Source organism: Vibrio sp. AH4, from assembly GCF_030710545.1.
Classification (GTDB): Bacteria; Pseudomonadota; Gammaproteobacteria; order Enterobacterales; family Vibrionaceae; genus Vibrio; species Vibrio metoecus.
Genome location: NZ_JALAIV010000001.1, coordinates 2,092,605 through 2,150,275, shown reverse-complemented (window position 1 = coordinate 2,150,275; position 57,671 = coordinate 2,092,605). Strand labels below are relative to the sequence as shown.

Sequence of the window (57,671 nt, the reverse complement as noted above, 5' to 3'; positions counted from 1 at the left end):
AAGGAAACAATCGCCGCAGAAACTGCAAAGGCAGCACTAAAGCCAAAACTGGCTTTGAGCATAAACGCCGCGGGTGGGCCAAATACCCAAGCAATCGCAATGCCGGCACGCATGGTGGAGAGAAACGTGGTTTTGTCGGTTAGATGCCGATCGGCGTATTCGCGGCCAAGTGCGAAAAGCTGACCAAATGACGCGCCGCTTACACTGGCAAACAGCACTACCACCATAATGGCGAGGCTGTAGCTGCGAATAAACATAAAGCTGACCACGGTGATCAAATAGCAGAGCAATGCGACCAATAAGATAGTTTTACGCTGCCAATCACGATCTGACTGACGCGCGAGCCACTGCGATACGATGACTGAACTGACCACTGCCATGACCATATACAGGCTCAGTTGCATCGGTGAGGCTCCGAGCGCCTCAACAATAAACAAGCTAGAAAGTGGATAGAAAAAAGCCCCGCACAGACCTGTTACCAGTGTCGACATAATAAACAGTAAGGCGGTTTTGTCTCGATACATGCAGTAACTCCGTAGCAGAACTGAAGATGAAATATCATGGTTAGATAAGGCGGCTAGTGTACTGAATCTGCTTATTCTGTATTGATGTTATTCGAGCCAGTTCTAATACTATTCTTGCAAAATTAATCCACCATTTGACAGAAATTGAGCCACTCCCCTAGTCTAGGCCTATCAAACTGACAGGTAAAAAACCAGTGTAGGTATTTATGCGTCCTTTAATTGAAAATGTGATGAGTGGCATCAGTCAGGATTGGGTACTTCGCGAGTTCCACAGTAACACTCATAAAGAAGAGTTTTCCTGTCCTTGGCACTATCACACTGAGTATGAACTGGTGCTCTATCAGAACCCCGATCATCGTTTTGTCGGTAACTATTTTGCGGGCGATGCGATTGGTGGGGTTGAGCACAACACCCTCTTGCTCTATGGCCCCGGTTTGCCGCATATGATTGCAGGCCGACAGCACTTGAATCCATCCAAAACCCTGCACTCTACGATTATCTGGTTTAAGCAAGAGTGGCTAGATAAACTGCAAAGCGTGTTACCGCAGGCTCAAGCTTTAAAACGCTTACAACAAAATGCCGCTTATGGTCTACACCTGAGCGAGCAGACCGCGATTCAAGTCGCCCATTTACTGGAAAATCTTGAGCAGCAAGCTCACAGTTACCAGAGCTTGCGCGTGATTGAATCTCTGCTGTTGATGGCGGACGATCCGCAAGCGCAGCGCCTATCCGTTGCACCGTATTTGATGACACCACTCACCAGTAACAGCGACATTCACAAGAAAATCCAGTTGGCGAAACAGTATGTGGAGCAGCACTACGCGCAAGCGATCAAAATCACCGACTTATGCCATCACTTACATTTGAGTGAGAGCTCGGCGTATCGCTTATTTGAAAAGCATTATGGGATGAGTTTTTCGGAGCATTTAAAGCAGTTTCGGATTGGCAAAGCGTGTGAGCTTTTGGCAAGTTCTGCGCTGCCGATTGCGTTAATTGCCGAACGAACTGGATTTGGAAATTTATCGAACTTTAACCGCCAATTTAAAACCCTCAAAGCTATGACTCCGAGGGAATTCCGCCAGCGATTTCAAGCAGTGAGTGGGTAGCAAAACAGCCACCCATTCACAACTCGTTAACCTTTCTGACCACGCTGCGCCGCTTTGCGTGCCAGTTTTTCAGCGCGACGAGCTTCAATGACGTGCGCACTCTCTTCGCCGATATGACTTTCACCGCGCAGTTTCGCCAATTGGACTTGCTTTTCACGCTCACGGAAACGCTCTAACTGCTCTTCCGTGTGTGACCCAAAGCAACGCGGACAGCTGACGCCTTGTTCGTATTGCTCGCTTTGCTTGTCTTCCTCTGTAATCGGTAGACGGCAAGCATTACAGATTTGATAGTCACTTTCTGCAAGGCCATGCCCTACCGCAACGCGTCCATCGAATACATAGCAATCGCCTTCCCACAGGCTTTGCTCTTGAGGCACTTCTTCAAGATATTTCAAAATGCCACCTTCAAGATGATACACCTCATCAAAACTTTGCGCTTTCAAATAAGCGGTGGATTTTTCACAGCGGATCCCGCCGGTACAGAACATGGCGACTTTCTTATGCTTTTGCGGATCGAGGTTTTCCTGCACATAGTGCGGAAACTCACGGAACGTCTCGGTTTTTGGGTTGAGCGCGTTTTTAAAGGTACCGAGCTGCACTTCGTAGTCATTACGCGTATCCACCACCAACACTTCGGGATCAGAGATCAGCTCGTTCCAATCTTGCGGTTTCACGTAAGTACCCACCACATGACGCGGATCGATGCCCTCTACACCCATAGTCACAATCTCTTTCTTGAGTTTGACCTTAGTGCGGTTAAACGGCGGCTCACTCGCCAAAGACTCTTTATACACAGTGCCTTTTAAACTTGGCTCATTGTCTAGCCACGCCAGCAGTACATCAATTCCGTGGCGAGAAGAAGCGACAGTGCCATTAATGCCTTCTTGCGCCAACAACAATGTGCCGCGAATGTGGTTCTCTTCCATCAGTGCCAGTAGTGGCGCTCTTAGCTCTTGGTAATGATTGAGCTCAACAAACTTGTAGAGCGCACAGACAACATATTGACTCATGGTATGACCTTTTAAATACGACACTTGGAAATTGGGCGGGCATTATACCGAAGCAAACCGATGACAAATACGGAGTGTTTTTGGGGGTATAGCTTAGTTCCAACCTTAGCGCCCTCAAAAACCAAGATATAACACACTGATTTAAAATGATAAAAATTTAAAACAAAGAAATGCGTATCTATTGTGTGTACATCGTGTATAGTAGCGCCAGTTCTAACAGTGAGCTATTGATATAAAATTTAGTTTAAGATCTTCTCAGTTTTTTGATTCAGTTTGTCATATATATCCTGCGATAACTTTTTCTTCATTCCATATTTAGTAGTTTCTCTTTCAATCTAATTAATCTATCGAGATATATATGTCTAATAAAACAACTGGTCTAGTAAAATGGTTTAACGAAACTAAAGGTTTTGGATTTATCACTCCTGACAACGGCGGTGCTGACCTATTCGTTCATTTCAAATCAATTGTTAGCGACGGTTTTAAAACATTAGCTGAAGGCCAAAAAGTTGCTTTCAACGTAGAGCAAGGTAATAAAGGCCCACAAGCTGCTAACGTTACTGTGCTATAAATATTTATGACTAGATCTTGTTTAGATGATGAGATCTAGTCATTCAATCTTCATCAAATAAAGAAAACACCGTTCTTTGTTCATCAATCTTACAGTGACAATGTTAAAGTTTGTCTTCCTACTGTAAATCAGATAAGTCGTTTTTTAATCTTATCCACTTTCATTTCATATCACCTAATGATCATTTTAATTTTCTAGGATGAAATTTATTTTGCAATTAAACATTCGCAAAATGTGATGTTCGATGAGCTGCTTATTTCTACGTTAGGGAAGGAGATCAAAATTTGAAAAAGCCAATCACTGGTTCTAAATCAAAGAATTCCAAAGTAAAAGTTCTTAATGCAGATGAAAGTCAAGATAACATTCACAAGATAAGAAAAAAAATTGAAGATATTTTATTAGAACGAGAACAAAAGAAACTTTGGGATCTATAAGGAATCAAAAATGCGAAAACCCGTAAGAAAATCAAATAAAAAAACACAAAGAAACAACTTTGAAGAGCAATTCTCTGTTATGGTCTCAGAATATCAAGCAGCGAAAGAAGTTCTAGACTCAATGGAGCAAGGCACATCAGAGTATATGAACCAGAGGAAATTATGTGAAAAACTATTTTCTAATGCCGAGCGGTATATCAATAGAAATTAACAGCCAGTACTCAATCACCGCTGCTTGTATCAATTTAACCAAAAATATTACTAATAATTAGTCGTGTTTTAATAAAATTTGATTTAAAGACATTGCAAGTAGATCAATATGAAAAACATCCGTGCAATTTTTATTTTAGCCTCTGATTTGATCCATATTTATCTATTTAAAAATACGGCCAGAAGTACATCTTATATCCAGACTGTACCGTATTTTGTCTGACTGGTAGCTATTTACGCCGTACCGACCGGGCGGCGTAAATCAAAAATAGGCTCAGAATGATTACCGGAGCCAACCATAGCAGCCAGGTTTGAGCTTTAAATGGCGGTTGGTACAACACAAAATCACCGAAGCGTTCAACCATATAATCGACAATCTCTTGCTCGCTTTTCCCTTCTTTCACCATCACAAACACTTTAAAGCGTAAGTCTTTGGCTATCGGCGAATTTGATTCAATCAAGTTCTGGTTTTGGCACTGCGGACAACGTAATGATTTCGCCAACTCGGTCGCCATTCGTTGCTGCTGAGCGGAATCAAACTCAAAAAACTCAACGGCATTAACGCCTTCTGAGCTTGAAAGCGGATCACTCGCCCAACTTTGCAATGGCGATACGATGAAAAAGAGAAAGAAAGCCAGCCGGAATAACAATTAACTCTCCTGCTTAAAGTATGTTTGAAAATAACGTTGCCATTTTTCTTGGGTCAATTGCCCTGAATATTTAAAAACAATCTCTCCTGCCGAGTTGATCAAATACGTCTCCGGTGTGCCAATCACACCAAGATCTAACGCCACTGAACCTTGTGGATCTTGAGCCACTTTGACAAATGGGTTGCCGTGTTGCTGTAAATAGCGCGTTGCCGCACGGGATTCATCCCGATAATTTAAGCCGTAAATTGGAACACCTTGCTGGGCTAATGTGTTTAAAAAGTCATGCTCACTCAAACAAATGCCACACCATGAAGCCCACACATTGAGAAGTTTGTAGTCCGAAACGAGAAAATCTTGCTGCGTTACGCGTGAGTTTGGGTCGAGTAAATCTGGGGCATCAAACGCCGGTAACTGTTTGACCACACTCACTTCTGCCTTGTTGGTATTTTTATTTTCCAGCCCCAAGCCAATTGCAGCGAGCACACCACCAATCACTAAGACCACACTAAGCAAGCGTATAACGTTGGCTTTCAACACTCTGCACTCTCCTCTCTTTCCAGCGACTCACTAACGCCAGAACGCTGCCCATTACAAACATCAGTGCTGCTAACCATATCCAGCCTATATAAGCTTTGAACTGTAACTTCACAGCGTAACTCTTTACGGCATAGCTTTTTGCGGAATGACTCTGCTCGCTAAACTTGCTACCAAGCGTAACGTACAAATCCCCATTCCACAGTCCATGCAAAGCGGGTTCACTCATGTTCATCACTCGTACTGGATAATGGCGACGTTCGGGCTCCATGATAAAAGAACTCGCCCCCTCTTTTTGCCATGTAAATCGCGCTTTCTCAAGCGTGTAATTTGGCCCTATTGCCCAGTTTATGTCCTGATAGGTCACCTGCCACTGCATAAATGTCAGTGTGTCTCCCGGTGCCATTTTTTTCGCGATTTCCAGCGAGTGTTCAGCATTCATCGCCGCTCCCACGGCCAGAAATGCCAAACCCAAATGCGCCATCAGCATAGGGATCGCGCGCGTTCTTTTCTCCAATAAACAGAGCAAGTGTGTGCTGGCAACCCAACATCCCAAAATCCAGAACAGTTGAACCCACAACACTGGGTTATCCACCTGTAGCCGATATAACGTGGTTCCCAGTAGTGTGGAAAGTAACGCTAGCCCTAGCGCGATTGGTCGTCGGTTTTTGTGTTTGATTAATGGAACAGCGCCTAATGCCAACATGCCCAAGAAGACAAAAGGCAAAATCATGGCATTGAAATACGGCGCGCCCACTGAAATACTGCCAAACCCAAACAAGGTGTACAGCATGGGGTAAAAGGTACCCATTCCCACGGTAAATGCGGCGATGGCCAATAACCCTGTCGCAATCAACATTAAAAATGGCGCACTCCACCAGTGAATAAGAGGCGCTGAGCGAATCTCGTCTAAACGCAGCACAAAACTGCCCAAGCCCACAAGCAGCACCAAAGCAAGAATGGCAAGCAACGCAATACCTTTATCGGGATCAACCGCAAACGCATGTACGGAAGTCAGTACACCAGAGCGCACAATAAACGTGCCTATAATGCTTAAACTGAACGTCATCAGTGCCAACACATAACACCAACGCTGCAATACACCGTGGTATCGGTTAGCCAATAAGGTGTGACACAGCGCCGTTCCGGTCAGCCAAGGCAGTAAAGAGGCGTTTTCAACCGGATCCCAGAACCACCAACCGCCCCAGCCTAGTTCGTAATACGCCCACCATGAACCAAGCCCTATGCCTAAAGTTAAAAACAGCCACGCGCCCATTGCCCACGGCTGGCACCATTCCACCCACTGACTTGGGATCTCTTTTTCCCATAACGCGGCCAGAGCAAACGCCAACACGGTGGAGTAACCTACATAGCCGAGATACAGCAAAGGAGGATGAAAAATCAGCGCGACATCTTGCAGCATCGGGTTTAAATCTCTCCCCTCGCTGGGCAAAACCGTGTTTAATTCAAAGGGGTTGGAGGTGAATAAGGTAAACCACGCGAACATGGCAACCAGCGCATTCATCAAGGTCAGCACTTTGAATTGATAAGATTGCGGGTAACAACGCTGATAGGAGATCACGGCAGACCATCCTGCTAGCGTCATCACCCAAAACAGCATAGATCCTTCATGTCCTCCCCATACGGCTGCCACTTTGTAAAACACGGGCAGAGCAGAGTTGGAGTGGGATGAAACATAATGCAGCGCAAAATTGTCACTGATGAACGCATACGCTAACAGCACCAAGGCCGAGAAAGCGCAAAGGAACACCAGTCGGCAGGTTTTGGCGAGTAGTATTTGTTGTGGCCCAGAACTAGATTGAAATGAGGAAAAATTGCGAAAGCGACTTAGCCCCCAAAGGCTCATCGCCGTGCTTAACACGGCGACCAGAATGAGTAAAAACAGCCCTAAGTCACTCATTAGCTTTTCCTATCCCGTTTAAATGACGGTCATCTGTCCGGCGTACAACACAAACGTACGCAGCATTAACACCCCAAGTAAACTGAGCGAGGTGACAAACAGTACAAAGCCGAGCGAATGTTTGATGGATTTCGGAGATAGCGCATTCAGCACCAAAGGCAGCACCATACCAAGTGCAATCACACCGAACCAAAACCAGTTAGCCCAGAAGCCGCCTGAAATGGCATTCCACGCTGACGCCTGTGCTTGACCACCACTGAAAATCAGCCCAGTAAAGAAAGTTACCAACACAAACAACTCAAACAGTACCGTTGGGCGCTCAAATCGGTGCAGCCAAGCAATGCTTGGACTATTCATCGGCTCTTTAAAGATCCACACCCCAACCATCAAACAAGCCGCGAAACCAGATGAAAGACTGGAGAATAAGAACAGGATTGGCAACACCGGATTATTCAGCATCGGATAAGTTTTTAATGCCGAAAGCAGGAAGCCCGTATAAGCCGCAAGAGTAATGGCTAAAATGGCGAGGAAAATTTCAATCCCATTTTCAAATTGCTTGGCTTTCAGCAGCAAACCATCCACAACGGTGAATTTGCCCTTCAAGAGTCGCATGATCACAGGTCTGAAAATAATTCCGATCCAAACGAACAACACCGCCATATACACTTGGAATAAAATCACCCCCATCGACATCACTGAGGTGGGGTTGTAATAAATCATAATCTTCCAAAACTCGAGTGGCTTGGTGAGGTGGAAAATCAAAATCGTCAAACCGGCAATAATGCCGAACGGTGCCAGCCAAGCGGTCGCTTTAATAATCCCATTTTCTGCTGCATCGCCTTGTATTACGTTGCGTTTCAAATAGAGCGAAATCATGACGGCACCGGCGGACATCCCTGCCAAAAATAAATAGATGGCAATAATCCAATCCCACACTAAAGAATCAAAATGAAAAGCGGTTTGTAAAGTGTTCATATTACACCTCCCCTTTCTGATGCGGGATCTTATACAGTTTAGGGCTGGTACCTAGCTGCACTTTATCTCGGTACACCGTGCGGATCGTCAGCAGTTGATTGACTGCACTGGTCGGATCGTTTAAATCGCCAAATGTCAGCGCCTTAGTGGGGCAAGATTCCACACACGCAGGCAGTTTGCCCTGTGCCAAATTGGTATCTCGGCAGAAGTTACACTTATCCGCCGAATGAGTGACCGGATGGAAAAAACGCACTTGATAAGGGCAAGCAGCAATACAGTAACCGCAACCCACACAGCGCTCCTTATGTACATCAACAATGCCTGTCGCTTCATCTTTGTATGCAGCACCCGTTGGGCAAACATACACGCAAGGCGGATTCTCACAATGTTGGCAAGATTTGCGAGTAAAACGGTAATCCACATTCGGAAACTCACCTTGCGGAGCACTGCGAATAATCTCCAAACGGGAGACTCCCTCAGGCACTTTGTTCACTTCGCGACACGCTTCGGTACATGCGGTACAACCAATACAAGCGGTTTCATCATGCACCATGGCGTAACGTTTATTGTCCTCTTCCTGCACAGCGGCAAGCACATAGCGACTATTGATCACTGCCGTACCCGCAATGCCCGTGGTCATGATTAAAGCTCCGGAACCCGCGAGAAAATGACGTCTTGAACAGCTCATGTTATTTCTCCTCTTCCTTCGCTTTGAAATCGGAATGGCAATCGACACATAGCTTTATCTTTTGCTTGTGATCAAAGCTCAGCACTTTGGCATCCATGGCATGAACCGTATGGCAGTTAGAACAGGTGAGGTTTTTCGCGTGTACATCGTGCGTCCAACTTTTCTCACGGAGTTTTTCCGGTTGATGGCAGTCCATACAAACGCTGTTGGCTTGCAGGATCTGCTCTGGATCCAGATAAACCTTTTCTGTGCCGGGTTGCGATTGCGCACTGAAATATTTGGTCACGTCCTCAGCGCCATTACGGTGTTCTGGGCCAATATTGCTGTGGCAATTGGTACAGTTCAGCTCACGCCCTGCTTGTTGCAGCGCTTGCTCACTGTGTGATTCCAGTAGTGTATTTTTGGCATCCTTATGGCACTGAACACATTTGTAATCAGCATCACGGATGAAAGTGACTTCATGGCGTTGTGGAGATGCCTCCGATTTTTTATCAGAAGATTCCGCGACGGCATAAATAGAATATCCATAGAGACAAAATGCAAGAAGAGACTTCAGCATTATGGCTATGGCAAATTGAACTTTGCCCATATTATCCTGTCCTTATTTCTGATAAGGATTGCTACCAAAATCAGAAAAATAATTACTCTTGGTTTCGATTATTCACCAAATGCAATCTGTTCTTATTTTGGATAAGCCACAACGCTATATCAATAGCATATCTCCCCTTCTCCTTTATGGGTATTTCACAAGCAAGAATTGGTGAGGCACATCACCTAACTCATTAAAAATTATTTAATTTCAATAATTAACTGCTTTCTATTTATTTGGACAACCAATACCACTTAAGGGGTATATTGATTTTTATTGAAGCTTGGTCACAGTGGTAAATTGATCCAAAACAATGATTATTAATATGCCTGATTTTGTTTTTAAAAATATAAACAATAATGGCTTGTGCATTCTTCTTCCTTAATTTGGATATTCAGCTCCACAACGCAGAAACCAACACGGAATATGGAGAAGCCATTGTGAAAAAGCACTGGATAAAACAATCAGCAGCATTGTTACTCGTGAGCGCGACTTCCTTGGGAGTGGCGAGCTTTAGTGTGTCTGCAACAACAGAAAACCAACTTGCAGACCCACGTAACGAGACTTATCAGGTCCAACACCCTGATCAATACAAAACATGGAAAGAGACGTCAGAGAGTAAACCTATCGAAGATGCTCTGGCCGAAGATCCCAACATGATTGTGTTATGGGCAGGCTACGGTTTTGCCAAAGATTATAACAAGCCTCGTGGGCATTTTTACGCCCTAGACGATGTTCGCCAAACCTTACGGACTGGCGGTCCAACCGATGCTAATTCAGGCCCAATGCCCATGGCTTGTTGGAGCTGTAAATCACCCGATGTGGCAAGAGTGATCGAAGAACGTGGTGAGGACGGCTATTTTGAAGGCAAATGGGCGCGTTTGGGTGAAGAAATTTCTAACCCCATTGGTTGTGCGGACTGCCATGACACGCGCAGTGAAGCGTTCAAAAACGGTGAACCGGCACTGAAAGTCACCCGCCCTTATGTCGAGCGTGCTTATCAAGCGATTGGTAAACCGTTTGATCAGATGTCACGTCTCGATCAACAAGCGGGCGTGTGTGGTCAATGCCACGTGGAATACTATTTCTCAGGCCCTACCAAGGCCGTAAAATTCCCTTGGGATATGGGGACCGATGTGGACTCCATGGAGCGTTATTACGACGCACTGAGTTTTAGTGACTGGACGCACCAACTCTCCAAGGCTCCTATGATTAAGGCGCAGCACCCAGAATATGAGACGTGGCGTGCTGGTATTCATGGCAAAAATAATGTGGTGTGTGCAGATTGCCACATGCCTAAGGTGAAAAACGAAGATGGCACAGTGTATACCGACCATAAAATCGGTAACCCATTTGATCGCTTTGAAAATACCTGTGCAAACTGCCATACCCAGAGCAAAGATGAGTTGAAAAACATTGTCGCAACTCGTAAAGCGCAAGTGCTAAAAATGAAGCTGACGGCTGAAAAACAGATCGTTGCAGCACACTTTGAAGCCGCAGCGGCATGGAAAGCTGGTGCAACGGAGCAAGAGATGCAATCTATCTTGCAAGATATCCGTCATGCGCAATGGCGTTGGGACTACTCTATTGCTTCACATGGTGTGCACATGCATGCGCCTGAAGTCGCTTTGGAAGTATTAGGAACCGCGGTGGATCGCGCGGCGGATGCGCGTACTAAACTGGCGCGTCTATTAGCGACTAAAGGCATCACTGACCCAATTAAGCAGCCTGATATCTCAAGTAAAGAGAAAGCCCAAGCAGCCTTAGGCATGGATATGGAGAAGATGAAAGCCGAAAAACAGCACTTCCTCGACACTGTGGTACCTGAATGGGATAAGAAAGCCGAGCAACGCGAAGCGAACTATTAGACGAAAGGTCAGTAGGTGCTAGAAGTCAGCGTTTAAACCTCGATTCTGCACTCTCGTGCCATGGAGGGCCCTCAACGAAAAGCCAACATTACGTTGGCTTTTCTTCTATTTAAACAAGATAAGTTCAAACAATTTAATGGCTTCAAGTCGAAGGTGATTTGTGTAGGTAACCGTTTAGCTAGCTTTGACCACTCGTGATTTTGCCAGCTCCAATTGTTGAATGATTTTGGCTCTATCGAGTGCGAGATCGGGAGAATCCAATAAATGCAGCCAAGTTTCGACCGCCTGCTGATACCGAAAGCTTATCATGTGATCTTGAGCAATCAGCGTTAGTGCCGTTTCATTAAAAGGTTCGATGTCTAAAGCCGTATTCAAAAGCTGAGTCACTTCATCACTCATGTTTTGCTTATGTTGGTAGTAAAGCGCTGTCGCTTTGGCAGCATATTGGTTGGCGGTCGGAAACTCGGTCAATCGAATCGCGTAGTCAAAACATTGTGTGGCCGCCAGAAAATCACTCTCTAGTAAATAGCCTTGCCCCAGAGAGAACCATAAATCGGCTTGATTGGGATCTTTGCGTAACGCTTCCTGCACATCACTCATCGTCTGAGCCAGTGATTTTGTTTCGGCCTTAACTTGGGCTTTAGGCTCTGGCTGCTGCATCCATAAAAAAAGCCCTACGCTGACTATAGTCACAACACCAACAAACCCAACTGCGACTCGGCGTGGTGTTCGAATCACCAGATAAACCGCCATTGCCACTACCACAGCGGCACCCAGTATCAGCGTCATCCAATCCATATCGACTCCTTAACCATTTTGTTCAGTCAGTATAACGAAGTGTTTGTGAGAAAACTGAGTGGGGCTTATAGGCTGTAAGCGGGATCAAAAAAGCCGGACAATGGTCCGGCTTTGATTAGGCACTTTATGATTTCCCCTACCTATGCTTGATTAGGCAGGGGTATGACAGAGCAGATTACTCTTCTTCACCATCATCATTTTGTGCAGCAGGCGCATCATTCTCGATCAGTGCTTCCTCGCCTTCTGGCAATTCAGACTCTTCGATTTCATCAATACGCTGCAGACCAACTACACTTTCCCCTTCCGAAGTACGGATCAGGGTAACGCCTTGAGTATTACGACCCACTTGGCTGACTTCCGCCACGCGAGTACGTACCAGTGTACCCGCATTGGTGATCATCATGAATTCATCACCTTCGGTCACTTGTACTGCACCCACGACGCTGCCATTACGCTCAGAGACTTTGATCGACACAACACCTTGCGTCGCACGGCTCTTCGCTGGGTACTCGTCAAGCGTAGTACGCTTACCGTAACCATTTTCGGTCACAGTCAGGATATCGCCATCGTTCTTCGGCACGATCAGAGAAACCACTTGATCGCCTTCCACCAACTTGATACCACGGACACCGGCAGCAGTACGACCCATTGGACGCACACCACCTTTGGTGTTGCCCTCTTCATCTTCGATTGGTTTTTCGTTAAAACGAACAACCTTGCCCGATTTAGAGAACAGCATAATGTCGCTTTCACCATCAGTGATTTCAACACCAATCAACGCGTCGTCATCACGTAGGTTCACCGCAATCAAACCATTGGCGCGAACATTAGCAAACTGATCCAGTGAAGTTTTCTTCACAGTACCGTCACCGGTTGCCATGAAGATGAATTTATCTTCACTGAACTCAGTCACTGGTAGAATCGCTGTAATACGCTCGTTTTCTTCCAGAGGAAGCAGGTTCACGATTGGCTTACCACGTGCAGTACGGCTTGCCAACGGCAGTTGGTACACCTTCATACGGTAAGTTTTGCCGCGAGTTGAGAACAGCAGAATGTTATCGTGGGTATTGGCAACCAGAAGACGCTCAATGTAGTCCTCTTCTTTCATTTTGGTTGCGCTCTTACCTTTACCACCACGACGCTGTGCTTCGTAGTCGCTCAGTAATTGATACTTCACATAACCTTCGTGTGACAAAGTCACAACCACATCTTCACGGGCGATCAGTTCTTCCATGTCGATGTCGTGAGTTGCTGCCGTGATTTCTGTGCGGCGCGCATCGCTAAAGCCTGCGCGAATCGCTTCGAGCTCTTCACGGATCACTTCCATCAAGCGCTCTGTGCTCGCCAGAATGTGCATCAATGCCGCAATTTCTTCGAGAAGCTGTTTGTACTCATCGAGGATCTTCTCGTGCTCTAGACCAGTCAGCTTATGCAGACGCAGATCCAAAATCGCTTGCGCTTGTTGTTCAGTCAGGAAGTACTTGCCATCGCGGATGCCGTATTGTGGCTCAAGCCACTCAGGACGCGCCGCATCTGTCCCCGCACGCTCAAGCATTGCCGCTACGTTGCCAAGATCCCAACCACGGGCAATTAAGCCTTCTTTTGCTTCTGCAGGCGTGGCGGCATGACGGATCAGTTCAATGATTTCATCAATGTTCGCCAGAGCCAGAGCCAAACCTTCAAGGATGTGGGCACGCTCACGCGCTTTGCGCAGTTCAAAAATAGTACGACGAGTCACCACTTCGCGGCGGTGGTCGACGAAACACTTCAGCATCTCTTTCAGGTTAAACAGCTTAGGCTGACCGTTATCGAGTGCCACCATGTTGATACCGAAGGTGGTTTGCAGCTGAGTGTTGGCATACAGGTTATTCAGAACCACTTCGCCAACCGCATCACGCTTACACTCAATCACAATGCGCATACCGTCTTTATCAGACTCGTCACGCAGTGCGCTGATCCCTTCGACTTTCTTCTCTTTCACCAATTCAGCGATTTTTTCAATCAAGCGCGCTTTGTTCACTTGATAAGGGATTTCGCTGACGATGATGGTTTCTTTGCCGTTCTTATCGGCTTCGATTTCCGCTTTCGAGCGCATGTAAACCTTGCCACGGCCGGTTTTGTACGCGTCAATGATGCCTTTACGGCCACTGATCAGCGCTGCGGTTGGGAAATCTGGACCCGGAATATAGTCCATCAACTCATCAATGGTGATTGCTTCATTATCGATGTAGGCTAAACAGCCATCGATCACTTCACCTAAGTTGTGCGGAGGAATGTTAGTTGCCATACCCACCGCAATACCGGATGAACCGTTGATCAGCAGGTTCGGGATCTTTGTCGGCAATACCGCAGGGATCTGCTCGGTGCCGTCATAGTTCGGAACGTAGTCAACGGTTTCTTTATCTAGGTCTGCCAAGAGTTCGTGCGCGATTTTCGACATACGAACTTCGGTATAACGCATTGCCGCCGCGGAGTCGCCGTCGATCGAGCCAAAGTTACCTTGGCCATCGACCAACATGTAACGAAGTGAGAAAGGCTGCGCCATACGCACGATGGTGTCGTAAACCGCACTATCACCATGAGGGTGATATTTACCAATTACGTCACCTACCACACGGGCAGATTTTTTATAGGCTTTGTTCCAGTCGTTGCCCAGCACATTCATCGCGAACAGTACGCGTCGGTGTACTGGTTTAAGGCCATCACGCACATCAGGAAGAGCACGACCCACGATAACCGACATCGCGTAGTCCAAATACGAACTGCGTAGCTCGTCTTCGATGTTTACGGGCGTGATCTCTTTAGCTAGATCGCTCATAGAGCCATTATCCCTCTATAGTTTGATCGGTATACCCAAATTCTTACTGAAACGGGGCTCACTACAAGATTGAGCGCCAAGTCAGTCGAGAACTGGATATTCTTGATACTTATAAGGTGAAAAAATATAACACATGTTTCTACGCTTCGGCATTACTTTCCCTGACCTTTTATCAGGTTGTGACCTTGGTTGCGTCTTAAATGCCGAGAATTTACACATTCCTTGCAGTTGGCAAAGTTAGATGGTTGTTTTTTAAACGCTCATCGCCAAATCTGGCATCTCAACTGGTGCGATTTACTCAGCGCGCTATAATGCCCATTCTTCACGGATGCGTAATACAGGCGATACAAGATGGCTTCAACACACTTGGCTTCTACTCAGCAGGCTTCAGCACAAAACGTCGATCCCAACGAAATCAAAAAATTCGAGGATATGGCTTCTCGTTGGTGGGATCTGGAAGGCGAATTTAAGCCCTTACACCAGATCAACCCTCTCCGTCTTAACTATGTGCTAGAGAAAGCCAACGGTCTATTTGGCAAAAAAGTGTTGGATGTAGGCTGTGGCGGCGGCATTTTAGCGGAAAGCATGGCGCGTGAAGGCGCACAAGTGACCGGCCTTGATATGGGCAAAGAGCCTTTGGAAGTGGCGCGTTTGCATGCTCTCGAAACGGGCACGAAGCTAACCTACATCCAAAGCACTGTTGAAGATCATGCGGCGGCTAACCCACAGACCTATGATGTGGTGACTTGCATGGAAATGCTGGAGCACGTTCCAGATCCACTTTCAGTGATTCAGTCTTGCGCCAAACTGGTTAAACCCGGCGGCCATGTGTTCTTCTCTACCCTTAACCGCAACGTCAAATCCTATCTGTTTGCGATTGTGGGTGCAGAAAAGCTGCTGAAGATCGTTCCGGAAGGCACGCATGACCACAATAAATTCATTCGTCCATCAGAACTGTTGAAAATGATTGACCAAACAGCGTTGCAAGAACAAGGCATCACTGGCTTACTTTATAATCCGCTGACCGATACCTACCGTTTAGGTTCAAATGTCGATGTGAATTACATCGTCCATACCCGCCTAGTTTAACGCATAGGCAACGCTAAAAAATCGCCGCGGTAGCACAGGTTACCGCACTTTTTTAGTCTATTTTTCGTGCGTTTGATTCCATTTTAAACGATCCATTTTTAGGGTGAATTTTTCCTTAAAGATCAAGAAAATTTTTTTCGTTTGTGGTTACGAATAAAGCGATGTGCAAACGGCGATTTTTTACAATCAATTCTGCTCTTAGATCATCAGTAAGTAGGCACTAACTGATTTTTTTAATTTTGCTAGTTATCCACAATCTGTCCCCTAACTGTAACTTGCAATAGACCTCTCATAGCACTATCTTGTAACCCGAACACTGAAGCACCCCTACATATAGTGTTTATGACGCTATATGTAGGGCGAGCTTGATCACAAAAGCCGCGATTCAATTTACAAGAATTAGACAAAAATACGGCTTTTATCAGTTTTGTTAGGGAAATGAAGCAGAATGAACCAACAACTTACTGTCACCAAGCGTGATGGCCGCAAAGAAATTATTGATCTTGATAAGATCCACCGAGTGATCACTTGGGCTGCCGAAGGTCTGCAAAACGTTTCTGTCTCACAAGTAGAACTGCGCGCTCATATTCAGTTCTATGATGGCATTACGACCTCAGACATCCATGAAACCATCATTAAGTCGGCTGCGGATCTGATTTCCGAAGAAACACCAGATTATCAATACCTTGCTGCGCGTCTTGCGGTTTTCCACCTGCGCAAAAAGGCTTATGGTGAATATGAACCACCAACGCTGTTCAAGCACGTGACCAACATGGTCGAGAAAGGCAAATACGATAAACATTTGCTGGAAGACTATACTCGTGAAGAACTGGAGCTGATGGATCAGTTCATTGACCACCGTCGCGATCTGGATTTCTCTTATGCTGCGGTGAAACAGCTTGAAGGTAAATATTTCGTACAGAACCGCGTTACCGGTCAAATCTACGAAAGTGCACAGTTCCTATACATTTTAGTGGCCGCTTGCCTATTTGCTAAGTATCCAAAAGAGACGCGCCTTGATTACGTCAAACGTTTCTATGATGCGACGTCGACCTTTAAGATCTCGCTGCCAACGCCAATTATGTCGGGTGTGCGTACCCCAACTCGTCAGTTCAGCTCTTGTGTGCTGATCGAATGCGGTGACAGCCTAGATTCTATCAATGCAACGGCGAGCTCGATTGTTCGCTACGTTTCTCAACGTGCCGGTATTGGTATCAACGCAGGTCGTATTCGTGCGCTGGGTTCTGAAATCCGTGGCGGTGAAGCGTTTCACACCGGTTGTATCCCGTTCTACAAATACTTCCAGACGGCGGTGAAATGCTGCTCGCAAGGTGGTGTTCGTGGTGGCGCAGCAACGGTTTTCTACCCTCTCTGGCACGGTGAAGCAGAATCTCTGCTGGTTCTGAAAAACAACCGTGGTGTAGAAGAGAACCGTGTTCGTCACATGGACTACGGTGTGCAGCTCAACAAACTGATGTACAAGCGTTTGGTTGAAGGTGGCAACATTACCCTGTTCTCTCCTTCTGATGTTCCTGGACTGTACGATGCGTTTTTCCAAGACCAAGATGAATTCGAACGTCTGTACGTGAAGTACGAAAACGATCCTTCGATTAAGAAGAAAACCGTTAAAGCGCTAGAAATCTTTACTCTACTGATGCAAGAACGTGCTTCAACTGGCCGTATCTACATCCAAAACGTTGACCACTGTAACACGCACAGCCCATTTGATGCGGCGGTTGCACCTGTACGTCAATCAAACCTATGTCTGGAAATCGCGCTGCCGACGTCTCCACTGGCCAACGTAGAAGATGAAAGCGGTGAAATCGCCCTATGTACCCTCTCTGCGTTTAACTTAGGCGCAATTGAGTCACTGGATGATTTTGAAGAATTGTCGGATCTCGTGGTGCGTGCTCTGGATGCGCTGCTTGATTACCAAGACTACCCACTACCAGCGGCTCGTCGTTCTTCAATGAACCGCCGTACTTTGGGTGTGGGCGTGATCAACTACGCTTACTACCTCGCGAAACACGGCGTGAAATACTCAGATGGTAGCGCCAATGGCCTGACCCACCGTACATTTGAAGCGATGCAGTATCACCTGCTACGCGCTTCCATGAAGCTGGCGAAAGAACAAGGCCGTTGCCCACTGTTCCACGAGACGAACTACGCGAAAGGCTTGATGCCAATCGATACTTACAAGAAAGATATCGATCTGGTGTGTGCTGAGCCTCTGCATTACGACTGGGACAAGCTACGCCACGAGATCATGGAACACGGTCTGCGTAACTCGACTCTGACTGCATTGATGCCATCAGAGACTTCATCGCAAATATCTAACGCGACCAACGGTATTGAACCACCACGTGGTTATGTTTCAGTCAAAGCGTCAAAAGACGGCATCCTGAAGCAAGTGGTTCCTGAATTCACTCGCTTTAAAGAGAACTATGAACTGCTGTGGAACATCGGTTCAAACGATGGCTATCTGCACTTAGTGGGTATCATGCAAAAGTTCGTTGACCAAGCGATCTCAGCCAATACTAACTACGATCCAAGTAATTTCGATTCAGGCAAAGTGCCGATGAAGAAACTACTGCAAGATCTGCTGACAGCGTATAAGTTTGGTGTAAAAACGCTGTACTACCATAACACTCGTGATGGCGCGAAAGACGAGCAGACTGATGCTGTCAAAGTGCAAGAAGATGATTGCGCAAGCGGTGCTTGTAAAATCTAAGCTTATTCAAGCTAAACCACGAGATAATAGTTTAACTCTTTGATTTGCATGCCTCTTGCTCCGGCAAGAGGCGAAACGGATGAAGGCAACAATGGCTTACAGTACTTTTACCCAAAAAAAGAATGACCAACTAAAAGAACCTATGTTTCTTGGTCAGCCTGTCAACGTCGCACGTTACGACCAACAAAAATATGAAATCTTTGAGAAGCTGATTGAAAAGCAACTCTCTTTCTTCTGGCGTCCGGAAGAAGTGGATGTGTCGAGCGATCGTATTGATTACGGCAAACTGCCTGATCATGAAAAACACATTTTCATTTCTAACCTGAAATACCAAACTCTGCTCGATTCAATTCAAGGCCGCAGCCCGAACGTCGCACTGCTACCGCTGGTTTCACTACCAGAACTGGAAACGTGGATTGAGACTTGGTCTTTCTCTGAGACCATTCATTCACGCTCATACACACACATCATCCGTAACATCGTGAATGATCCTGCGGTGGTGTTTGATGATATCGTTGAAAATGAACACATCATCAAACGCGCGAAAGACATCGCCCACTATTATGATGATTTGATTCAGTTGACGAATGACTATCACCGTTACGGTGAAGGCCAACATCAGATCAATGGTGAAACCATCAATGTTTCCCTCAAAAATCTGAAGAAGAAACTGTATTTGTGCTTAATGTCAGTGAATGCGTTAGAAGCCATCCGCTTCTACGTGAGCTTTGCCTGTTCATTTGCGTTTGCAGAACGTGAGCTGATGGAAGGCAACGCGAAAATCATCAAACTGATTGCGCGTGATGAAGCTCTGCATCTGACAGGTACTCAGCACATGCTAAACCTTCTGCGCAACGGTATGGACGATTTTACCTTCCTGCAAGTGGCAGAAGAGTGTAAACAAGAAAGTTTTGATCTGTTCAAAGAAGCGGCAGAGCAGGAAAAAGAGTGGGCAGCTTACTTGTTCAAAGACGGTTCGATGATCGGCTTGAATAGAGATATTCTGTGCCAGTACGTTGAGTACATTACTAACATTCGTATGCAAGCGGTGGGACTGGAACCTGCTTATCCAGCAGCAACCACTAACCCAATTCCTTGGATCAATGCTTGGTTATCTTCGGATAACGTACAAGTGGCGCCTCAAGAAGCGGAAATCAGCTCTTACTTAGTCGGTCAAATTGATAACGAGGTAAGTGCCGATGACTTCGAGGGCTTTGAACTGTAATGGCTGCAATCAAAATCAACAAGCTGCTGACCATTGAGTCTAACCCTAGCCATACTCTGCTTGAGAGTATGGAGCAAGCAGGGTTAGAGCCAGAATACAACTGTCGCGACGGGCATTGCGGTGCCTGTCGTTGCCAGCTTATCTCTGGTGAGGTCGAGTATGTTGGTTTTGCGATGGCGTACACGCAAGGTAACGAAATTTTGCCGTGCATATGCCGCGCAAAATCACCATTGGAAATCGAGCAAGTCGCTTATCAGCTCAAAGCTAAACGCGCGTAGTGCGTTGACCAATGCTGACATCCTAACCCGCTGCCTTTAAATCAGTCTAAGGTATTCGTCAGACATCCACAGCTTCAACGAAAATGATCTAGCCAGAGCTTACGCTCTGGCTCTATTGACACCACACAAAATCGCATCTGCGGTTCTCATCGATACCCATTTATTACCGATTTCGCGTCCACCATCATCAAACAGAGATAACCAATAACCTTGATTACTGGCATGATCAAACTGAGTTGGAGCATGTAACCATAGCGAAACCACATCCTCAGTTCCGTCGCTATGTGCTTCTCCTAAAACCACTTTTTGACTGGCGATTCTATACCAAACCAAGATTTTCGAATGTTGAAACATGTCAGCCTCCTGCCGCCACTTTTCGGGGGAGAGGTCAGTGTACAGATTCAAAACGGCGTTTAAAGCCTCTCTTTTGAGACAAATCACGCTCTCTAAATAAATCATTCGCTTATTGATTAGACAAAATACGCATAACGAAAGCTAAACCATCAACAAGCAGAATAAGTAGTCGATTCATTCAGTTAACGCCGAACGGAGAACTATATAAAAATACATAAAAATCAAGATATTATCCTAAGGTTTTGATTTTTAATTTAGCGCACTTTTCGGTAGATACATCTCTTTAATTCGTTCAACGGCACTGTAACCGACAAACATCGGCCGCCCTGTGAGATAACGTAAAAGCATGTCTGCAGCCAGTGTCGCGATCCACTCTTTTTGTTCTTGTACCGAAAAACGACGCACAAACTTTACCGTTTGCCCCCATTCACCATTGGGGGTTGAAAGCGCAACCGAGACTTGCTCATCCTTCAGCGCCCCCGTCACCAAGGCCATTTGAGTGCCACATTTATCTTTGGTGGCACCAGCCAATGCGAAGGCAGCGGCAAGCGGATCTTGTTGAGCTAGCTCTGAGGAAACTTTGTGGCTCAAAATCCAAGATGGTCCTGCTAAAGCTTCGATTTGCGGCTCGCCCAATAGCCAGCTTGATAGCCAACCTTGGGTCACTTGTTCCGCAAATGCCAACGAAAGACCTTTTTCCGTCATCATATGGCCAAGATACGCTAGCATGGGTTCATCAATACTAACGACATATTGTTCCAAATGCGCATGAATGATTTTCAGCAAACTCAAACGGCGTTCATCATCTTGCTCAGGACCAAACAGCTTAACCTCGATAAATGGCAAATATGAACGGTAACCTAAGGTATACCCTTCTGGTAAATGCATTTTATCCAATTTATCTGAAATCGAAGATTCCGAAGTACCAAAGGTATACAAGCGGCTGCATTGCTGCCCTAATACGGAAGGAAATTGCCGTTGTAAATCCGGCAAGATCTGCTCGCAGACCATTTTGTAAAACTCTTTGGGAACCCCTGGGGTAAAGTAGAACCAACAATCGTTGATCTGCATTTTAAAGCCACAAGCGGTACCCACTGGGTTATCAATCAATTCGGCATTCGCGGGCAACATCGCTTGCTTACGATTACTATCAGGCATGGCTCGACCGCGTCCAGCAAAAAAGGCCTCAAGTTGACTCAACCAATGGGCATTCATAACCAACGGTTGTTCGGCAGCCTGAGCTGCGGCTTCCGCGGTCATATCATCGCTAGTTGGCCCTAATCCTCCATTGACGATCACAACATCAGAGTTAAAGCTCAGCATCATCAACTCTTCAACAAGTGCAGGTTGGCTATCTCCAACGGTCGAACGTTTAGACAGCGAAAAGCCATGCTGATAAAACTCGCGCGCAAGCCAAGCTGCGTTAGAGTCCACAATATCACCATGCAAAACTTCTTCGCCGGTACTAAGCATTGCTATTTTCAACATATTTGCCATCCTGATGTTAATGCTGTTGCTATATTGGCTTACAATAAGCCAATAGAAAAGAACGTTGTATCCATTACGCAATTTCAAACTACTTTTAATTAGCAGTTTTCTTGTTGGTCGTTTTATGGATAATTGTGACCCTGATCGATTAATTACCTATTAATGGAGACATCTGTGCTCAAGAAAAACATCACCACCATGATGTTGTTGACATTTTCTGCCTGCGTAAACGCACAACAAGATGTGAACTTACAATCTGATTTTGCCTATCAAGCAGGCTGTGAGCAGACCGGCTGCTATTCAAGCAATTATTATACCCAATCGCTCAGTGATCCTTTTTCTTTGAGTCTGAACAGCGCATCGTCACTCAAACTCGACGAGCCACTCCCCAAATATTTAATGGTGCAAGACACTCGCGATTGGGATTACCTAAAAGGCCAAACCTATACCATCTTAGGTCTGAGTGTTATGACCGCCGGTTTGATGACTTTACTCCCTGAATCGATTACAAAATGGGATGCCGAAGATCGCAACCTCAGCGGACTTGGCAAAAAATGGAAAGATAACGTCACTGCCGGCCCAACATGGGATCGTGACGAACATTTTCTCAATTACATTATGCATCCCTACTTCGGTGGTGTTTATTACACTGCCGCACGTCATGCCGGTTTTAACGAGTTTGAGTCCTTCCTATACTCGGCAACCATGTCGACCTTTTTCTGGGAATACGGCGTCGAATCTTTCGCAGAAGTGCCTTCATGGCAAGACATTTTCATCACGCCATTCTTCGGGGCAGTGGTCGGCGAACTGATGTTTGAAGCAGAACAAAACATTGTCGCCAATGGTGGCGAAGTGATGGGTTCAGATACCGTGGGTGGAGTAACCTTGTTCTTCCTCAACCCTATCGGTCATGTGCATGGTTGGGTAAGCAGCGCATGGGGTGGATCTGCGGATGTCTCTTTCCAAACCAGCCCATGGAGCAATAACCCTGACGCGGCAAAATATGCGTTGGATGCGGGCGTTCCGTATGACTCTCAATACTACGGCGTAAACCTGAAAATCACCTTCTAATCTCTCAATCAGGCTATCTTTCGATAGCCTGATTCTTTTCCGTTCGCTAAGAAACAAACCCAGAGAAATGTGTGGCATAAGTAGGATTATTGCCTCTTCACTGTTACTGCCTGCTCAAAAATTGACTCATGTCAATTCTCAAGCTTATTAAGCTCCTACACTCAAAGAGAGCACAAAGCTAATTCCTTATGAGGAGGCCAACATGAACGCGACTTTCATTGTTAACTTTGTCGGAAAAGCAACCCCATCCACCATTAAACAACTGGCCGCAGTCACTCACGAAAACCGTGGTAAGTGGCTCATCAGTAAGGTCAACTTTATTGAGGACAGCGTTGCGGCGGTGATCAAAATTGAACTACCTGAAGAAAACGCGGCAACGGTCAAGCAGGCTTTCCAAACGTACCCAGAGCTACTCGTCGAAATTACGGATTCCGATCCTCACGTCCATAAAAGTGATACGGTTTACCAAATTCGGCTTGATGCCAATGACCGAGCTGGCATAGTCAATGAAATCACTCATCTTTTGGATGGCCAAGGGATCAGTATCCTCGATATGGACTGCCAACGCGTATTTATTGCCGGGGGAGGTGGCATCAGTTCAAGTCTCTTTACTGCCAATGTCACCATGCGCTTGCCTGTCAATATTGACGTTGATGACGTCGTGAATGAGCTTGAAGCGCTAAGTGAAGATACCCGCGTGACACTTGAAGCCTAGTCCAAGACCACACCATCATTTCTAGCATAACGAGGGGGGAGTTTAACTCCCCTCTTCCTCTTGAGTTATTACACTAATTCTCACCAGATAGTTGAGCCACTTAACAAAATAAACTTAGCCAACTGGCAAATCATCGGTTGTCATCCATCCTTTTATTAGATCTTATCGGCCAACTCAGACAAATAATAATTTAGCCGAATAAGATAACCGATCATCACAGCGCTCAGTTAGGTGGTAACGTCATGTTGAAGCTAGAGAATATCAAGGTCAGTTATAAACTGGCCGCTATTGTTATCGTCGGTATTGTTGGATTTTTGAGTCTACTCTTTATCTCCGCCAATGCACTACAAGGAAATTTGATTGCAGAACGAGAAGCGCGCTTAAAGGCCGTTATTCAAAGCACACTCTCTCAAGTGGCTTATCTCAATCAAATGCTGCCGAAAGAGCAAGCCCAAGAACAAGCCAAAGCCCTGATTAACGCACTGCGATTTGATGGCAACAATTACATGTTTGTCATCGATGAATCCCGCTATACGATTGTGCACCCGATCCGCCAAGATTTAGTTGGCAAACAAATGGGGAATCCAGGTCAAGATACTGAAGGACAATTCTGGTTTTCTATGGTGGATTTAGCGCGGAATGGTCAACAGGGTTCTCTTATTTATCCATGGAAAAACCAGCAAGGCAGTCCTGCTGAAAAACTGTCTTACGTTAATGGTTTTGCACCTTGGGGATGGATTTTAGGCTCGGGTATGCTGCTCGATGATATCCAACAAGCCGTCTATCAACAGTTTCTCAAAATGGGATTAGCTACTTTAGTCGTCACCTTGATTATGGTGGGACTCGGAGTGGTCATCAGTAAAGCGGTTGTACACCCACTTGATGTGATTAAAGACGTGATGAAAAAAGTGGCGCAAGGAGATCTCACCGCACAGATCCCTGTCATGGGGACCGATGAGCTTGGCATTGTTGCCCAACGCATTAACGACAGTATTTCCTCAGTACGAGTAGCCCTAGTGGAATCCGTACAATCGGCATCTTCGGTTGCTGAAGCAGCCATCCGTATTGCCTCTTCAGCGGAGGAGACTAGCCAAGCGGTGGTATCTCAACGCGATCAACTCAACCAACTCGCTACCGCAATGAACGAGATGACAGCAACAGTAGCGGATGTCGCTGGACATGCAGAAGACACTGCGCATGATACTCTTGATGCCAGCAAAGAAGCCAACTTAGGCGATAAAGATGTTCATTCCAGTGTCGATAGCATTCGTGCTTTATCGGTGGAATTGGGCATTGCAACTGACCAAGTGAATAAGCTCAAAGAAGGGGTTATGCAGATTAGCGAAGTCACTGCGGTCATTAGTGGCATTTCGGAGCAAACCAATCTACTCGCCCTAAACGCGGCGATTGAAGCAGCACGGGCAGGCGATCAAGGTCGTGGCTTTGCGGTGGTGGCCGATGAAGTGCGTAATTTAGCCAGCCGCACACATCACTCCACTGACGAAATACAAACTATGATTAATCGGTTACAACAACTCGCCGTCAGCACGGCCAGTGCGATGCAAAAGAGCCAAGATTTAGCCGCGCACAGTGTCTCCACGGCGGAAAATGCCGGTAGTGACCTCTCGTTGATAGTGAACCACATTCAACATGTGAGTGATAAAGCAACACAAATCGCTACGGCCGCCGAGGAACAAAGTGCTGTTGCTGAAGAGATGAATCGCAACGTAAGCGGAATTAATGATGCGGCACTGGAAATGTCGCAAGCAGCAACGTATCTGGCAGAAGAGAGTGAAAAATTAGCCGATTTGTCGCGCCAACTCGACCAAAAACTAACGGCCTTTAAACTGTGATCTCACTCTTTTTATGAGCAGACAGAGATCGTCATGGGCATTCTTCAATGAAAGTGCTACCCTTACGGCATTATCTACTGCGAGAGAACAAAATGAGCAAATTAACGGCAGATATCGACGCGAATTTAGCGCTGTTTATTGAAGAAACCCAAGAAAACCAACTCGTTTGGGGTTTACGTAATGAAGAAGGTTGGCTCTCTTGTGAATCAACTGAATTTGCAGAAAGTGAAGTGATGCCTTTCTGGTCATCAAAAGAAGATGCACAAATTCATAACGTTGAAGAGTGGGCTGACTTTGAAGTTGTTGAAATTCCTTTCGACGTATTTGTTGAAGATTGGTTGATTACACTGGATGAAGACGGTGTTCTAGTAGGACCAAACTGGAACGCGGGTCTTGAAGGTAAAGAATTAGAGCCATCACAACTGGCCAAACTCTACCTGTAAACCTATTCCCTATGTAGGTTGATAGGTATTTCGGTTATTTCTACCGATAAGGCGCATAATTGCGCCTTTTTGTTTTTCTTGAGCCACCAATCCTCGCACTGCCGTAGCTCCACCTCACAAGCTTTGTTACACTTGCCCCCACTGTTAACACCATCCGGAATGCAAGCATGCAATTAACCAAGCTGACACAAGAAATCTTTGACCACTTATACCGTGACATCAGCGAATTTCGCCAAACCTTCGATTTACCCGTCGCCGCTCCGCAAACGTTAAATGTGCAAGCTGATACCTTACATACCTCGTTGGCCATTGAAGAATTAACCGAGCTTGCCCAAGCCGACAGCAAAACCGAACAAGCCGATGCAATTGTCGATACTGTGTACGTTCTCATGGGACGCTTAGTGCATTTGGGACAAGCGAAAGTAGAAGATAACCTATCGATCAGCTACCTCATCGATCTGCTGCTGCATGTAGCGGACAATTTAAACATTGCTTTCATTCCTTGCTGGGATGAAGTGCATAGCTCAAATATGAGTAAAGTATGCCGCAATGAACAAGAGTATTTAGATACAGAAAAATTCTATGCTGAACAAGGCATTAAGCTGATGGCGGTTCATCAAGGTGAATACATTATTGCCAAATGTGCTGAAGATTTTATCGCAGAATCGAAAACCATCCGTCAGGGAAAAGTGCTTAAATCCGTTTATTACCGTCCAGCCAATCTCGCTGCATTGACTCAATAAACCAGCGGTATTGGTACTTCACTGCACGCCAGCGATACACTATGTGCCAACAAAACGTGAAGTAAAAAAAAGCCACCTTAGTCACTAAGGTGGCACACCGCGTCTGATTGGGGGCCAATCAGTTCAGTAGAAGCTCAATACCCTTATCCGAAAGGATCTGCCAAAGAATATGAGCCTAACAAGAACGAGAATGTATCAAATCTACTATTGCGAATAGTGTGCCAGCCTATCCCACCTTTTCATCGACAATTTAATTCATTGAAAAATAATAAAAAAACCAAAAAAGAAAGCATCTGAGACAGATACGTTTGCGCCAAAACAGTGCTCACTGCGCCACGATTGGTCAGTCACATCTGCAATACTAGGAGTCGTGTCATAGGATTAGTCGAAAAGAAGATGGTACTGGCCCTCCAGTTGAACTCGGCGAATCGATGTACCAAAAACCGCCGTTAAAGCATCTTGATTCAGCACGTCTTCCGCTCGACCGGCACTGCAGAGCACACCATTATTCAGCAGCAAAACCTGATCAGCATGACGCAGGGTTCGATTGAGATCATGGTTGGCCATGATTACGGTTAACCCCTGCCCAGCCATTCGTTCAATCAAGCGATACAGTAAACTTTCTTGAGCGATATCGAGTGGAGCCGCGGGTTCATCCAAAATCAGTAGCCGGGCGGAAGGATTCAATACTGGTGAGACTTGTAGGCAACTACCGGCTAAACGTACACGCTGCCACTCACCACCAGAAAGTTGGTGAATCGAACGGTGTAATTTATCGTTAATATTAAGTAAACGACTGATCTGGTCAATTTCACTCGCCACTTCCGAGCGTTCTAGCGTAACGCCTGCAGGAACAGACAGTGCCAAATATTGGAAGACTTGCAGCTGAAAACTGGGTTTATCATTTTGCGCCAGATAGGCGCGATGGCGCGCGAGTTCAAGCAAGCTTGCCTCGCTCACGTCCAGTTCGCCAATCTGTACAGTACCTGAGAAAGGGATCATCCCAGCTAAGGCGGCAAGAAACGTACTTTTGCCACAACCATTGGGGCCAATCACATGCCACACTTCGCCAGCGTTTGCTTGCAAAGAAAGAGGTAGTAAACGTGAGTCCACTTGTAAACTGTTAACACGAATCATGGTTTCTCACCAACATCCAGATAAATATTGGCGCACCTAGCGTTGTTGTCACTACGCCCAGTGGTAACTCACCGCTGCCCAACGCCAAACGGGCAATGAAATCCGCACTCACCAGTAACAACGCCCCACACAGTGCCGACATTGGCAACAACATTCGGTTTTCAGAGCCGAGCGTTAAGCGCAGTAAATGGGGAACCACTAACCCTACAAAACCAATCACTCCGCCTAAAGCAACCGAAGCACCGACCAGTAAGGCAATCGCGAGGATTAAACGCCAACGCACACGATGAATATCAACACCCAACTGCTTAGCATGCCCTTCACCAAGCATCAGTTTATCGAGAAGGCCACCTTGCAGTGCAAGCCAAATCACCACAGGGATCGCCATAAAAGATAATACGTGTTGATACCAGCTCACTCCCGCAACGCTGCCCATCAGCCAGTACATCAATTGACGTAATCCTAGATCATCACTGAAATAGAAAGCCCATGTCACTACGGCTCCAGACAAAATGCCTAATGCGACTCCTACTAGCAATAGCCTTGCCGTCGTTAACCGCAACTTGCGAGCCATCATGACTAAGAGCAAAGTAAACAGCAGCGCACCCAATACCGCGGCAATCATGAATGCTATCGGTGAATTTAAGCTTGGGAAAAACAGCAGCAAGATGACCATCGCCACACTTGCACCGCCGGAAACACCAACCACGCCGGGTTCAGCAAGCACGTTACCGAGCAGCACTTGCAAGGTCGCTCCCGCAACCGCTAAAGAAGCACCAATCACCGCCGCAGCCAGTAACCTTGGTAAGCGAAGTTCCCACACCAACTGTTGCTCAAGCGAAGACCAAGTAGAAAACGGTGACAACCAGACCTCTCCGACCAGTAAATAAATCACCCCGATGCAGAGAAAAAGCGCAAGCAGCCAGAAGCCACTCTGTCGCCAACGCTTTTGTTTGTGTTGAAGCAGTCGATGAAAATCCATCTTATCGTTCATAGCAAAAAGAATGGCCTAACCTTACCGTTAAGCCATTTAAATAGAAAGGAGTTCATGCTGAGGCGCGATCAGTCGTACACCAATTGGTCATCTTCATAGCGCGTATTCACTTTACACACCATTAACGCTGCTCGTTGACCGATAGCGACCTTACGATTGGGGAACACAATCGCTTCCCCTTCATTCTTCGCCATTAAGGGCTTATCGCCGTCATGCCCAAACACTTCGCCATGCATAAAAGCGGTGAAATTTTCCACATCATCATTAAAACGGAAGTCAAAATCATCGTGTAAACGAACAATTGTTCGACTCACTCGATACATCGCCGGCTTACGGGGCAAATGCTCAGGCTTATGGCGAGCAATAAGATCACGAATGGCCAAATCAAAAGCGACTAAACGATCTAATTTATTTTCGCCCAGACGCGCAACCTGACCGAGCTCTAAGGTCAAGGCCTGCGCAGCATAATGCTCGGCCGAATACCAACTAAACGTACTGGAAGGCGCATTCGACAACATCACGGCTTCAATATGGGCTTGCTCGATAAATTGCATCAAACTGCGGCTACGCACAGGGTGGCGTGATTTAGGACTTACCGCAAAGGAGTAGTGTTTAGAGCCACGAATCGCACAGTGCAGATCTAAGTGCCAACGGGTGCTCTCTTCTGTATTCGCAAAAAACTGTTTAAGCAGCGCTTTAAGATGATCGGCAATCGCAAGCTCTACACTAGGAGTGTGCGGCTTATCATCAAATAAGCGGTTCAAATTCTGTTCGATAAAACGCGTGTGCTGCTGGGTTGCTTGAGGATGAGCAACAATAAATAAGCAGCGTTCGGTCAACTCCTGAAAGCCACTGAGAATATCATCAATCCATTTGTCCATCAGCTCCATGGGCGCGGTTTCATCACCATGGATACCACAAGAGATCACCACATTTTGAGTAGTCACATCTCGTTGCGCGGGGATGACTTCCAAGACTCCACGTTGATGCAGTTTCACAGTCACCCCTTGTGCCGTACGCACAGATTGAGCAACCATAGCATGGTCAAGGTCTAAGCTGTCGAAAAGAAAAGATTGGCGGAAGAAAGACTTCGTCATGCGCTACTCCTTTATTGCACAGCGGTATGTTAAGAAATTGTACGACGGATTTATGCCAAGACGATCGCACTTATGGCCACCCACTTTATCTCTGCAGCAAAATAGAGGTGTTTTCTTCTCATACCCAGCCAGATGGCAACGATACAGCCGCAGATTCTAGCATCAATTCAATGAGATGCTCTATATTCAATTCACTTAATCCAACGTGTCACAGCACATTTCCGATGCTGTTCACGCTCACGAAATAAGGCTCATCACGATACAGCGTTAGCTCAGATATCGACTGATACGGAATACTTAAACGGCTATACCAATCAGGGTTGCGCCAATCCACACCGAGTATATGTGCCAAAATCAGTCGGATGGTTCCTGCATGACAGATCACCAACGTGTCCCCCTCCATCTGAGGTAGCCACTGCTGCCATGCTTGAGTCACTCGTTGATAGGCCGATGCTAATGACTCTGCTTGCGGCAAGGTGTTATGGGCTGGATCTTTCCAAAAAGCATCCAGCAACGGCCATTCTTGCTCCAAATTCGAGAAAGATTGTCCATCAAACAGTCCAAAATTCATCTCTTGTAGATTGGCGTCGTAATCCAAAATCACATCGGGGCGCGCATGCTGGATGCGTTGTGCCAAATCGGCGCAACGGCGTAAAGGTGAACTAATAACACGCGTAAAAGATCGGTCAAGTAATCGGCTCGCGATGGCTTGCTGCACATCGGCATCCACCGCGACATCCGTAATCCCGTTGAGCGCAGCAGGGCCTTGCGTTTTACCGTGTCTCAATAAGTAAATTCTGGCCATGCACACATCACTCACCTTTTAAGCGTTGGGGTAATCCTGCAACCACAAAGGTGACAGAGTCGGCTAATGCCGCGATTTTTTGGTTCATCCAACCCGCATGATCCACAAAAAATCGCGTCAGTTCCCCCATAGGCACCACCCCCATTCCCACTTCGTTGCTCACTAAAAAAATCTGAGCTTGGGTCTGAGTTAATGTCACCAGCAACTGCTCAATCAATTGATCAATCAGAGTGGAAGACAGGGATTGTTCATGCTCAAACAGCTGATTATTCAACCAGAGGGTCAGACAGTCCACCAACACCACATCGTGGCGCTGAAAACGAGACAAATAATCCGCCAACGCTAAGGGAACTTCATGTTCAGTCCAGTCTGTCGTTCGCCTTGCTTGGTGATGTGCAATACGCGCACGCATTTCATCATCCAAAGCGGTGGCGGTGGCAACATAGTGCAATCTAGCCGTTTGAGACTGCGCCGTTTGCCGCGCTAACTGTTCGGCATAACTCGATTTACCGCTACGAGCTCCGCCCAAAATCAAATGTACGCTCACCTCGCCTCCTAAATCATCAGCTCATGCTGTAAGAAGGCCAGTAAAATCAAATAAATCATCAGCTCCATTAACTGCTGCGCCCCACCAAGGCAATCCCCCGTGAAACCGCCCAATCGCTTCATCAACCATTGGCGGAAAACTTGCCGGAAAATCAAACTGACCGCGATCATCACCCCAATCAATTGCCATGAAAAACACACCAACGTGGTCAATGCAGTCAACCCCAAGATGGCTAAATCCGTCCCAGACTGTTGTTGCGCAAGCGGCTTGCTTTTGCTGCTGTCGGGATCCGAAACATAAGGCGTATTGTGGATCAATGAGGCCGCCACCGCGCGACTCAAGGTATAAGCCAATAACCAAACTGGCACCAGTGACGTAAGATCCGCTAACTCGGTGAGTAGCAAATATTTCCCTAGCAGAGTCATCATCAAAGCACTGGCACCATAGGTGCCGATCCGGCTATCTTTCATGATCTCTAGACGGCGTTCAGCGGTCATACCGCCACCGATGCCATCGGCCATATCCGCTAAACCATCTTCGTGAAAGGCCCCCGTCAACAACAAGCTGAGCACTATGGTCAAAAACACACTGATGTTGGTGGAAAACAGTTGAGTGGCTAACGAATACACCAATGCACAAATCGCCCCAAGCACTAAACCCACTAAAGCAAAATAGCGCCCAGCCTGATTCATTCGCTCACTGCTATAAGGCAACTTTACCGGCACAGGAATGCGTGAGAAAAAACTCAATGCCAACAGAAAAAGTTCGAGTTGATAACGTAAAATCGCAGCCATTACACAGTGACTCCAGCATCGGCAAAACTGGCCATACGATTATAAAACTCCACTGACGCACGTACGATTCCCAGTGCCAATACCGCTCCGGTTCCTTCGCCTAAGCGTAAGCCTAAATCGAGCAGCGGATCCGCCCCTAATATCTCTAATACGGCGCGGTGTCCCACTTCTTGTGAACGGTGAGCAAACAACAAGTAGTCACGCACATTCGGCTCAATCAAGGTCGCAATGTAAGCCGCCACAGTCACAATGAAACCGTCAACTAAAACGGGGGTTTGCTTTTGATACGCACCAAGGAAAGCACCAACCATTTGCACAATTTCAAAGCCACCAACGTGCTTTAATGCCTCTTGTGGTGCTGCGCCTAAACAGCGTTCAACCCCTTGTGTAACCAGCTCCATTTTGCGTTGGAACTGTTCATCACTAATCCCGGTTCCACGACCAACACAGACTTCAATCGGCAGTCCTGACAGCGCAGCCAAAAGAGCGGCAGCACTACTGGTATTGCCGATCCCCATCTCACCAAACATCAGCAGATTACAGCCCGACTCCACTTCGCGATGAATCAACGCTTGCCCCAGTTCAATACCGGATTTGACTTGCTCCGCAGACATCGCGGCTTGTTCAGCAAAATTGTGTGTACCAGCACCAAGACGCTGTTCGATCAAACTGGGGTGAGCCGCTTGTGCACGCAAAATACCGCAATCCACCACACGCAGTGCCGCCTGTTCGGTGCGACAGAAGCAATTAATCGCAGCGCCACCGGCAAGAAAATTTCTCACCATCTGTTCGGTGACGGCACTTGGAGCAATACTGACACCTTGTGCGGCAATACCGTGATCCGCAGCAAACACCAACACGGTAGGTTGACGAATTTCAAGCTCAGTCACAGGGTAAGGTTGCGCTTGGCTTTGAATTAGCGCCAAATGATGCGCAATGCGCTCAAGCTGTCCCAGAGCGCCAAGTGGTTTGGTTTTTTGATCGATTCGTTGTTGGATTTGAGCGCTGAATGAGCGGTCTAACATGCAGGCATCCTTACATCTTTTTCAGGCATGAGAGAGAATCGGCACAGTCTACTCGCTCTGAGCAACAAAGCAAAAACCTTCACGTATTTTGCCTAACGTGCCGCAAAGTCAACGTACTGACATTTTTCTTTTTATAACCATTTGAAACAGCGTGTTCTATACTCTTGGTATGAATAGTGCTTTCTTGTTTGATGCTTAAGTTTGGTTTTCCTGTTTGAACCTTGTCTCGACCTAGAGACACCACAAGGAGCGGTACCATGATTACAAACCAAAGATCACCGAAATCAAAACCCCACAAACCCGCCAGTAAGAAAGGCAAGCGCGTGCCATTTGCACTGACGTAATATTGCCTCAGCATCAGAGCCGCTTGCTCATGATGACATTGAAAAGATCAGGTCTGCCGAAAGCAGACCTGATGAGCACAAATCAAGCGTTCAGCTTATTAACGGCAATCGAATTGATGCAATAGCGTAACCCACTCGGAGGTGGGCCATCAGGAAATACATGCCCTAAATGCGACGCACAAGTGTTACAGCGTACCTCCACTCTAGCGCGCGCTAAGCTGTGATCCATGTGATACGAGATGGCATTAACTTTCACGGGTTGCGAAAACGACGGCCACCCCGTGCCTGAGTCAAATTTGGTTGCCGAATCAAATAACAAGGTTTGGCATCCGGCACACTGGTACAAACCAGGTTCAAACAGCTCACACATCGCATTAGAAAAGGCTCTCTCTGTGCCATGTTGACGCATCACGTAATATTGTTGCTCATTCAGCATGTCACGCCATTCAGCATGTCACGCCATTCGGCATCACTGCGAATCACTTCACGTTCTGGTTCTGGATTGCCTTGGTTGGCAAAATCCAACACTTGTTGCCAATTCAACATAATGGTCTCCTTTGTTTTGTACCATTAAGCAGACCGATGATGACATCGTCTTATTTCATTTTCTGAATGGAAAGTGACGAAATGTCGTGAATGTGTCTAAAACTCCCGCAAACTGAGGTTAGATTAATCAACTCTCTGTTTTTGATAACCATTAGTTATAAAACATGATTTTTTCACAGTTTATTTTCGTGATGACGATCGCTATATTCCCAAGAAAATCGTTCTCATTTAGGAAGAACACACGCCTTGATTTTATGAGCCGTGATGACTTTCCTTCCCCCTTTTAAGGATTTGATTATGTCAGTGGTTACCCTTGCAGCGCTGGTGATTTTCGCTGGTCTATTACTCTATCTGTTTGGGCTACAGAAAAAAGCCGCCACCCTTTCTCGTCAGGTTTTGTTTGGCTTAGTTCTTGGCAGTGCCTTTGGTTTAGCACTGCAAGTCGTGCTCGGTGAAGCACATCCTGCAATTCAAGAAACCCTTTCTTGGGTTGGTATTGTTGGTAATGGCTATGTCGGTTTGCTGAAAATGGTCATCATGCCACTGGTGCTGGTTTCGATGATTTCAGCCGTCGTACGACTGGATAAAAACGGCTCACTGGGCAAAATTTCTGGTCTAACAATTGGTATTTTGCTTGTCACCACCGCGATTTCAGCGCTGATCGGCATCTTGATCACTCAAGCCTTTGGTTTAACGGCAGAAGGTTTAGTAGAAGGTGCTCGCGAAACCGCACGTATTGCCGTATTGGAAAGCCGCGCTTCCAGCGTTGCTGACCTCACCATTCCACAACTGTTAGTCAGCTTTATTCCAACCAATCCGTTTGCGGATTTAACCGGTGCGCGCTCGACCTCGATCATCGCGGTAGTGATCTTTGGCGTACTGACAGGCGTTGCCGCACGTAAAGTGATGGCGGATAAGCAAGAATTAGCAACTCCTATCCGTACTTTTGTTGAAGCCGCACAAGCGATTGTGATGCGCCTTGTCAAAATGATCATGGCGCTGACGCCTTACGGCATTGCGGCGCTGATGGCGAAAGTGGTTGCTACGTCAAGTGCTACCGATATTCTGAGCTTACTGGGTTTCATCGTCGCCTCTTATGTCGCGATTGCCCTCATGTTCGTGGTACATGGTCTGCTGGTTGCTGTGGTGGGCGTCAATCCAACCACTTACTTTAAGAACATCTGGCCAGTGCTGACTTTTGCCTTTACGTCACGCAGTTCGGCAGCCACCATTCCACTCAATGTGGAAGCACAAATCACCAAATTGAATGTGCCGCCTGCGATTGCGAACCTCTCTGCGTCATTCGGTGCCACTATTGGTCAAAACGGCTGTGCGGGTATTTATCCTGCCATGCTAGCGGTAATGGTTGCCCCAACGGTTGGCATTAACCCGTTGGACATCCACTTTATCGTGTCCTTGGTTGCGATGATCACCATCAGCTCATTTGGTATTGCGGGTGTGGGCGGCGGTGCAACCTTCGCCGCGCTGATTGTGCTGCCTGCAATGGGGTTGCCAGTGACCATTGTTGCTCTGCTCATTTCTATCGAACCGCTGATTGATATGGCGCGTACGGCACTTAACGTATCCGGCTCGATGACAGCAGGTACCATGACGAGTCGCCTGCTCAAACACACCACCGAAGAAGCCGAGCCGCAAACTCAACAAGCCTAACCTGTGACTCTTTTGCAAGCCGATGCCCTGCATCGGCTTTTTTGTTGAAAGGCTGAACAAATAACAAGATAGCGTAAGAGCAGCAATTGCTATGTCAGGGTCAGGATGGTCTAATAATGGCAACTTTCAGCGATTTGGTAAGGCCACATGCAGCAAGAACACCAGCCCACTTTTTTCTTTTTCGACTACGAGACTTGGGGAGTCAATCCCGCCAAAGATCGTCCAAGTCAGTTTGCGGGTGTTCGTACCGATATGGATTTCAACATTATTGGTGAGCCGCTGGTCATCTATTGCCAATTGCCAAATGATTATTTACCTGCGCCTGAAGCGGCACTGATCACCGGCATTACCCCGCAAAAGGCGAATAGCCTCGGCTTGCCAGAACCAGAATTTATCGCCCGTATTCATGCCGAGCTTTCCACTCCTAAGACCACCAGCCTAGGCTACAACAGCATTCGTTTTGATGATGAAGTAACGCGCTACACCTGTTATCGCAACTTTATCGACCCGTATGCCTGGAGCTGGCAACACGGCAATTCACGTTGGGATCTACTGGATGTGATCCGCGCTTGTCATGCTCTGCGCCCTGAAGGCATGGAATGGCCAGAGAATGAAGATGGTTTTACCAGCTTCAAGCTAGAACGTCTTTCTGTTGCCAACGGCATTGAGCACAGCAACGCGCACGATGCGATGGCCGATGTGATTGCCACGATTGAACTGGCGAAAAAAATCAAAGCAGCGCAACCGAAACTGTTTGATTACTTCTTCAACATGCGCCACAAACGCAAGCTGACGGAGCTGATTGATATCGTGAACCAAACCCCATTGATGCATGTTTCTGGCATGCTGGGACGCGAACGTCACTATACCAGTTGGATTGTGCCAATCGCTTGGCATCCTACCAACCAAAATGCGGTCATTGTGGTGGATTTGGGTAAAGACCCTCAGCCCCTGCTGGAACTGGATGCAGAAGCATTGCAAGCGCGCCTCTATACACGTTATGAAGATTTAGCACCCGATGAACTGCCGATCCCTGTGAAGTTAGTGCATCTCAACAAATGTCCTATTCTGGCTCCGGCCAAAACCTTGACCGCAGAAAATGCACAAAAGATTGGTATTGACCGCGAACAGTGTCTCGCGCACTTGAATGTGATTCGTCAGCACCCACAAATTCGTGAAAAGCTAGTCTCCGTATTCAGTCAAGAACGTGAGTTTGCCAAGGAAAACAACGTAGATAGCCAATTGTATGATGGTTTTTTCTCTCCGGCCGATCGCGCAGCGATGGATATTATTCGAACCACTGAACCGGAGAACCTCGGAAACCTTGACATAAAAGTAGCAGATAAACGGATTGAACCACTTCTCTTTCGCTACCGCGCACGCCATTATCCACATACCTTAACCGATGCCGAACAACGGCGTTGGGCGGCGCATTGTCGTGAGTATTTCGAGCGCAATCTGGAAAGCTATATGTTGAATTTGGAAAATCTGGTGCATGAACATCAAGCTGATCCAAAGAAAATGGCGATTTTAAAATCCGTCTACCATTACGTGGAAAAACTCGCTTGCTAACATCGTTTATTTTTACTTGCTGATTTTATTGATGATAAAAAAAATAGCTCAATATTGTGTCTCTATGGGACTGATTTTTCTCTGTCTTTTGGCGGGCATTAATTTACAAACTTGGCTAGGTATTGCCATTCCCGGCAGCATTATTGGTTTACTGATTTTGTTTGGCTTGCTGGCTAGCGGTTTAGTGCCTGTCGAATGGGTCAAACCGAGTGCCACTTTGTTTATCCGCTACATGATTTTACTGTTTGTCCCTATTAGCGTCGGATTGATGGTGCATTTCGATACCCTACTGGCTAACCTCGCACCGATCCTCGCCAGCGCTATCGGCGGAACTTTAGTGGTCATGGTTACGCTGGGTCTGATACTGGATCGAATGCTCAAGAAGGGAAAAAAGTCATGTGGTTGATCATCACTCTTCTGGTGTTTTTCGCAGCGCGTTGGCTTGCACAAAAATGCAAGACACCATTAGCCAACCCATTATTAATCAGTATTGGCATACTGATCCCGTTGCTAACCTATCTGAAAGTGCCTTTTGAAACCTACTATGCCGATAATCAATGGCTCAGTTACTTACTGCAACCTGCCGTGGTTGCCCTGGCTTACCCACTCTATGAACAGCTACCGCAAATTCGTGCCAACTGGCGCCTTATCGCTTTAGCGTGTGGCGTGGGCAGTGTGATGTCGATGATCACAGCCAGTTTGATTGCGGTGGCCACGGGAGCAGATATTCCCTTGATCGCCGCCTTGATGGGCAAATCCGTGACGACCCCAATTGCTATGGAAGTCGCGAGTCAGTTAGGTGGAGAACCGGCTATCGCGGCTATTTTGGTGCTGTTAGTGGGACTTTTTGGCGCAATACTCGCCTACCCCATTTACAAGCTGCTGAATATCACCCACCCAATTGCGCGTGGCTTAACTATGGGAACCGTCTCTCACGCACTCGGTACCGCAACCTGTGCCGAAAAAGATCCGCGTGATGCCGCCTTTAGCTCCCTTGCCCTTGTGGTTTGCGGGGTAATTACTTCTGTGTTAGCGCCGACGTTATTTGCCTTTGCCCTCTGGCTACACGGGTAGCCTTCGAGTGATGTCACATGTGATACGTTTGCAATCGATATCATGTGTGACGTCACTCTAATAATGAAACACAAAATTAATTTGCACCTCTTAATGTGATTTCTATCACCATATAAAATCCCTTATTCCCTAAAATAGGCTTCCATGCCACGAAAAGGAATCACTATGAGAAACCGTGTTGAACAAGCATTACAACAAATGCCCGCCTCTTTTGCCCCATTCTTACGCGAATTGGTGCTAGCCAAGGATTTCGATGCTACTTTCTCTGCCGAGCAATACCAGCAATTATTGACCCTTTCCGGACTTCACGATGCCGATCTGCGCGTTGCACTCCTGCCGCTTGCCGCTGCTTACTCTTTTGCTCCTATCTCTGAATTTTATGTTGGAGCCATTGTGCGTGGCCTGACTGGTCGCCTCTACCTTGGTGCAAATATGGAATTCACTGGTGCGCAATTAGGTCAAACCGTTCACGCGGAGCAATGTGCCATCAGCCATGCTTGGATGAAAGGTGAGAAGGGGGTTGCCGATATCACCATCAACTTTAGCCCTTGTGGTCATTGCCGTCAGTTTATGAATGAACTGACCACCGCCTCTTCGCTGAGAATCCAGCTTCCAAAACGTGCAGCAAAAAGCTTACAAGAGTATCTACCCGAATCGTTTGGCCCTGCCGATCTCGGTATTGATTCAGGCCTGATGAGCCCAGTCAATCATGGTAAAACCACTAACGATGATGAAGAGTTGATCCAACAAGCTCTGCGTGCGATGAACATCAGCCATTCACCTTATACCCAAAACTTCAGTGGGGTTGCACTGAAAATGCGCAGTGGTGCAGTTTACCTTGGCGCGTATGCCGAAAATGCTGCATTTAACCCAAGCTTGCCACCGCTACAAGTGGCCTTAGCACAAGCGATGATGATGGGTGAATCATTCGAGGATATTGAAGCCGCCGCTCTGGTAGAGAGTGCAACCGGCAAAATCAGCCATCTTGCCGATACTCAAGCAACGCTGGAAGTGATCAATCCCGATATCCCACTTTCTTATCTCTCACTGTAAACCGAATGAAGAGGCCGCTGGCCTCTTCACTTTTTTGTACCAACACTTTTGCTAAACCGCTTGCGAAAGCTGTCGTGCGCACATTTTTCCATCACCTACCATGACGTTCTGAATAAAGCCTGATAATTTGCGCTTTTTACACGCATCTCTCGCAAGCTATGTTCGAACAAATCGTTGCGATACTTTTTCCGGTCATCAGCTTGGTGCTGATTGGTTATCTGATTGGGCTTTGGCTCAAGCCAGATTTTCGCCCAATCAATCGTATCAATATGGATGCCTTTGTACCGGCCTTGGTATTTTCCTCACTGGTCAGTATGCCATTGGATACGCAGCAAACACCGCTACTTCTCGCCGCTTTGGTGGCCGTATTATTACCCGGTCTTTTGATGCTCATCGCGTGCCGTTTGGGCGGCTGGTCATTTAAAACATGGGCTCCGCTGCACATGTTTCGTAATAGCGGCAACTTAGCGATTCCACTTTTTACTTATGCATTTGGCGAAACCGCACTCCCCTCCGCCGTACTGCTATTCGTCGTCTCAATGTGTCTGCACATTAGCTTAGGCGTTGCCATGCTCAGCAAAGGTAGCGTGTTAAAAACCGTGTTGAGCGCTCCAGTATTCTTAGCCTCTTCGCTGGCTTTACTGCTCAATCTGAGCGGAGTCTCTGTCTGGTCTCCCTTATACAACGCCACCGCTTTACTCGGGCAAGCCGCCGTTCCGGTGATGCTGCTTTCACTCGGATCGCAAATGATCAATCTGCGCTTAGAGGGCCTGAAAGTGGGCATCATTTCTACGATGCAATCTTTACTTACTGGCGCTTGTGCGTTTGTGGTGATTTATCTTTTCATTCCCCTGCCCCCTCTACAACTGCAAATGATGGTGCTGTTTACCATGCTGCCGCCGGCGGTGATGAACTACCTGTTTGCCGAGCGTTATCACATCGAGCCCACGCAAGTTGCCGCTATGGTGCTGTTTGGTAATTTCTTCAGCTTATTGAGCCTGCCTATCTTGCTGTTTATCGCGCTTTCACTCTAATTTTTCCGCCATAAAACTGTCATCAACTTGACGTCAATAAGAGCTAATCTGACGGGCTATAGCGGGAAGCAAACGTTTTCTTTTGTGCTTTGTTCCAGTATCATGGCCGCTGTTTTTTGCTAATGTTGACTGAATAACTATAAGGATTGTCTATGTTTGGGACAGCGACTCGGGATAACGCAACGCGAGTGCTTTTGCTTGGTTCTGGTGAGCTCGGTAAAGAAGTGGCGATTGAATGCCAACGTCTTGGCCTCGAAGTGATCGCCTGTGATCGTTACGCCGATGCGCCTGCCATGCAGGTTGCCCATCGCAGCCATGTGTTTGACATGCTCGACGCCGATGCTCTGCAGCAAGTGATTGATTTAGAAAAGCCTCACTTTGTCGTACCCGAGATTGAAGCAATTGCTACCAGCAAACTGGTTGAATTAGAAGCGCAAGGCTTGAATGTTGTGCCTACCGCTAATGCGACTCGCCTAACCATGAACCGTGAAGGCATTCGTCGTTTAGCCGCTGAAGAGCTAGGCTTGCCAACGTCGCCATACCAATTTGCAGACAGCTACGAAAGCTTTGCCACGGCGGTAGAAACGATTGGTTTACCTTGTGTGTGTAAGCCTGTCATGAGTTCATCAGGCAAGGGTCAAAGTGTTATTCGCACGCCAGAGCAGATTGAAGCGGCTTGGCAATATGCTCAACAAGGTGGACGCAGTGGCGCAGGCCGAGTGATTGTGGAAGGTTTCGTGGACTTTGATTACGAAATCACACTGCTGACCGTGCGCGCGGTGGATGGCGTACATTTCTGCGCCCCAATTGGCCATCGCCAAGAAGATGGTGATTACCGTGAGTCATGGCAACCGCAAGTGATGTCAGAGAATGCCATCAAAGCGGCTGAATACGTGGCAGAGCAAGTTGTTAACGCGCTTGGCGGATACGGCTTGTTTGGGGTTGAACTGTTTGTGAAAGGTGACAAGGTCATCTTCAATGAAGTTTCCCCTCGTCCACACGATACCGGCATGGTCACGCTCATTTCTCAAGAGCTCTCTGAATTCGCTTTGCATGTGCGCGCGTTTACCGGACTACCGATTGGTCAAATCGTGCAATATGGCCCATCAGCTTCTGCGGCGATCCTCGGCCAAGGCCAATCACAGAATATCCAGTTCAGTGGGCTTGATGACGCCCTAAGCATTCCTCACACCCAAGTACGCTTATTTGGCAAGCCCGATATCGCGGGTCGTCGTCGCTTAGGTGTTGCATTAAGCCGTGGCAAAACCACGCAAGAAGCGACTGAGCGTGCGATTGAGTGTGCAAAAGCCGTGAAGATCCATTATTAATCATGCTCATCGCTCTATAAGGCATGAACATCAACAAAAAGCGCGCTCTTTCAGCGCGCTTTTTCACTCTCAACAGAGCCAAACCTCGTGTAAAGCTCACTCGCCTTTTTCAATTACCCAAACTTCTTCAGCAAAGCGGCTTAAGCCCGCGGGGGTCCGCTTATTCAGATGCGGATCGATGCTGGTATCTTGGTAAACTCGGCGAATCTCACAATCGGTAAACAAGGTGCGGATTTCGGCTTCAGGTACCGAGAATGGAGGCCCCGGCAACTCAGTTTGCACATAATCCATGCTGACTAGCAAAATTCGTCCACCCGGTTTAAGCAGTTGTAGTAAACGCTGCGCATACTCTGCACGCATCTCTTTCGGCAATGCTACTAGCGCCGCACGATCATAAACCAAGTCCACTGATTCAACAGGAGCCGTGAAAAAATCGCCGGTAAAAATGGTTAGCTCATCAAACTGACACAACTCATGTTGCGCATTGAGTCGTGTCACCGTCGGGGTATAAAAATGCTCGGCAAAGAAAGAACGTACCGCAATTTGGCTTAATTCAACCCCTTGCACACTGTCATGCTGATTGGCCAACCAGATGAGGTCTTCACTCTTCCCACATAAAGGAACGAGAACTTTATCATCACGTTCCGGCATGGTTTCTCCCCAAAAACGGATCAGCAACGGATTCACATCTTCCAGATGAAAACCAATCTGATTCGCTGCCCATTTGTTATGCCAGAATTCAGGGTCTCGCATCTCTTACTCCTGTCTTTTTGAGAACAGCCAAGAGTAGCGGATCTGCCCCATTTTCGGTAGCACGAATTTGTCCCATTGATGGCCTCTATACCGTTACATTTACTTACGCGTGGAGATGGAACTCCGCTTAAAAGACGCAGTCTGACTCTATGTCGATGTTATGTGATGGATAACAAATTCTTACAAAGTGTCGCGGTGGATTTGATTGGAAACAGCAATCGGCGTCCCCATTGATCATAGTGAATGGAATTGAACACATTGAACCAACTTGAATTGCACTGTCAGGAAACGCCTTCTAGGTCCACTTTTTGACCCTACAGCGCAAGCTAAGGAGAGTGAATGAGTCTATTGCTACGTACCACAGCACTGATGCTATTGCTGTTAAGCCGTGCTCCCGTTATGGCAGCCGTTCCATTAATCTCAAGTTCAACAGAAGATAATCGTGAAGAGTCACGACAAAATGAAGTCAGCTCTAAACTGTTTCGTCACAGCTTAAGTGGTTTGTACGGCATTTCTAGCCAGAACGCTCCCATCACCCAGCCCTACCAAGATTTTGACGTGCTCTACAGTAAAGCGCACCAAGCCCAAATCGAATTAGAAACCTTGTGTAAGAGCACCGCCCTACTTACAGGCACTCAAGCGTATTTCGCCGGAGCCAAATCTCACCAACGTGCATTAGAAAAAGTGGCGTTGGAACTGGATGGACAAGCGGAACGTATTACGGATTTAGCACGCGCGACTATTGTTGCCCATGATGTGGCGAGCCTGGTGACCGCTTACGAAACCTTGAACCGAGAAGCAACCATTGTAAAAGTGAAGAACCGCTTCAAGAATCCTGCGGAGTCGGGGTATCGCGATCTCAACGTATTAGTTCAACTGCCTAAAACTAAAATCATCGCGGAAGTTCAGTTTCATTTAGCCGCGATTGCTGAAGTCAAAAGTGGTGCTGAGCATCAACTGTATGAGCAAATACAAAATATTGAGCGTACCGCTCGCCAAGAGCAGCGTGCTTTAAGCGAATGGGAATTGGCTCAAATTGCCAAGATACGCTCAACGTCACGAGATCTCTACCAACAAGCTTGGCAGCCTTACATCACAACCCACATTCAAGCCGCTTAAAACATACAAGCGCAGCCGCCTAACGCTCAGGCTGCGCTTTCAAATGTTAACCACGCCATCCATCCAACGATATGTATTACTGATAGGCTGCAATCAACTTCATCTCATGTGAATAAACAGAGTATGGGTAAACAGGCTATATGGTTGGCGGAAAAGAACACAACGAACACTGTCGCAGCGATAAGCAGGAAGGGGATAAAAGCAAAAAGACCACGCTTATGGGCGTGGTCTATTGCTCGGTCTTATTTTTCGACTTTGATGTTCTCGACTCGGGCTTTCAATTTTTGCCCTGGGCGGAACGTTACGACACGTCGAGCGGTAATAGGAATATCCTCACCCGTTTTTGGGTTTCGACCCGGACGTTGATTCTTATCTCGTAGGTCAAAATTACCAAAACCAGAGAGTTTTACCTGTTCGCCACTTTCGAGTGCTTTGCGAATTTCTTCAAAAAACACTTCAACCGTATCCTTGGCATCCCGCTTGCTCATGCCGAGCTTTTCGAACAGGGCTTCAGCCAATTCGGCCTTTGTGAGCGCCATAAAACTTCCCTCAAAGCTAAGTTAAACCTTGCTGCTGGTTGGCAGCGCCAAAGCAATTTTTGTTCGACCAATCAACAACCTAACAGCCGAACAATGAAAGTGTATGCCAACCGTCTGATTTTCGCCAACTTTTTTATTGCTCACTAAGCGATTCAAAACGTTATGATTTACAGCTCTCTTTAAAAATCACTCACTTTCTCTTGGAGAACAAGAGGAAAAAAATCTGAATTTTTAGTTATTTACATCATTGTCACTAAAATGATTTTCAGATCCTCATCACTATTTAGCGTAGATAATTTTTTTCGATACGCCAAAAATTTTTTCTTAGTTTCATCTAAAAATCAGAGAGTTGTTGGCCTAGTTCCACATTCAAATCATAAAAAACAGGCTCCGAGGAGCCTGTTATCATCTGACTTGAAGCGAGGTGCTCTCTGGCTTAGTCGCGCAGAGCCGCACCATATTGTGCAGAGACTGCCTGCACAATCGCCTCTACCGCTGCTGCGATATCAGCCTCTTCAAGCGTGCGTTCAACAGATTGAAGAGTCAGTGCAATCGCTAGACTCTTCTTACCTTCTTCAACACCTTTACCGACGTAAACGTCAAACAGTTTCGCGTCTTTCAGTAGCTCGCCACCCGCAACACGGCATGCTTCAACGATGTCGCCAGAAGCAATATTGCCATCAACCACCAAAGCGATATCACGACGGTTGGCTGGGAACTTAGAAATCGCGGCGGCTTCTGGGATCACGCGTGTGTTGATCGCATTCCACTCGATCTCGAACACGATAGTGCGGCCATTGAGGCCAAACTTGCGCTCAAGCTCTGGGTGAACGGTACCAATCACACCAATCGCTTTACCATCAACCACAATCGCTGCCGCTTGGCCAGGATGCAGTGCTGGGTGCTTAGTGGCCGCAAAGCTGTATGCTTTGCCTTTGGCTGTCAGTTCAAGAACCGCTTCCAGATCGCCCTTCATATCGAAGAAATCAACGGTTGCCGTTTCCATATTCCAGTGCTCTTCACCACGAGCGCCAGAAATCACACCCGCTAGCATTGGCTCTTGGCGCATGCCATTTTCTGCTGCTGCATCAGGGATAAAGCGCAGACCATATTCAAACAGACGAACACGAGGTTGCTGACGCTTTTGGTTATGAACCACAGTATTGAGCAAACCTTGGATCAGGCTCAAACGCATCGCCGACATTTCAGCTGAAATTGGGTTTGGCAGGATCAGTGCATCAACACCCGGTACAACCAGTTTTTGCTGCTCAGGCTCAACAAAGCTGTAAGTAATCGCTTCATGGTAACCACGGTCAACCAGCAGATCGCGAACACGCTTCAGTGGTAGTTTCGCTTCATTGTGCAGGTTCATGTTCAACGCTGCGACAGGCGCTTGGTTAGGAATGTTGTTGTAACCGTAGATGCGGCCTACTTCTTCCACCAAATCTTGCTCGATAGCAATATCAAAACGCCATGTTGGCGCAGTCGCTTGCCAGCCTTCTGCGATAGTCGCCACTTGCATGCCCAGACGCTCAAGAATTTCTACCACATCCGCATCAGGAATCGCATGACCCAGCAGCTTGTCGAGTTTGCTACGACGCAGTGTCACTTGGTTTGGTTTTGGTAAATCGGCGACGGATTCTGCTGCTACCACTGGTGCAACTTCACCACCACAGATCTCAACTAACAGCTGTGTAGCGCGCTCCATCGCTGCGTGTTGCAGAGCATAGTCCACACCACGTTCAAAACGCATGGAAGAATCCGTATGCAGGCCGTAGCTACGTGCACGACCACGAATATGGTCTGGCGCGAAGAAAGCACACTCTAGCAATACATCTTTAGTGTCAGTGCTGACACCAGAATGCTCACCACCAAACACACCGGCAATCGCCAGCGCTTTTTGTTGATCAGCAATCACTAGCGTATCTGCGTTCAATTTGGCTTCTGAACCATCAAGCAGAGTCAGTTTTTCATCTTGCTCAGCCAGACGAACCACGATTCCGCCTTCAATCTTCGCCAGATCAAACGCGTGCATCGGCTGACCTTGTTCCAGCATCACGAAGTTAGTGATATCAACCACCGGATCGATAGAGCGGATCCCACAACGACGCAGTTTTTCTTGCATCCACAGTGGGGTTTGCGCTTGAACGTTCACGTTCTTCACGATACGACCAAGGTAACGTGGACACGCCGCTGGCGCTTTCACGTCAATCGCAATCGTATCATTGATGGTTGCTGCAATGGCATTCACTGCAGGAGCCGTCACGTCCGCACGGTTCAGTACGCCCACTTCACGAGCCAGACCACGGATGCTGAAACAGTCCGCGCGGTTAGACGTCAGATCGACATCGATAGTCACATCGTTCAGTGACAGAAAATCGCGGAAATCCATACCAATCGGTGCGTTTTCAGCCAGTTCCATGATGCCGTTCGATTCAACATCAATACCTAGCTCAGAAAACGAGCACAGCATACCGTGTGACGGTTGGCCACGCAGTTTGGCTTTCTTAATTTTGAAATCGCCTGGCAGCGTTGCGCCTACCGTTGCAACCGCAACTTTCAGGCCTTGACGACAGTTGGCAGCACCGCACACGATGTCCAGAAGCTCTTCTTCGCCTACATCCACTTTGGTTACGCGCAGTTTGTCAGCATCTGGGTGTTGAGCACACTCAACCACCAGCCCCACTTTTACGCCATCGAACACACCAGCCACAGCCAGTACGTCATCCACTTCCAGACCCGCCATTGTAATTTGGTGGGTTAATTCGTCAGTGGTAATTGTTGGGTTAACCCACTCACGAAGCCATGATTCGCTGAATTTCATTGTATATACCTCTTGGGAACCCTGAATTACTTGAACTGTTTTAGGAAACGCAGATCGTTTTCGAAGAATGCACGCAGGTCATTCACGCCGTAGCGGAGCATAGTTAAACGCTCAACGCCCATACCAAACGCGAAGCCTGAGTATTTCTCAGGGTCGATGCCTACGCTGCGCAGTACATTGGGGTGCACCATGCCGCAGCCTAGCACTTCTAGCCATTTGCCGTTTTTGCCTTTCACATCCACTTCCGCTGAAGGCTCAGTGAACGGGAAGTAAGACGGACGGAAACGCACTTCCAAATCTTCTTCAAAGAAGTTGCACAAGAAGTCATGTAGGATGCCTTTCAGCTGTGCGAAGTTAACGTTTTCATCAACCAGCATACCTTCCACTTGGTGGAACATTGGGGTATGCGTTTGGTCGTAGTCGTTACGGTAAACACGACCCGGCGCGATGAAACGCAGTGGCGGTTGACGCTCTTCCAGAGTACGGATTTGCACGCCAGAGGTGTGAGTACGCAACATCAGCTTCGGATTGAAGAAGAAAGTATCGTGATCGGTACGCGCAGGGTGATCTGCGGCAATGTTCAGAGCATCGAAGTTATGGAAATCATCTTCGATTTCAGGGCCAGACTCTACAGTAAAGCCAAGCTCACCAAAGAAGCTTTCAATACGTTCGATAGTACGAGTCACTGGGTGCAAACCACCATTTTCGATACGGCGACCCGGCAGAGTCACATCAATGGTTTCAGCCGCTAATTTGGCTTCCAGTTCCGCACTTTGCAACGCATCTTTACGCTCGGCTAGCGCTTTTTGCACCGCTTCTTTCGCAACGTTAATTTCTTGGCCAGCAGTACGGCGCTCTTCCGGCGGTAGTTTACCGAGGCTTTGCAGTTGAACCGTCAGTTCACCTTTTTTGCCCAGATACTGAACACGCACTTCATCCAGTGCGACGAGCGACTCTGCAGCGTTAATCGCCGCGGTCGCATTAGCAATAATCTCTTGTAGATGTTGCATCGTTTCCTCGTCTGCCAATCAGCAGTTTCCTTTAGGAGCCCGAGTAGGTTTCTTTGGAAGTCGTAAGACCGCCAATAGTGTTACCGTAAGGGATTCTTGGGGTTTTCAAATAGCTGTACATAGTACCGAAAGCGAGGATTAAAGCCAAATTGAAATCCATCGTGTATGCATTATTGGTGCATTATTCATGCACTTGAAAAACCCTTTATCCGAGTGGGTGGATTGACAACTTGCTTGAGCATGCTAAAAAACACGCTCCGTCGTCGTAAAAACAGTCACAAGGAATCGCCATGACACTGGAAATTGTCCCTATCCAACCGGAATTTGATGCTGCTATTTGCCAGATTATTCAAAGCGTCGGCGCTGAATTTGGCGCGATTGGTGAAGGGTTTGGCCCTTCAGATGCCGAAGTGCTCGCCATGAGTCAACATTATCGTGAGCAAGATCGTAGCGCATATTTTGTTGCACTTTTAGATGGCAAAGTGGTTGGCGGTGGCGGCATTGCCCCTTTTGCTCACCATACGGAGCTGTGTGAACTGAAAAAACTGTTTCTGCTCCCCGCCAGCCGTGGACATGGCGTTGGGCGAGCGCTCAGTGAACATTGTTTGAATTTTGCGAAACAGCAAGGTTATTCAGAATGTTATCTGGATACACTGGCCAGCATGACCCAAGCCATTAAACTTTACCAACAACTTGGTTTTCAGCACTTAACACAGCCCATGGCAGGCACTGAACATAATGGCTGCGACGTATGGATGTTGAAATCGCTCGACTAAGCTACCGAATTAAAAGAACAAACACGATTTTTACCACCATGTTTGGCTAGGTAAACCGCCTGATCGGCCGCGCGCAGTAATTCATGATGATCCTTCATTTTGGGGTCGAATTCTGCGACGCCCATGCTAACACTACCTTGCCAACATAGGTTGCCTTCAATCGAGATCACATGTTGTTGAATCGCGTGACAAACTGCTTGAGCAATATGGACTGCGCCTAATGTATTCGTTTCAGGACAAAGCACCAAAAACTCATCACCACCTAAGCGACAAACCAGATCATCACTACGGAAGTGATCCCTCAGTGTGTGTGCCAACGTAGTCAAAACTCTATCTCCCACATCATGTCCATAGAGGTCATTCACCGCTTTGAAGCCATCAACATCCACCATCACACAAGCGAAAGGCTGACGATTATCTTGAGCAAGGCTCCAATGCAGTACGAGCTGACGCATGGCTTTACGTCGATTAGGTAAGCCTGTCAGGCTGTCGGTCATCGACAGTGCTTCGAGCTGACGATTGACTTGGTAAAGCTGTTGAGTGCGCTCAATCACTTTTTCTTCCAGTGATTGATTGAGTTTGACGAGTTCTCGATTACGTTCAGAGACTTGATCAAATAACGCATTAAGGGCATTGAGTAATGGCTCCGTCGCGGCATTTTTCTCTCGCTCCTCTTTAGCGTAGGCTTCTTCGGCACTCATGCCAGAGCGAATCGCAATCACTTGTCGCGCCATATTCTGATCGATACCTAAGATGTGGTACGCCAACCAATGGATCAAAAACTCCAATAGCTGAACGGCTGAACGGTCATCCACATCATGGATGAAAGCTTGCATGCTGAACACTTCAGACATAAAAGTGCGATGAACCTGAATGTGCTCTTCAAGATGACGATCGGAAATGCCGACCTCACGCATCAGCTTTTCTTCTTCTTTGAAATGATATTCGGAATAGCGGGACAGCTCGAATAACGCGAGACGGATCTCTTCTAGCGAGACGTGATTTTCAGCCAACAGAGAGCTATAGCGATTGACAATATTCACCAAATATTGGTGCTGCTCATCAACCTCATCCAACCCTGTTTCGAAGTATTGATCCCATTTGAACGATTGCATGCTCGCACTCATCTCTCTAGCGTGTACAACTCAATCACGGATAACCCTTAGTAAATTTAGGGCAATTGTAACTGGACACGGAGCAACCGACGTGATTCAACTCATAAAAACAGGAAAACGTTAGCAAATGCTAATTAAATCGAAGAAAAATCGCACCGAACATTGATGAATAGGGTTCTGAAATACAAAAACCCCGCTCAATGAGCGGGGTTTTGATTTGGAGCGACACACGAGGTTCGAACTCGTGACCTCAACCTTGGCAAGGTTGCGCTCTACCAACTGAGCTAGTGTCGCGAAATGGAGATGGTGCCCCGGGCCGGACTTGAACCGGCACGACTCGAAAGTCGAGGGATTTTAAATCCCTTGTGTCTACCGATTTCACCACCAGGGCACGCAAAATCTTTGCGATGGAAGACACCATCTTGTGATACCGCTTAACGCCATATCATTTAATTTGGAGCGACACACGAGGTTCGAACTCGTGACCTCAACCTTGGCAAGGTTGCGCTCTACCAACTGAGCTAGTGTCGCAATGGAGGCGCGTCCCGGAGTCGAACCGAGGTTCACGGATTTGCAATCCGCTGCATGGCCACTCTGCCAACGCGCCTCTGTAACCTCAGGCACTTGCTTGTTTCGCTGACTGCCTGACTACGGGAATGCATTCTACGCATTCGAGGTATTGAGTCAACACAATTTTTTTGCCTTTCTAATCGTTTGACTATTTAACGTGCAAAAACTCGATATTTGCTCACTTTATTAGCAAAAAAAGCCGCGTTTTTATGGAGATAACTGGATCTCAAGCTCAATCTTTTATCCAACACCCCTATCGTCCAACGATAAAAAAACGGGCTTTCGCCCGTTTTCTAGTGATGTTCTTCATTCAGTAAATCGTCTTTCGCCGCAGCGAGATATTGCACCATTGACCAATACGTCAGCACTGTTGCCACATAGATAGAAATATAACCAAGCCAAATCATCCAGTCGTCATAACGCCAGATGAGAACCCAGAGTGCAAACATTTGGGTCAGGGTTTTCACTTTTCCCACCCAAGACACCGCAACGCTGGCTCGTTTGCCAATTTCTGCCATCCATTCCCGCAGAGCAGAAATGATGATTTCACGGGCGATCATGGTCACCGCCGGAATGGTGATCCAGATACTGTGGTAATGTTCGGTGATCAGAATCAGCGCCGTAGCTACCAACACTTTATCGGCCACTGGGTCAATAAACGCGCCAAAACGCGAAGTTTGGCCTAATTTGCGCGCCAACATTCCATCTAACCAATCGGTGAATCCTGCGACCCAGAACACCATCGCGGCGACAAAGGGAGCCCATTCAAAAGGAAGATAAAAGGTCACTACAAAAACAGGGATCAGAAATAATCTGAGCAGGGAGAGAAGGTTAGGAATGTTGAAACGCATAATATATAGGCTCTTTTCGATGGCGCGTTAATGTTGCTGTATTTTTCTTATTGTTTCAATGCTTGATAAATGATTTCTGCCAACGCGTGACTAATCCCCGGCACTTTGGCGATTTCTTCAACAGATGCACGTTTCAATTCCTGCATACCACCCAAATATTTGAGTAGCGCTTGACGCCGTTTTGGCCCCACGCCTTCAATCCCCTCAAGCGTACTGGTACGACGGGTTTTTCCGCGCTGCGCTCGGTGTCCTGCAATCGCATGGTTATGGCTTTCATCACGGATATGTTGAATCAAGTGCAACGCAGGCGCATCACTCGGTAAATGGAACTCGTCACCATCAATGGTGATCAGTGTTTCTAAACCGGGTTTTCGTGTCACCCCTTTTGCAATACCTATAATTCTTGGGTATTTGGGCCAATCTTGCCAGCATGACGAAATGATTTCGTAGGCACGATTGAGCTGCCCTTTGCCGCCATCAATAAAAATAATGTCGGGAATTTTACTGCTATCAAGCTGCTTGCTGTAACGGCGCTCCAAAACCTGTGCCATTGCGGCATAATCATCCCCACCCGTGATACCCGTGATGTTGTAACGCCGATACTCCTGCTTTAACGGACCTTCTTGGTTAAACACCACACAAGAGGCGATAGTACTCTCGCCCATGGTATGTGAAATATCAAAACACTCCATGCGGGTAATCGTATCCATGCCGAGCTCTTCTTGCAGGGCTTTGAAACGTTGACCAATCGTCATTTTGTGATTGATTTTGGTGGTGATCGCCGTCAAGGCGTTGGTATTGGCGAGCCTCAAATAACGTCCACGCGTCCCGGTCGGATTGACATGAAAAGTGACTTTACGCCCTGCAAGTTCACTGATCGCGGTTTGTAGCGCCTCGGTTTCTTCGGTCAATCCTCGATTTAAAATAATCCGTGCCGGAATACTGCGAGCTTCACTGTGACTCAAATAATATTGGCTTAAAAAGCTCTCAAACACTTCGACCTGCGAGGTGTCACTTGGAATTTTCGGGAAATGGCTACGACTGCCCAGCACTTTACCTTGGCGGATCATCAAAATATGGATGCAAGCAATGCCATTTTCTTGCGCAAACCCGAGCACATCCAAGTCTTCCAAACTGTCGTCCGACACAAACTGCTGCTCTTGTACGCGGCGAATGGCTTGAATTTGGTCACGCGCTTTGGCGGCATCTTCAAAGCGCAGCTCACGGCTCGCCTGCTCCATTTTCTCAACCAGAATCGACAATACTTGATTGTCTTTGCCTTGCAGAAAAAGGCGCAGGTAATGGACGATCTCTTGATAGCCTTCGTCAGAAATCAACCCTTTAACACAAGGTCCGGCACAACGCCCAATCTGATACATCAAGCAAGGACGAGTACGGTTGCTGTACACCGTATCTTCACACTGGCGAACTGGGAATATCTTTTGAATCAAATGCAGGGTTTCACGCACCGCCCCCGAATCCGGATAAGGCCCGAAATATTCACCACGGCGTTTTTTAGTACCACGATGTGAGGAAAGTCGCGGGTGCTTGTGCGCACTTAAGAATATATAGGGGTAAGACTTATCATCACGCAGTAGCACGTTGTACTTAGGCAGATACTGCTTGATGTAATTGTGCTCAAGGATCAGTGCTTCCGTTTCGGTGTGAGTGACCGTCACGTCAATCTTGGCGATGTTGCTTACCAGAGCTTTGGTTTTTTCGCTGTCCAGATTCTTGCGAAAATAGCTGGTTAGACGCTTTTTGAGGTCTTTGGCTTTACCGACATAAATCACTTCAGCCTCAGCGTTGTACATACGGTACACGCCGGGCTGGTTGGTGACTGTCTTAAGAAAGGGGGCAGAATCAAACTGTGTCGACACTATAACTTCTCAGTATCTAAGATCCCGTGTCGGATAGCTAAGTGGGTTAATTCCACATCACCGTTGATATTCAGCTTGGCGAACAAACGGTAGCGGTAGCTGTTAACGGTTTTCGGACTCAGACTGAGCTGTTCAGAAATGTCCGTCACCTTCTGACCTTTCGTGATCATCAGCATGATCTGTAATTCGCGTTCGGACAGGTCAGCAAAAGGATTTTCAGACGCTGGCGAAAACTGGCTCAACGCCATTTGCTGCGCAATTTCTGGAGAAATATAACGCTGACCACTGTGAACGATACGGATTGCATTGACCATTTCATCCGGTGCCGCACCCTTAGTGAGATAACCCGCAGCACCCGCTTGCATCACTTTGGTTGGGAACGGATTTTCGGTATGTACCGTCAATACGATAATTTTAATGTCCGGATTAACACGTAACAGCTTCTTGGTTGCCTCTAAGCCACCAATACCCGGCATGTTCATATCCATTAAAATGACGTCTGCATGGTTCGCACGACACCATTTTACTGCTTCTTCACCGCTGTCAGCTTCCCCTGCTACTTTCATTCCACGGACGTCTTCAATAATACGTCGTATCCCTGTGCGAACCAGCTCGTGATCATCTACAAGGAAAACACTAATCAAACTTGTATCTCCACACTTATCTATTGGCTCTGCACCCACCGAGACAGTGGATTACAGCGAAGTTACCCCAACCAACGCGGGCAACTTTTCTCTCGTGAATATGATCTGAAACCTACACTTTAGCAAGCACTTATTTTTCAAAGTGTCGAATCGCACATGTGGCACATAAAAATCAATAAGTTAATGAAAATCATATTCGACCAATTGAAAGCTTTGGTGAATGTTTTCACTCATTTTCACCGTATGTTTTCAATTGTCTTGATCCGATGATTGGCCTTATCTGCCGACACAAATCACAATGCGATGTAATCAGCTTCACGATCAGTATAATGTGCCTGCGCAAAACTGTATGAGTGTCTATAAAGGTGAGTCAGATTGAAGATTGAACAAGGGTTTGTATTAACACGTCATGCTCGTGATGTGGCAGGACAAACCCAAATTGAACTTTGGCTTGCCACACCTTCAGGCCCTACGCAACTGATCATACGCGGTGAGCGCCCTGTGTTTTTTATTGAACAATCGGCTTGCTCAGAGACTGAATCTATTGCAGCGCCACTGGCCTTGCAGCTTTCGCTCTCACCCCTCGCCCTACACAGCTTCCAAGGCCAAGCCCTCACTGCTTGTTACACCACCACCATTCGAGATAGCCAAACCTTAGCGGAAAAACTGGCTCACGCGGACATTTTAACGTTCGAGGCCGATATCCGTTTGGCTGACCGTTTTCTGATGGAGCGCTTTATCCAAGGTAGCATCGAATTTACCGGTCAGATCACCGATTTCGGCCATTATCGCCAAGTTCAGCAAGCCAAATGTCGCCAAGGTGATTACCTACCGACGCTGAATATGGTGTCGCTAGACATCGAATGCTCCGAAAAAGGACTACTCTACTCCATTGGTTTGGATAGCCCGATGGACAGCCGAGTGATTATGATCGGCCAAGCGGAACCTGCGGAGACGCCAATTCAATGGGTCGAAGATGAATATCAGTTACTCAAGGCGCTTATCGCATGGTTTGAGCAGTTTGACCCCGATGTGATTATAGGTTGGAGTGTGGTGGATTTCGATTTCCGGCTGCTGCATAAGCGTGCGGAATTCCACAAACTGAAACTCACCATTGGCCGAGCTCAGCAACCGAGCTTCTTCCGCACGGCGAGCCAAACACAGCAAGGTTTTATCAGCATTCCCGGACGTGTGGTGCTCGATGGTATCGATACCCTAAAAACCGCAACTTATCATTTTCGTTCATGGTCTTTGGAGTCGGTCTCGCAAGAGCTACTCGGCGAAGGAAAAGCGATTCATAACGTGCATGACCGGATGGACGAAATTAACCAAATGTTTCGCCACGATAAACCCTCGCTCGCTCGTTACAACCTGCAAGACTGCGTGCTTGTGAATAAAATTTTTGCCATAACTCATCTGCTCGATTTCGCCATTCAGCGTTCGCGTTTAACAGGTGTCGAGTTAGACCGCATTGGTGGCTCTGTTGCCGCGTTTACCAATTTGTATCTGCCGCAACTGCACCGTGCAGGGTATGTGGCACCGAATTTACAACCAGAAAACTGGGTAGCCAGTCCCGGTGGTTACGTGATGGATTCGATTCCGGGGCTGTATGACTCGGTACTCGTGCTCGATTTTAAAAGCCTCTACCCTTCAATTATTCGCTCGTTTTTGATTGATCCACTTGGGCTGATTGAAGGTTTAAAACTGCCAATAGGCAAACAAGCTGATCACGCGGTTCCGGGCTTTCGCGGCGGTCAATTTCATCGCACCAAACACTTTTTACCTGAGATGATCGAAAAGCTATGGGCAGCGCGCGATGAAGCCAAACGCAACCAAGAAAAGGCTTTTTCGCAAGCGATCAAAATCATCATGAACTCGTTTTATGGCGTGCTTGGATCATCAGGCTGCCGCTTTTTTGATGCGCGATTGGCATCGAGCATTACCATGCGCGGCCATGAAATCATGATCCAAACAAAACAATTGATTGAAGCGCGCGGCTATCAAGTGATTTATGGCGATACAGACTCAACTTTCGTTGCGCTGGGTGGGCCGTTCTCTCAGCAAGATGCAGATAAAATTGGTCACACTTTGGTGAGCGAAATCAATCAATGGTGGACAGATCACCTCCAACAAGAGTATGCGCTAACGTCGATTTTGGAGCTGGAATACGAAACCCACTATCGCCGATTCCTGATGCCAACTATTCGCGGCTCAGAAACGGGCTCCAAAAAGCGCTATGCCGGTTTAAAAGGAGAGGGGGACAATGAACAGCTGATTTTTAAAGGTTTGGAAAGCGCACGCACCGATTGGACACCGCTCGCGCAACGTTTTCAACATCAGTTGTATCAATTGATTTTCCACGGACAGGATCCAGAATCCTATATTCGAACTATCGTAGAACAGACATTAGCAGGTCAATTGGATGAGCAATTGGTGTATCAAAAGCGCCTACGCCGACGGTTGCATGAATACCAAAAGAATGTGCCGCCGCAAGTGCGCGCAGCCAGAATGGCGGATGAAATTAATGCCAAACTCGGAAGGCCACTACAGTACCAGTACCGTGGCAGCATTGAATATTTGATCACCGTGAATGGACCCGAACCCAAAGAATATTCCAAAAGTCCAATGGATTATCAGCATTACATCGACAAGCAACTCAAACCAGTCGCAGACGCTATTTTGCCTTTTATCGGCAAACACTTTGACGAACTTATTGCACCTCAGCTGGGGTTGTTTTGAGCATATTACGTTCTTGCACGAATGCCACTAAATGTTCACGAGTGAGAGATTTACTATAGAACCAGCCTTGTACTGAGAAAGGGTATTCATCTCCCATCGCGTCTAATTGCTCTTGGGTTTCGACCCCTTCGACGACGGTTTCAAGCTCAAGGGAATGGGCAACCAACTGCAAATTGGCAAACACTTTACGGCCTTTTTCAGAGACCAAAGCCAGCACAAAGGAGCGGTCAATCTTGATCCCATCGACATCAAAACGGTGCAAATAGCTCAACGAAGAGTAACCGGTACCAAAATCATCAATATAAATTTTAACGCCGAGTTGATGGAGCTGATTAAATACCCAAGTCAAACGCTGTTCATCAGCCAGTAGACTTTCTTCCGTCAACTCAATGTGAATCAACCCAGCGACGGGACGAATGATCTCTTCAATCCGTGACATCACCGTTAAATCAACTAAGGTATCCGCCGTAAGGTTAATACTAACGGGAACGTAAACGCCCAACGCGTTGAGTTTATGAACATCCCGCACCGCCTGCTTTACTACCCATAAGTTCATTTCTTTCATCAGCCCCGCTTTGGCAAGCGAAGGTAAAAAAAGGGCTGGGGATAACACATTACCTTGTTGATCTTTGGCTCGAATTAAAGCTTCACATCCAATAACTCGCCCAGTGCGATGACAAACTTGCGGCTGATACTCTAGGCAAAACTCTTTGCTGCTCATCATTTGCAGTTGTTGCTCAACCTTCAATTGTTCACGCTCTTGTTTTTGCGCCAATGCAATCGGGTCATCTTGCAAGTGTTCCGCTTCTTCTTGACGACGGGTGTACATAGTATCTAGCGAAGGAATACGGATAACCTGCTTGCCATACTGTTCATTGAGTCGTAACACCGAAGGCAGATACAAAACACAACCAAGAAAAATGTTGAACAGTTGCAGTAACAAAGCGTGCCAGTCGCCATTCGTCGCAATCCACGCATTAAGAAAGATCGGACTATTAAACGGAACGGAAACCGTAGGATATGCCACCCATCCAGACGTGACCGCCCACAAAGACACCACCACGTTCATCATTGGTACCAACAAAAAAGGCAGAAATAATCTGGGATTCAAAATCAGTGGCAAACCAAATAGGAATATTTCATT

The 57,671-nt window shown here is 47.0% G+C and carries 52 protein-coding genes, 4 tRNA genes and 1 pseudogene (2 of these 57 cut by a window edge); 24 read left to right on the top strand and 33 right to left on the bottom strand.

From position 1 onward, the window contains the following. Positions 1 to 524, bottom strand: partial view of a sugar efflux transporter gene (locus tag MKA69_RS10110; protein ID WP_305847953.1) — the 5' end (the start) only. It extends 694 nt beyond the left edge of the window; only the first 524 of its 1,218 coding nucleotides appear in the window; the start codon lies at positions 522 to 524; the stop codon falls past the left edge of the window. Between the two features lie 206 nt (positions 525 to 730). On the opposite strand from MKA69_RS10110, the gene MKA69_RS10105 reads away from it, so the two are divergent. Beyond that, a complete protein-coding gene (locus MKA69_RS10105) occupies positions 731 to 1,630 on the top strand; it encodes an AraC family transcriptional regulator (protein ID WP_305847952.1) in 900 nt (299 codons plus the stop codon). Between the two features lie 26 nt (positions 1,631 to 1,656). On the opposite strand, the gene MKA69_RS10100 is transcribed toward MKA69_RS10105, so the two are convergent. Beyond that, positions 1,657 to 2,640 carry a rhodanese-related sulfurtransferase gene (locus tag MKA69_RS10100; RefSeq protein ID WP_305847951.1) on the bottom strand — a complete coding sequence of 328 codons (984 nt, stop codon included), beginning with the start codon at positions 2,638 to 2,640 and terminating at the stop codon, positions 1,657 to 1,659. Positions 2,641 to 2,998: 358 nt separating this feature from the next. Here MKA69_RS10100 and MKA69_RS10095 point away from each other — a divergent pair, with 358 nt between their 5' ends. From MKA69_RS10095 to MKA69_RS10085, 3 genes are all read left to right on the top strand, one after another. Then, positions 2,999 to 3,211, top strand: coding sequence for a cold-shock protein (locus MKA69_RS10095; protein ID WP_000066842.1), 213 nt, complete (start codon positions 2,999 to 3,001; stop codon positions 3,209 to 3,211). 284 nt (positions 3,212 to 3,495) lie between these two features. Further along, positions 3,496 to 3,645, top strand: coding sequence for a hypothetical protein (locus tag MKA69_RS10090; protein ID WP_164492212.1), 150 nt, complete (start codon positions 3,496 to 3,498; stop codon positions 3,643 to 3,645). 10 nt (positions 3,646 to 3,655) lie between these two features. Next, the gene (locus MKA69_RS10085; RefSeq protein WP_305847950.1) at positions 3,656 to 3,856 is read left to right on the top strand and encodes a hypothetical protein; all 201 of its coding nucleotides are present in this window, start codon (positions 3,656 to 3,658) and stop codon (positions 3,854 to 3,856) included. 229 nt (positions 3,857 to 4,085) lie between these two features. Here MKA69_RS10085 and nrfF read toward each other — a convergent pair whose 3' ends face one another. The 6 genes from nrfF to nrfB are packed head-to-tail and all read right to left on the bottom strand — an operon-like array spanning position 4,086 to position 9,212. Then, positions 4,086 to 4,505 (bottom strand): heme lyase NrfEFG subunit NrfF, encoded by a 420-nt coding sequence (gene nrfF, locus MKA69_RS10080; protein WP_055034451.1) that lies wholly within the window; start codon positions 4,503 to 4,505, stop codon positions 4,086 to 4,088. Beyond that, entirely contained in the window at positions 4,506 to 5,042 is a 537-nt protein-coding gene (locus tag MKA69_RS10075) for a DsbE family thiol:disulfide interchange protein (RefSeq protein WP_000909997.1), read from the bottom strand. It abuts the gene before it with no gap. Beyond that, positions 5,011 to 6,960: a heme lyase CcmF/NrfE family subunit gene (locus MKA69_RS10070; RefSeq protein WP_305847949.1), complete on the bottom strand. Its 1,950-nt coding sequence runs from the start codon at positions 6,958 to 6,960 to the stop codon at positions 5,011 to 5,013. Before MKA69_RS10070 ends, MKA69_RS10075 begins: the two co-directional genes overlap by 32 nt. Before the next feature lie 18 nt (positions 6,961 to 6,978). Further along, positions 6,979 to 7,935, bottom strand: a complete 957-nt coding sequence (gene nrfD / locus MKA69_RS10065; protein WP_001094647.1) for a cytochrome c nitrite reductase subunit NrfD — start codon at positions 7,933 to 7,935, stop codon at positions 6,979 to 6,981. A gap of 1 nt (position 7,936) precedes the next feature. Then, on the bottom strand, positions 7,937 to 8,623 hold the full coding sequence (nrfC, locus tag MKA69_RS10060) for a cytochrome c nitrite reductase Fe-S protein (protein ID WP_305847948.1): 687 nt from the start codon (positions 8,621 to 8,623) through the stop codon (positions 7,937 to 7,939). Between the two features lies 1 nt (position 8,624). Continuing rightward, positions 8,625 to 9,212 (bottom strand): cytochrome c nitrite reductase pentaheme subunit, encoded by a 588-nt coding sequence (gene nrfB / locus MKA69_RS10055; protein ID WP_055032739.1) that lies wholly within the window; start codon positions 9,210 to 9,212, stop codon positions 8,625 to 8,627. A 440-nt stretch (positions 9,213 to 9,652) separates the two neighbouring features. Here nrfB and nrfA point away from each other — a divergent pair, with 440 nt between their 5' ends. Beyond that, positions 9,653 to 11,080 (top strand): ammonia-forming nitrite reductase cytochrome c552 subunit, encoded by a 1,428-nt coding sequence (nrfA, locus tag MKA69_RS10050; protein WP_371131855.1) that lies wholly within the window; start codon positions 9,653 to 9,655, stop codon positions 11,078 to 11,080. 174 nt (positions 11,081 to 11,254) lie between these two features. Here the strand turns inward: nrfA and MKA69_RS10045 are convergent, their stop codons facing one another. Both MKA69_RS10045 and gyrA read right to left on the bottom strand, forming a co-directional pair. Continuing rightward, positions 11,255 to 11,878 carry a cytochrome C heme lyase gene (locus MKA69_RS10045; RefSeq protein ID WP_305847947.1) on the bottom strand — a complete coding sequence of 208 codons (624 nt, stop codon included), beginning with the start codon at positions 11,876 to 11,878 and terminating at the stop codon, positions 11,255 to 11,257. A gap of 175 nt (positions 11,879 to 12,053) precedes the next feature. Further along, a complete protein-coding gene (gyrA, locus tag MKA69_RS10040) occupies positions 12,054 to 14,696 on the bottom strand; it encodes a DNA topoisomerase (ATP-hydrolyzing) subunit A (RefSeq protein WP_001281172.1) in 2,643 nt (880 codons plus the stop codon). Between the two features lie 351 nt (positions 14,697 to 15,047). Between gyrA and ubiG the strand changes: the two genes are divergently transcribed. From ubiG to yfaE, 4 genes are all read left to right on the top strand, one after another. Beyond that, complete coding sequence (gene ubiG / locus MKA69_RS10035; RefSeq protein ID WP_305847946.1) at positions 15,048 to 15,785, top strand: bifunctional 2-polyprenyl-6-hydroxyphenol methylase/3-demethylubiquinol 3-O-methyltransferase UbiG; 738 nt, start codon at positions 15,048 to 15,050, stop codon at positions 15,783 to 15,785. A 448-nt stretch (positions 15,786 to 16,233) separates the two neighbouring features. Further along, entirely contained in the window at positions 16,234 to 18,516 is a 2,283-nt protein-coding gene (nrdA, locus tag MKA69_RS10030; RefSeq protein ID WP_055032740.1) for a class 1a ribonucleoside-diphosphate reductase subunit alpha, read from the top strand. A gap of 91 nt (positions 18,517 to 18,607) precedes the next feature. Next, a complete protein-coding gene (nrdB, locus tag MKA69_RS10025) occupies positions 18,608 to 19,741 on the top strand; it encodes a class Ia ribonucleoside-diphosphate reductase subunit beta (RefSeq protein WP_055028576.1) in 1,134 nt (377 codons plus the stop codon). Beyond that, positions 19,741 to 20,019, top strand: coding sequence for a class I ribonucleotide reductase maintenance protein YfaE (gene yfaE, locus MKA69_RS10020; protein WP_000718938.1), 279 nt, complete (start codon positions 19,741 to 19,743; stop codon positions 20,017 to 20,019). The genes nrdB and yfaE overlap by 1 nt, the downstream gene beginning before the upstream one ends. A gap of 99 nt (positions 20,020 to 20,118) precedes the next feature. Here the strand turns inward: yfaE and MKA69_RS10015 are convergent, their stop codons facing one another. Then, positions 20,119 to 20,373 carry a hypothetical protein gene (locus MKA69_RS10015; RefSeq protein WP_000486264.1) on the bottom strand — a complete coding sequence of 85 codons (255 nt, stop codon included), beginning with the start codon at positions 20,371 to 20,373 and terminating at the stop codon, positions 20,119 to 20,121. A 249-nt stretch (positions 20,374 to 20,622) separates the two neighbouring features. Then, positions 20,623 to 21,861, bottom strand: a complete 1,239-nt coding sequence (locus MKA69_RS10010; protein WP_170937958.1) for a CinA family nicotinamide mononucleotide deamidase-related protein — start codon at positions 21,859 to 21,861, stop codon at positions 20,623 to 20,625. 174 nt (positions 21,862 to 22,035) lie between these two features. On the opposite strand from MKA69_RS10010, the gene MKA69_RS10005 reads away from it, so the two are divergent. The 5 genes from MKA69_RS10005 to MKA69_RS09985 all read left to right on the top strand — a co-directional run bounded on the left by MKA69_RS10005 (position 22,036) and on the right by MKA69_RS09985 (position 26,686). Then, positions 22,036 to 22,932 carry a DUF3943 domain-containing protein gene (locus tag MKA69_RS10005; protein WP_055027170.1) on the top strand — a complete coding sequence of 299 codons (897 nt, stop codon included), beginning with the start codon at positions 22,036 to 22,038 and terminating at the stop codon, positions 22,930 to 22,932. A 202-nt stretch (positions 22,933 to 23,134) separates the two neighbouring features. After that, positions 23,135 to 23,647 (top strand): glycine cleavage system protein R, encoded by a 513-nt coding sequence (locus MKA69_RS10000; protein ID WP_305847945.1) that lies wholly within the window; start codon positions 23,135 to 23,137, stop codon positions 23,645 to 23,647. Between the two features lie 242 nt (positions 23,648 to 23,889). Further along, a complete protein-coding gene (locus MKA69_RS09995) occupies positions 23,890 to 25,500 on the top strand; it encodes a methyl-accepting chemotaxis protein (RefSeq protein WP_000915506.1) in 1,611 nt (536 codons plus the stop codon). 92 nt (positions 25,501 to 25,592) lie between these two features. Next, positions 25,593 to 25,943, top strand: a complete 351-nt coding sequence (locus MKA69_RS09990; protein ID WP_009372864.1) for a DUF2750 domain-containing protein — start codon at positions 25,593 to 25,595, stop codon at positions 25,941 to 25,943. 167 nt (positions 25,944 to 26,110) lie between these two features. Next, the gene (locus tag MKA69_RS09985; protein ID WP_001177589.1) at positions 26,111 to 26,686 is read left to right on the top strand and encodes a nucleoside triphosphate pyrophosphohydrolase family protein; all 576 of its coding nucleotides are present in this window, start codon (positions 26,111 to 26,113) and stop codon (positions 26,684 to 26,686) included. Between the two features lie 381 nt (positions 26,687 to 27,067). Here MKA69_RS09985 and btuD read toward each other — a convergent pair whose 3' ends face one another. From btuD to msrB, 8 genes and pseudogenes are all read right to left on the bottom strand, one after another. Then, on the bottom strand, positions 27,068 to 27,823 hold the full coding sequence (gene btuD, locus MKA69_RS09980; RefSeq protein WP_305847944.1) for a vitamin B12 ABC transporter ATP-binding protein BtuD: 756 nt from the start codon (positions 27,821 to 27,823) through the stop codon (positions 27,068 to 27,070). Further along, on the bottom strand, positions 27,810 to 28,805 hold the full coding sequence (gene btuC / locus MKA69_RS09975; protein WP_305847943.1) for a vitamin B12 ABC transporter permease BtuC: 996 nt from the start codon (positions 28,803 to 28,805) through the stop codon (positions 27,810 to 27,812). The genes btuD and btuC overlap by 14 nt, the downstream gene beginning before the upstream one ends. 80 nt (positions 28,806 to 28,885) lie before the next feature. After that, on the bottom strand, positions 28,886 to 29,914 hold the full coding sequence (locus tag MKA69_RS09970; RefSeq protein WP_055028580.1) for a succinylglutamate desuccinylase: 1,029 nt from the start codon (positions 29,912 to 29,914) through the stop codon (positions 28,886 to 28,888). A gap of 208 nt (positions 29,915 to 30,122) precedes the next feature. Beyond that, positions 30,123 to 30,719 (bottom strand): histidine phosphatase family protein, encoded by a 597-nt coding sequence (locus tag MKA69_RS09965; protein WP_055028581.1) that lies wholly within the window; start codon positions 30,717 to 30,719, stop codon positions 30,123 to 30,125. A 7-nt stretch (positions 30,720 to 30,726) separates the two neighbouring features. After that, on the bottom strand, positions 30,727 to 31,266 hold the full coding sequence (cobU, locus tag MKA69_RS09960) for a bifunctional adenosylcobinamide kinase/adenosylcobinamide-phosphate guanylyltransferase (protein WP_055064520.1): 540 nt from the start codon (positions 31,264 to 31,266) through the stop codon (positions 30,727 to 30,729). Positions 31,267 to 31,274: 8 nt separating this feature from the next. Continuing rightward, positions 31,275 to 32,060 (bottom strand): adenosylcobinamide-GDP ribazoletransferase, encoded by a 786-nt coding sequence (locus MKA69_RS09955; protein WP_000718967.1) that lies wholly within the window; start codon positions 32,058 to 32,060, stop codon positions 31,275 to 31,277. Continuing rightward, the gene (cobT, locus tag MKA69_RS09950; protein ID WP_095458771.1) at positions 32,060 to 33,085 is read right to left on the bottom strand and encodes a nicotinate-nucleotide--dimethylbenzimidazole phosphoribosyltransferase; all 1,026 of its coding nucleotides are present in this window, start codon (positions 33,083 to 33,085) and stop codon (positions 32,060 to 32,062) included. The genes MKA69_RS09955 and cobT overlap by 1 nt, the downstream gene beginning before the upstream one ends. Positions 33,086 to 33,511: 426 nt before the next feature. Further along, positions 33,512 to 33,975 (bottom strand): annotated as a pseudogene (gene msrB / locus MKA69_RS09945) (peptide-methionine (R)-S-oxide reductase MsrB). Between the two features lie 297 nt (positions 33,976 to 34,272). Between msrB and MKA69_RS09940 the strand changes: the two are divergent. From MKA69_RS09940 to purT, 7 genes are all read left to right on the top strand, one after another. Further along, the gene (locus MKA69_RS09940; protein WP_055030744.1) at positions 34,273 to 35,646 is read left to right on the top strand and encodes an L-cystine transporter; all 1,374 of its coding nucleotides are present in this window, start codon (positions 34,273 to 34,275) and stop codon (positions 35,644 to 35,646) included. A 147-nt stretch (positions 35,647 to 35,793) separates the two neighbouring features. Further along, positions 35,794 to 37,218: an exodeoxyribonuclease I gene (gene sbcB, locus MKA69_RS09935; protein WP_305847942.1), complete on the top strand. Its 1,425-nt coding sequence runs from the start codon at positions 35,794 to 35,796 to the stop codon at positions 37,216 to 37,218. 31 nt (positions 37,219 to 37,249) lie between these two features. Further along, positions 37,250 to 37,624: a CidA/LrgA family protein gene (locus MKA69_RS09930; RefSeq protein ID WP_032469900.1), complete on the top strand. Its 375-nt coding sequence runs from the start codon at positions 37,250 to 37,252 to the stop codon at positions 37,622 to 37,624. After that, positions 37,615 to 38,292 carry an LrgB family protein gene (locus MKA69_RS09925; RefSeq protein ID WP_055027176.1) on the top strand — a complete coding sequence of 226 codons (678 nt, stop codon included), beginning with the start codon at positions 37,615 to 37,617 and terminating at the stop codon, positions 38,290 to 38,292. Before MKA69_RS09930 ends, MKA69_RS09925 begins: the two co-directional genes overlap by 10 nt. A gap of 165 nt (positions 38,293 to 38,457) precedes the next feature. Continuing rightward, the gene (cdd, locus tag MKA69_RS09920; protein ID WP_305847941.1) at positions 38,458 to 39,345 is read left to right on the top strand and encodes a cytidine deaminase; all 888 of its coding nucleotides are present in this window, start codon (positions 38,458 to 38,460) and stop codon (positions 39,343 to 39,345) included. A 158-nt stretch (positions 39,346 to 39,503) separates the two neighbouring features. Beyond that, on the top strand, positions 39,504 to 40,379 hold the full coding sequence (locus MKA69_RS09915) for an AEC family transporter (RefSeq protein WP_055030742.1): 876 nt from the start codon (positions 39,504 to 39,506) through the stop codon (positions 40,377 to 40,379). Positions 40,380 to 40,531: 152 nt separating this feature from the next. Further along, on the top strand, positions 40,532 to 41,707 hold the full coding sequence (gene purT, locus MKA69_RS09910; RefSeq protein WP_305847940.1) for a phosphoribosylglycinamide formyltransferase 2: 1,176 nt from the start codon (positions 40,532 to 40,534) through the stop codon (positions 41,705 to 41,707). Positions 41,708 to 41,803: 96 nt separating this feature from the next. Here the strand turns inward: purT and MKA69_RS09905 are convergent, their stop codons facing one another. Continuing rightward, positions 41,804 to 42,460, bottom strand: coding sequence for a thiopurine S-methyltransferase (locus MKA69_RS09905; protein ID WP_305847939.1), 657 nt, complete (start codon positions 42,458 to 42,460; stop codon positions 41,804 to 41,806). 339 nt (positions 42,461 to 42,799) lie between these two features. On the opposite strand from MKA69_RS09905, the gene MKA69_RS09900 reads away from it, so the two are divergent. After that, positions 42,800 to 43,579, top strand: a complete 780-nt coding sequence (locus MKA69_RS09900) for a phosphoribosylglycinamide formyltransferase (protein ID WP_000054951.1) — start codon at positions 42,800 to 42,802, stop codon at positions 43,577 to 43,579. Between the two features lie 242 nt (positions 43,580 to 43,821). Here the strand turns inward: MKA69_RS09900 and ihfA are convergent, their stop codons facing one another. The 3 genes from ihfA to pheS form a co-directional block, all read right to left on the bottom strand. Beyond that, positions 43,822 to 44,118 carry an integration host factor subunit alpha gene (ihfA, locus tag MKA69_RS09895; RefSeq protein ID WP_001229255.1) on the bottom strand — a complete coding sequence of 99 codons (297 nt, stop codon included), beginning with the start codon at positions 44,116 to 44,118 and terminating at the stop codon, positions 43,822 to 43,824. Positions 44,119 to 44,554: 436 nt separating this feature from the next. Then, positions 44,555 to 46,942: a phenylalanine--tRNA ligase subunit beta gene (pheT, locus tag MKA69_RS09890; protein WP_305847938.1), complete on the bottom strand. Its 2,388-nt coding sequence runs from the start codon at positions 46,940 to 46,942 to the stop codon at positions 44,555 to 44,557. Between the two features lie 26 nt (positions 46,943 to 46,968). Then, entirely contained in the window at positions 46,969 to 47,952 is a 984-nt protein-coding gene (gene pheS / locus MKA69_RS09885; RefSeq protein WP_001164217.1) for a phenylalanine--tRNA ligase subunit alpha, read from the bottom strand. Positions 47,953 to 48,242: 290 nt separating this feature from the next. Here pheS and MKA69_RS09880 point away from each other — a divergent pair, with 290 nt between their 5' ends. Continuing rightward, a complete protein-coding gene (locus tag MKA69_RS09880) occupies positions 48,243 to 48,728 on the top strand; it encodes a GNAT family N-acetyltransferase (RefSeq protein WP_000171437.1) in 486 nt (161 codons plus the stop codon). On the opposite strand, the gene MKA69_RS09875 is transcribed toward MKA69_RS09880, so the two are convergent. From MKA69_RS09875 to uvrY, 8 genes are all read right to left on the bottom strand, one after another. After that, positions 48,725 to 49,843: a GGDEF domain-containing protein gene (locus MKA69_RS09875; protein WP_055034428.1), complete on the bottom strand. Its 1,119-nt coding sequence runs from the start codon at positions 49,841 to 49,843 to the stop codon at positions 48,725 to 48,727. The genes MKA69_RS09880 and MKA69_RS09875 overlap by 4 nt on opposite strands. 218 nt (positions 49,844 to 50,061) lie before the next feature. After that, positions 50,062 to 50,137 (bottom strand) — tRNA-Gly (locus MKA69_RS09870). A 10-nt stretch (positions 50,138 to 50,147) separates the two neighbouring features. Further along, positions 50,148 to 50,234, bottom strand: a tRNA-Leu gene (locus tag MKA69_RS09865). A gap of 64 nt (positions 50,235 to 50,298) precedes the next feature. Then, positions 50,299 to 50,374: transfer RNA gene (locus tag MKA69_RS09860), tRNA-Gly, on the bottom strand. A gap of 2 nt (positions 50,375 to 50,376) precedes the next feature. Beyond that, positions 50,377 to 50,450: transfer RNA gene (locus MKA69_RS09855), tRNA-Cys, on the bottom strand. Between the two features lie 256 nt (positions 50,451 to 50,706). Beyond that, on the bottom strand, positions 50,707 to 51,264 hold the full coding sequence (pgsA, locus tag MKA69_RS09850) for a CDP-diacylglycerol--glycerol-3-phosphate 3-phosphatidyltransferase (protein ID WP_001211977.1): 558 nt from the start codon (positions 51,262 to 51,264) through the stop codon (positions 50,707 to 50,709). Positions 51,265 to 51,311: 47 nt separating this feature from the next. Then, a complete protein-coding gene (gene uvrC / locus MKA69_RS09845; protein WP_305847937.1) occupies positions 51,312 to 53,144 on the bottom strand; it encodes an excinuclease ABC subunit UvrC in 1,833 nt (610 codons plus the stop codon). Continuing rightward, a complete protein-coding gene (gene uvrY / locus MKA69_RS09840) occupies positions 53,144 to 53,788 on the bottom strand; it encodes a UvrY/SirA/GacA family response regulator transcription factor (protein ID WP_001902713.1) in 645 nt (214 codons plus the stop codon). The genes uvrC and uvrY overlap by 1 nt, the downstream gene beginning before the upstream one ends. A gap of 375 nt (positions 53,789 to 54,163) precedes the next feature. Between uvrY and MKA69_RS09835 the strand changes: the two genes are divergently transcribed. Next, complete coding sequence (locus MKA69_RS09835; protein ID WP_305847936.1) at positions 54,164 to 56,527, top strand: DNA polymerase II; 2,364 nt, start codon at positions 54,164 to 54,166, stop codon at positions 56,525 to 56,527. On the opposite strand, the gene MKA69_RS09830 is transcribed toward MKA69_RS09835, so the two are convergent. After that, positions 56,499 to 57,671, bottom strand: partial view of a PTS sugar transporter subunit IIC/EAL domain-containing protein gene (locus MKA69_RS09830; protein WP_305847935.1) — the 3' portion only. Its footprint extends 849 nt past the window's final position; the window shows 1,173 of its 2,022 coding nt (coding positions 850-2,022); its start codon lies beyond the right edge, outside the window; its stop codon occupies positions 56,499 to 56,501. The two genes, MKA69_RS09835 and MKA69_RS09830, sit on opposite strands and share 29 nt — an antisense overlap.

Excerpts from the sequence above, each read along its gene's own strand:
- MKA69_RS10105 (WP_305847952.1), top strand. The coding sequence starts at position 731 with ATGCGTCCTTTAATTGAAAATGTGATGAGTGGCATCAGTCAGGATTGG.
- MKA69_RS10100 (WP_305847951.1), bottom strand. The coding sequence starts at position 2,640 with ATGAGTCAATATGTTGTCTGTGCGCTCTACAAGTTTGTTGAGCTCAAT.
- MKA69_RS10095 (WP_000066842.1), top strand. The coding sequence starts at position 2,999 with ATGTCTAATAAAACAACTGGTCTAGTAAAATGGTTTAACGAAACTAAA.
- MKA69_RS10085 (WP_305847950.1), top strand. The coding sequence starts at position 3,656 with ATGCGAAAACCCGTAAGAAAATCAAATAAAAAAACACAAAGAAACAAC.
- MKA69_RS10070 (WP_305847949.1), bottom strand. The coding sequence starts at position 6,960 with ATGAGTGACTTAGGGCTGTTTTTACTCATTCTGGTCGCCGTGTTAAGC.
- nrfD (WP_001094647.1), bottom strand. The coding sequence starts at position 7,935 with ATGAACACTTTACAAACCGCTTTTCATTTTGATTCTTTAGTGTGGGAT.
- nrfC (WP_305847948.1), bottom strand. The coding sequence starts at position 8,623 with ATGAGCTGTTCAAGACGTCATTTTCTCGCGGGTTCCGGAGCTTTAATC.
- nrfB (WP_055032739.1), bottom strand. The coding sequence starts at position 9,212 with ATGGGCAAAGTTCAATTTGCCATAGCCATAATGCTGAAGTCTCTTCTT.
- MKA69_RS10045 (WP_305847947.1), bottom strand. The coding sequence starts at position 11,878 with ATGGATTGGATGACGCTGATACTGGGTGCCGCTGTGGTAGTGGCAATG.
- gyrA (WP_001281172.1), bottom strand. The coding sequence starts at position 14,696 with ATGAGCGATCTAGCTAAAGAGATCACGCCCGTAAACATCGAAGACGAG.
- ubiG (WP_305847946.1), top strand. The coding sequence starts at position 15,048 with ATGGCTTCAACACACTTGGCTTCTACTCAGCAGGCTTCAGCACAAAAC.
- nrdA (WP_055032740.1), top strand. The coding sequence starts at position 16,234 with ATGAACCAACAACTTACTGTCACCAAGCGTGATGGCCGCAAAGAAATT.
- nrdB (WP_055028576.1), top strand. The coding sequence starts at position 18,608 with ATGGCTTACAGTACTTTTACCCAAAAAAAGAATGACCAACTAAAAGAA.
- yfaE (WP_000718938.1), top strand. The coding sequence starts at position 19,741 with ATGGCTGCAATCAAAATCAACAAGCTGCTGACCATTGAGTCTAACCCT.
- MKA69_RS10015 (WP_000486264.1), bottom strand. The coding sequence starts at position 20,373 with ATGTTTCAACATTCGAAAATCTTGGTTTGGTATAGAATCGCCAGTCAA.
- MKA69_RS10010 (WP_170937958.1), bottom strand. The coding sequence starts at position 21,861 with ATGTTGAAAATAGCAATGCTTAGTACCGGCGAAGAAGTTTTGCATGGT.
- MKA69_RS10000 (WP_305847945.1), top strand. The coding sequence starts at position 23,135 with ATGAACGCGACTTTCATTGTTAACTTTGTCGGAAAAGCAACCCCATCC.
- MKA69_RS09995 (WP_000915506.1), top strand. The coding sequence starts at position 23,890 with ATGTTGAAGCTAGAGAATATCAAGGTCAGTTATAAACTGGCCGCTATT.
- MKA69_RS09990 (WP_009372864.1), top strand. The coding sequence starts at position 25,593 with ATGAGCAAATTAACGGCAGATATCGACGCGAATTTAGCGCTGTTTATT.
- MKA69_RS09985 (WP_001177589.1), top strand. The coding sequence starts at position 26,111 with ATGCAATTAACCAAGCTGACACAAGAAATCTTTGACCACTTATACCGT.
- btuD (WP_305847944.1), bottom strand. The coding sequence starts at position 27,823 with ATGATTCGTGTTAACAGTTTACAAGTGGACTCACGTTTACTACCTCTT.
- btuC (WP_305847943.1), bottom strand. The coding sequence starts at position 28,805 with ATGGATTTTCATCGACTGCTTCAACACAAACAAAAGCGTTGGCGACAG.
- MKA69_RS09970 (WP_055028580.1), bottom strand. The coding sequence starts at position 29,914 with ATGACGAAGTCTTTCTTCCGCCAATCTTTTCTTTTCGACAGCTTAGAC.
- MKA69_RS09965 (WP_055028581.1), bottom strand. The coding sequence starts at position 30,719 with ATGGCCAGAATTTACTTATTGAGACACGGTAAAACGCAAGGCCCTGCT.
- MKA69_RS09955 (WP_000718967.1), bottom strand. The coding sequence starts at position 32,060 with ATGGCTGCGATTTTACGTTATCAACTCGAACTTTTTCTGTTGGCATTG.
- cobT (WP_095458771.1), bottom strand. The coding sequence starts at position 33,085 with ATGTTAGACCGCTCATTCAGCGCTCAAATCCAACAACGAATCGATCAA.
- MKA69_RS09940 (WP_055030744.1), top strand. The coding sequence starts at position 34,273 with ATGTCAGTGGTTACCCTTGCAGCGCTGGTGATTTTCGCTGGTCTATTA.
- sbcB (WP_305847942.1), top strand. The coding sequence starts at position 35,794 with ATGCAGCAAGAACACCAGCCCACTTTTTTCTTTTTCGACTACGAGACT.
- MKA69_RS09930 (WP_032469900.1), top strand. The coding sequence starts at position 37,250 with ATGATAAAAAAAATAGCTCAATATTGTGTCTCTATGGGACTGATTTTT.
- MKA69_RS09925 (WP_055027176.1), top strand. The coding sequence starts at position 37,615 with ATGTGGTTGATCATCACTCTTCTGGTGTTTTTCGCAGCGCGTTGGCTT.
- cdd (WP_305847941.1), top strand. The coding sequence starts at position 38,458 with ATGAGAAACCGTGTTGAACAAGCATTACAACAAATGCCCGCCTCTTTT.
- MKA69_RS09915 (WP_055030742.1), top strand. The coding sequence starts at position 39,504 with ATGTTCGAACAAATCGTTGCGATACTTTTTCCGGTCATCAGCTTGGTG.
- purT (WP_305847940.1), top strand. The coding sequence starts at position 40,532 with ATGTTTGGGACAGCGACTCGGGATAACGCAACGCGAGTGCTTTTGCTT.
- MKA69_RS09905 (WP_305847939.1), bottom strand. The coding sequence starts at position 42,460 with ATGCGAGACCCTGAATTCTGGCATAACAAATGGGCAGCGAATCAGATT.
- MKA69_RS09900 (WP_000054951.1), top strand. The coding sequence starts at position 42,800 with ATGAGTCTATTGCTACGTACCACAGCACTGATGCTATTGCTGTTAAGC.
- ihfA (WP_001229255.1), bottom strand. The coding sequence starts at position 44,118 with ATGGCGCTCACAAAGGCCGAATTGGCTGAAGCCCTGTTCGAAAAGCTC.
- pheT (WP_305847938.1), bottom strand. The coding sequence starts at position 46,942 with ATGAAATTCAGCGAATCATGGCTTCGTGAGTGGGTTAACCCAACAATT.
- pheS (WP_001164217.1), bottom strand. The coding sequence starts at position 47,952 with ATGCAACATCTACAAGAGATTATTGCTAATGCGACCGCGGCGATTAAC.
- MKA69_RS09880 (WP_000171437.1), top strand. The coding sequence starts at position 48,243 with ATGACACTGGAAATTGTCCCTATCCAACCGGAATTTGATGCTGCTATT.
- MKA69_RS09875 (WP_055034428.1), bottom strand. The coding sequence starts at position 49,843 with ATGCAATCGTTCAAATGGGATCAATACTTCGAAACAGGGTTGGATGAG.
- pgsA (WP_001211977.1), bottom strand. The coding sequence starts at position 51,264 with ATGCGTTTCAACATTCCTAACCTTCTCTCCCTGCTCAGATTATTTCTG.